Origin of the sequence: Pseudoalteromonas sp. NGC95 (genome assembly GCF_015864705.1) — a bacterium.
Lineage (GTDB): Bacteria > Pseudomonadota > Gammaproteobacteria > Enterobacterales > Alteromonadaceae > Pseudoalteromonas > Pseudoalteromonas arctica.
On record NZ_JADYWR010000019.1, the window covers coordinates 1 to 57,671 of the forward strand.

The window sequence follows — 57,671 nt, forward strand, 5'->3', positions numbered from 1 at the left end:
TACGATTATCAGGCGTGTCGGCTGTTCGCCACACAACACCGTCAACAGCTAATAGGTTCAAACCATTCCATGTTTCGAATGACTGTTGCTTATACATTGATTGAGCAGATTTATTGAAAACGTGTTTAACGGAATCATCACCTAACCTTTGTCTCGCCTGTACCATCGCACTTGGAGCAACGAGTTGGTTCTTGCCAGGTAACATGATATCTAGCTTATTAGCGATATTCCAAACCGATTCTTTTCGAAACAATGCCATGCCAATAACTGACCACAAAACGGCCTCAAGCGGTAACCTTCGCTTACGAACGGTTGCAATCCCAGCTTGTTGAAAACCTTGTTCAATGATTTCAGGGTCAAGAATTTCTGATAATTTTTCAAAGGTATGGTATCGGCTGCTTTCTTCAAGTGTTGCTTGCAGTGCTTGTTCTATATTCACAAAAAAATCCGTAGTTAGTTTCCTAACTACGGATTTTGCATGATCGTTTGGATCGGTCAACCGGTCATTTTCTTAACTGATCGGCATTACGCACAAAGCACCGCAGCAATGGAAGGCGAAGAAAAAACATTGTATGGCGGTAAGCTGGGGGTTGATGGTCAAGTGTGGGATAGCGCTATACGAATCGTTAAATCTTTAAAAAATGAACCACAAGCTCATGAATACATTAATTATGGCTTACCAGAGGTTGCCATTATTTCACGCTGCCCACGTTCAGGTTTACTTTGAAGGTTAAATTCGATTGGCTTAGGTTTGATGATGAAGCGGCTGATGTAAAAACTACTCGCTTTGCTAATCCATATGATTTCTCAAGACAAATGCGCTCATTGAAATACGACCTACAACAAGCACTTTATACTTATGTTGCAAGTTTAGTTGGCATTCATATACGTCGATTTTTGTTCGTTACTGTCGAATATGCGTCAGCAGATTATTGCCAACTATTCAAAATTAAAGATATTCGCCTTGCTAGAGCGTTTGAAGAAATGCATCAAGCCAATGATGAATTCGAAGAATGTAAGCGCACGGGGAAATGGTTAAGCCGCTACAGCGGATCAGTTATAGAATTAGACTAGAAAGCTTACAACGTAGTTTTTGGGTAGCTGTAATTTTATAAGTAATGGCAAATTCACACTACAGCATGAGAGCGGCACAATATGGCACTACTCAATTGCGGATAGTGAGCACGTTGCAGGTGTGGCTTAAAAGCGGCACGAAAGCGGCACAATATGGCACTGCATAATTTCGAATAGTGCGCATGTTGCAGGTGTGGCTTAAAAGCGGCACAATATGGCACTGCTCAATTTCGGATAGTGCGCATGTCGCAGGAGTGGCTTAAAAGCGGCACAAAAGCGGCACAATATGGCACTGCTCAATTTCGGATGGTGAGCAAGTGGGTGGTATGGCATAAAAGAAGCTTAATTCCGGCCACATGACCCGTACCAAGCAAACTGAACAGCTTATTGCTGCTTTAATTGATGAACTGCGATACTCATTTAATCTTTAACTCTTATTAAACACACCTACGCTTTAACAAAGTGTTCTTCACTTCTTCTTGATTGGTATGCCCAGTAAGTTGATTAAGATGCACTCCAATACGAATCTTTACACCCAAAGCAGCTAAGCCTAATACACTTCAACTTTTCAAATTACTGAAAAGGGCATCCTCAAAAACTGCCCCCAATTAATAGGGTGAGATTTTTTTTCCGCCCATTCTTCGGGCATTCTCGCTAAAATAAAAATATAAGAAATCTAAAAACTGCCCCCAATTAATAGTGAACTATCTCTTAAACTGCCCTCATGAGGGCACATTTGCTTAATTTGGAAAAGATAAGCCAATTTTCATGCCTATTAGAATTTAAAATTAGTAAAACAGGAAATGAATAAAAATAAAAAACTGCCCTCAATTAATAGGGTGAGATTTTTTTTCCGCCCATTCTTCGGGCACTCTCTTTAAATTAAAAAAAATAAATCATTAAAACTGCCCTCAATTAATTAGCGCGACATACAAACTGCCCACTGAGGGCAGTTTATGAGAATCTACTACATTACCAATAATGACTAAGGAATACATAAAAGTAAAAAATAAAATAATACCCTAATTAATTGAGGGCAGTTTCGACCAAACCGCCCTTTTAGGGGCACTTTCGAAAAACTGCCCCCAATTAGATTTTAGGGCAGTTACAGAAAAAATAACCCCCCACCGGTAGGTGCCCGAAATTTACAGCATGCATTTACACCCTCTCTATTTTTTTTCTCTTTTGCATATTTAGGTAAAAATAGCTCTATGGAAAAAGAAAAGGTTTAAAAATGAAAGCAGAAGCATTAGAAGTTCAGAAGTATTTAACCGACAAGAAGGACGACCTAGCTTTACAGCTTGATTCGTTAGTGGATGGTTATTGGATTGCTTGGACACGAATAGAAAAATCATAGCCCAAAGCGCTAACCCTGACTTAAACGCTAAAGTTGGCAAGGTTGCACCGAGCATTCGCATATACAAAACAAAAAACCATAACCGAGTAACGCTCAGATGGCGAGTTTACGACAATAGCTGGGCGAGGCTCAATGTTGCAAAAAGCAATAAGCAGACACTCCGCTATGCAAATGAACTTAAGCGAAATAAAGATGGCACCACAACTCGATACCAATTGGTAAAAAACGCTGAAAGTTGGGAGGTGGAATTTATTGATAAATTTCTAAGTGAAGCTGAACCCATTATCACGCTAATAAATATTATTCATCAAAGCATAAAGTTACTCAATAACTCAAAAACACTAGAAGCAAAGGAGCTAGAACATGGCGAAGAAAACGAGTAATTCAATATCATCTAAACCCGTAAAAAATGAACCAGCACAACAGAAGTCGGTTACGAAACATGCCGGTAAAATGAAAACCATCTCGACGAAAATCAATTATGAAACTGACCATACTCATTCATATTTGAAGCTCAACAAACATAAAATTTTAAATGCCTTTGAGCGATTGGCTGCAATTTTACGCATGGCAAAAACCTCAAACGCTGCGTACACGAGAATATCCCAATGGCATTCAGACGTTAACTTGGCTGTTGCTCAAGTTCAATTAGATACACTTCATGAACAAAGAGTAGAGAAAGAGAAAAACTTCCCAGTCACAGGCGAGTTCTTAATTAACACGCCGGATAGCTACTTTATGGAGTTTGAAGTATCACATCCGGTAGGCCTAACTATTACTCAGTTAATTGTTGCCATTGATAAGGAGGTAAACGCAATTGAGAAATTATTCATGTTTGGGTTCTTAGACGACCTTGAGTATGAGCATGCGTGCAAGCAAGCAGCTGCAATTGTGACTGGTGTTACAGACAGAATAATGAAAGTGACCTCGCCGGGCAAACGCGAAGGTGGCCAATTTCATCCACGTTACTATTTAGAGTTTTTACGTGATCCACACTTCAACATGCTTTCATTGTGTGCGCTTCCTTACGAAACAGCCAAGATGATTCTGACTGAAGAGCAAATGAAATTAATTATCAAAACCAAAGAAGATAGTACGAGCAAGGTAGCCTAATGTCATTCGTATCCTCGATGAAGATGTTATTTGGTTTATCCACTTCTACAAAACCGAATTCTGGTGATGTAGAAGTGCTTAAAGATGAACCTGAACCACTCCAGTTGCAAACAAATGTAACTGGAGAAATATATTTAGACATTTACAACAGGCGGGTACACGATGCTGAGGCTCAATTTTACCCACTTAAAGTAAATGGTCTGAGCGTGTTTTGTGTGGATGCCATTTTAAAACGCTATAAGGACCAAATTATCGCGCTTGAGCAACACGTAGACATTGGTTTACATAGAACTACTGAGGATGGTGTTAATCTTTTTGAAGCGCGATATTTGAATGTGATTCGCAAGCTAGCAGAATATGTTCACATGTTACCTGCATCTGAATACCACCATCATTCGCAACCAGGCGGATTATTTCGCCACTCGCTAGATGCCGCTTTAATCGCTTTACGTAAAGCTGACAACCAATTGCCTCCGACAGTTGGCAAAGTAGATTTAGATGCACAACGCCGCGTGCGTTACATGTATGCCGCGTGGGTTGGTGCACTTTTACATGATACCGGTAAAATTCTGACAGATATGCAGGTCAGTGCGTATACAATTTATGACGACAAAAATAATCAAAGTGTGCCTATCGCGAGTTGGGATAAACCAATTAAACCTTGGATACCGCAAATTGAAACTTTAATAGAATGGGCTACCCGTAATAAAGTAGAGCGGTATTTTGTTCATTTTAGGGCCTCCCGCGTGCACAAGGAGCACGTTTCTTCTGGCGCTACCCTGCTACCACACATATTAAAGGGAGAGGGCTTAGAGTTTATTATGGACTCACCTGATGACTTGTACAGCAATCTAACGTCTGCCCTAAATGGATATGCACACATAAATGGATACCTAGCTACTGCGATTAGATTTGGTGATTCGGTTTCCACTGCAAAAGATGTAAAAACGATGGCAACGTCGGCTTTTGGTACTCTAAAAAAATCCAGAATGATGTCCATTGTCGATACGATGCGAAGCCTTAAAAGCAAATGGAATTTTAACGGAGAAAAAAGCCATGCTTTTGTAATTGGAGATTGTGTTTTTATACGTTGGCAATCTGCGTTTGATGGAATTCTCAAAGCTGCACGCGCTAACCAGTTCGATGCTCTACCAACTGATACAAAATCACTATTAGAAATGATGGAAGATTTCCGCATAGTAGAGCCATTCGATAAAGAAAATCGCTTTGCACTATTTGCTATAGGCAAGTTCACTGAACAAGATGTTATCAACATCATTGACGAAAAAATCAGCATTAGTTGGATTGAATTAATCAAGGTGGTGTATCGCGAGTGGATATATGATTCTGATCCAGTACACCCAAATTTGGAAGGCTTACTTTACCTAAGTACCTCAAAAAAATACTTCATTACAAAAGAATGATTGAAGCTTTACAGAGCTCAGCTTTGACACAACAGCACTTAACGAAGAAAAAGAGACTGAAATTGAAGAAACCACCGAGTTACATGACAAAGTATTAACACGACTAAACAGGCTGTGGCTGTTGACGCTGATGTAGAAGATATTAAAGGAAAGAACATCACTCCTAAAGATGAAATGGATAGCGGTAAGCAAACCAAAGGCACGGCTAAAAAGAAAAATTGCCAAAGCCTAAAAAACCAGAAAAAGCGAATGTAACACCAATTGTATTTGAGAACAGCACCGACACTTATGTAGAGAAAACTGAACAAGCTGAACAGGCAACACCACCAGCTGTGAACAAAGAAAAACCTATATCGAGCAACTATGTTTTGCATATAGATAATAAATGGTACGTAGACGTAAAAAATATACGTTGAAATCCATAACACCAATCAAATCGAAGCTGGGGAAGAGCTATTAAGTAAAGGTTTATACGCCTAAAGTTAGGTAGCTCATCCCTTGCAACACTTGTTAGGCGTCGAAAATTAGAGTCTATAGTTTGCTTTGAATTAACACTTTTAGGTCAGTCGTCGTTAACTGGCGCTGCGAAGAACGACACAGAAAACAGTAAAGCCGTTAGCACCAAATCTTCAAAAGCAAAGAGTAAAACAGCTAAGAAACAAGTTACGGCCGGTAAAGCGGATTCTAGTTTGCCTTCAAGCGATCCAGCAGCTCAGAGTGATCCTTGTCGCATACCGTTACTAAAGAATTTTGTACGTGTTTCAGAAATTGCTGACAGAGTAGCGCCACTCATGGGAACTTCAGGGGGGCAGCAAAACCTTTGAAGATTTTGCCTATGAACAAATAACATTTGTTGCTGCAGGCATGGAGTACATTGGCACACCTATTCGTTTAACATCCATCCAAAAAGCGTTGTCTTCAGGGAAAATACCTTTTTTTGAAAAAGTGTTGCGTGTGTTTTTTGAAAGGACACTAGTACCAGAGTACGAAACAAAGCTGAATATGGCTGAGTACCTTAAAAAGGTGTAGAAGCTTGGCAAGTAATGAGCGAATACTATAAGCTCGTTTAAGCGAGTCGCATGAGAACGCGGCTATATTGGGTATTATTCAATTAACACACTGTATAAAGATGATCACATCGTTACGCCCTGTATTAACGGCTCTAACGTCAAAGCCAATGGATGATTTGTTTTCCCCTATTGATGATCCCGAAAGTGAAGAATAGTAGATTTAGATAACCTCATGGAAAAAGGGGGGTCTGTATATAAGTTTAGATTCAATGACTGATAATAAAACGGCAGGTTTTTTAGCGCGTTTAATTATGGCTGAGATTGCCATCGTGTCTGGTCGCCGTTATAACAATAACGACAAGAAAGCATCACGAGTTGCTGTTTTCTTAGATGAAGCACATGCCGCACTTGAAAATAATGACAGCTTATTAAACCTCCTTGCTGTTGGTCGAGCATCATCAATCGAGCTTTACCTTGCTACACAAACAATAAGCGATATTGCAGCTAAAACCGATGAGCCTACAGCAAACAAGGTTTTAGGTTTATGTAATAACTTCATTTTTCATTTAGAACAATTGATCCAAAGAACCAAGAGTATGTTGCTGCGCAATTTTCAAAGACAGCAATTACAAAATCAAAGTTCATCTGGTGCATTAAGTAGCGAAAGTATATTTGCCTTCAACTCAATGCATGGTGAGCATTCAGCTAAAGAGATGGATGATTCATTTCCAATGGGCTTAATGGGCGATTTACCCAAGCTTCAATATATAGTGCGGTTAGCAGATGGCCGTAAACTTAAAATGAGGATGAGTGAACAACAAGTTGAAAGTCAGTCTGTTACTTCCATTCTGGGCCTATCCGATTCGCTTGGCACAATGGATCAAGAAGAAGCTGAAGGTATCGTAAACGAAATGAAAGTACGTTTAGCCGATAAAGACGCCGAAAACCTTGAGCAATTGAAACTTTCAATGCAGCAAATGCAAAATCAGATATTTGAGCTAACAAGAAAGAACAATACGAACACAAAACCAATTGATATAAGCACTAAGTTGCCTAACAAACAGTTTCAAGTACAAGGTGAGCCCGTCAGTTACCAAGCAGATCAGCAAAACCAAAATGTACTATATAGACCACAAACGGAGATAATAACGCAATCTCCACAAATTAAAGGCAACGTTATTAGAACAATTACTCAACGTAGTATACGTGAAGTGCAGCGCTCTGGTGAAGTAACCATAAGTGATATTAAAGTTCAGCGTTTGACGAATGACAGTCAAAATGTAGATGATAGTCGTGAATTTACATTAGCAATGGGCTCAATTTTATCGGGCACGTTAATAAACGGTGTTGCGGCACCAACCAAAGTAGGTTCACAAGATACACCTATTCCTATTTTACTTCGTGTAAAACGCGAAGCGATTATGCCTAACTTTTTCTCACTCGATATACATGAGTGTATGGTACTAGGAGCCGGTATTGGTAACCTAGCAAGCGAACGTGTTGAAATCCGTGCAGAAGCAATTTCATGTATTACGAATGATGGCCAAGCCATTGAAAAATCATTAACTGCATATGCTGTGTCTAGTTCAGATGGTTTAACCGGTATACGTGGCACTGTAATCGAGCGTAGTGGCAAAGCGATAGGTAACTCTATCAAAACAGGCTTTTTATCTGGTTTTGCAAGTGCAGCTGCCCCGCAGCAAGTACCTTCGATTAATACTGAGCTTTCTGCATCTACAGTATGGCAAAGCCAAAACCTAAACCAGTACGCTGGCGCAGGCATAATGGAAGGGGCAAGTAGCGCAATGGAGCGTGTAGCGTCATATTACTTAGCAATTGCTGAGGCTATGTGGCCAGTTATCGAGATCCCAGCAGGTATCGAAGTGGATTTCTTAGTTCAAAAGGGGATGACCTTACAATTAAACCAAGACGATATTAAGGACCTAAAATAATGGCCGGTTACATAACAAAACTCATTTTAGCCACCAGCGTTGCTACTTTACTGTTGGTAAGCGTTAAAACTTACCAACAGACAAAACAAATAGCGCAGCTGCAGAAACAAGTAAGCAAAAAATCATCTCAAGTGATCGCCTTAGATGGTAAGCGATTAATTGATAAGTTTATGCGTGACGGAAGTACACAAGGCGAGTCAATGGAGGCCTTCGCGCTATTAATAAAAATGATGGAGGATGAGGGGGGTATTAATTATTGATAGCAAGCAAACAATAACAGCCCCTACAAACAAGCAATTCAAAGATCTACGCGTAAGCGATATAAACGCGATGGCAATAGATAAGGGTATAGATATAGCAGCGTTTCAAGAAGAAATAATTAAGCAAGCCACGGTGGAAACGGAAAAAATGATAAAGGAGTTGGAAGCACTGCATAGGTAGGTTTTAAAAAGGCCAAATACCCAACGGAGAGTAGTGTTGGATACTCGGCCTAACCCTTAAGAGATATAGTACGCATTTCAAACATTTAGGCTACTGATTGGAAAAAGGTACAAATTAAATTAAAAAAGTGATCAGTAATTGTAAAATTTCTTGATCTAAGTATTTAGGCGAAGTATCCTTTGGTTTAAATTCGGGAAATCATTGAAAAATTAACATTTAAAGAAGGCAAAGCATAACGAAGAAATAACAATAAAATAACATTGCTAAGCAATAGAAAAACAAAAACCGACATTAAAGTCGGTTCTAGGAAGGTTTTATCTTTATGTAATGTTGTAAGCAACCAGCGCCAACTGGTAAGTCCGACTTAACTAAGGACAAGCTTATAACTACATAAAAATAAGGTCAAGGGCTTTTTTGGCCAAAATTTAAGTTATAAGTGTTTTTTTATGAAAATTACTCTATCTGATTGTTGTATCAGACCATGAGCGACGCTGTAATTACGAGTCGCTCAGTGCATAGGCATTTGACTCCGCATTTCGATTTGAAAGCAGAAAATCCAATTGCGAAAATACTTATGACTCACATCGAGAAACATGATTTCCAGCGAAATTCGTTTTTAAACAAAGCGCGATATGCTGGTGGCATCGTCAATCTAGGTTTTAGTAGCGTTAAGGTCTCTGCACGTACTAACCGTATGCGGATAGAAAGAGAGCAAACCATTCGTGAAACTTTGAAGGCACTGGTTTACTGCGCCTCATACAAACTGAATTCAAACTCGCTATTTGAAATTAAAATGTCAGTTAAGTCATTAGCCAAACAAGTAAACCAACTCCACATATCAAATCCAACCGAAAAGTACCGTCATGGCCGTGAAAACTACAACCCTGTTCTAAACGCACTAAAGGATTTAGCTGCGGCAGGACTGGTCATGCTTCAACAGAACTACAGCGTAAAACTAAAGCGCTATCAAAGTATGCGTATATTCATAACGCCTGAGTTATTTGCATCATTAGGCATAGCTAAAGATACAGTTAAAAAACTCATACACTCACAAAATAAGCACGATATAAAAAATGGGTTCGATGTAAACCAAGCAAATAGAATTGAGCACTTACGGGCAGAAAGTAATGCAGCTATACAAGAGCACGACAGCCATAGCTTAAAGGCGTTCAAGGCCCGACTGAAAAACGAATACAATATTCCAAGCGATATACGTGATATGAAACATAAGTTAACGTCGCTCATTAAAAGCAAAAGGGAAAGCAAGGAAGTTGATGATGGACAAACACCAGGGTCAAATCCACAACATGTGTTTAACCGGTTAGTTGTTCAACTGAATGTGCCAGCATTTGAAATTTATGCATTAGAAGAAAAGGTAAAGCAAGAACACCCCAACCTTGTTAAAGCCTCCCCCCCTTACTACGAGCTGTTAATAAGATTACTCGAAGAAAGTCACCAATAATTCACTAAATGAAAGCACACGGCTGCCCAGCCAGTAAAAAACCCTCAAAAAAGACCTAATTTCAAAAGAAACTAAGCCATAAAATCGAGTTTAATTTTAAATAATGAGACATAACAATGCAGGAAAAATTTTAAGGACAATTATTTGAGGGATGTATTAACACACATACTTAAATAAATTTATTAGAGCTGGCTTTTTTAGCCCAGCATCTAATTCAACTGTTAAAATTGTTCACTATCATCAAAAGACATCATTATTAAATTATCTGGTTCTGAATAAAAATTTGAAGGGTACACCGTACTGATACCAAGCAAAGAATTATTATTATTAACAAAATGAGTACACTTATCTTGAGCAGGTGGCATCACACCAGCATCACGCATTTGCTCATCAGTAGCAGTATCAGCAAACATTGATGAGCTAGTAGTAATCAAGAAAAACACACCCATAAAAATAATCATAGAAGACTCCTAATGGACTGCTGGTTTAACAAAGCGTTCAGACTTTGCTTTGATAGATTTAATTAATTCCTGGTTAGACCCTTTGGTTAAAACAAGTTACTCTTTTACATCAAGTAAACGTTTGTTGAAAAGTGATTCTATTTTAAAAATCTGTAATGAGTTGATGAATTAATAATATCAACATTAAATATTTGGGCTACTGATTAGAAAGTAGAGGCTAGATGAAGGTAATAGTAATCGATGTTCAAGCATTACAAGGTGGCTATTAGAATGGCATATTAAATTTACAGGCTTAAACGGGCACATACATAATAGCAATAAGGAAAGTAGACCCTAGTACTAAACGGGAGATTTAGTAAATATAGAACCTTGTTATTAAAGTGTTGCGATGATGTATTTTCACTTTTACAGCATAATGAAATAAGCTAAGTATGCATACTTATGCTTCGTAAGATTTTACAATGACATAATCGTTGACGACTAGGGTGTAACTAAGTGTGTATAATCGCCACTTAACCTGAATGAAAGTTCAATTCAATAGCTCTTCCTCCGCTTACAAAAATAACTCCAACGCTAAATCAGTGCCTGGCAATAAAAATAATTGTATTTTATATTACGGTAAAGGACGTGAGATTACATAATATGCACATACCAGTAAAAATAGCGCCACAACACTAGCCAACAATAAAGAGGGTTGCCCCCCTAAATAAAACAAAATATAGCCAACGGACATGCCAAGACTTGCGATTATTTTTACTGGTTTAGAAATAGTGCCATGCATTTGCCAGTTGGTGAGAGTTTCTCCAAAACGAGGATGATTAAGTAGCAGGTACTCAAAACGCTTTGATGAGCGGCTAAAACAAAAAACGGCACCAATCAAAAAAACAGTCGTAGGCATAATAGGTAAAAATAAACCTATTATGCCTATTCCGGTTAATAAAAAACCACTTAACAAGTATGTTATTTTTTTTAAGTTACTAGCAATTAGTTGCGGGCTAGTTTTATTTATGAATTTCATAATTTACCATTTCGTTTTTGCCAGCTCATACAAATAGTTACACTACTCGTTATTCAAATACACTATCAACGGTACTACGTACTAAGCTAAAAGCATCCCGGGCTCCATCAATGGCAAGACTTTGCTGTTCATGTGTGAGCTCAATAGCATTTAAAGCGGTTGTAAATACTTTCCATGACTGTCCACGGCCAATCGCTGCTGGAGCCAAGTGAGTGGCACCAAACTCTTCTGATAGGCCAATACGTTTTGCTGCTTTTAATAAATACTCGGCACCTAAATTAGAGCCTTCAGATACATAAAGCCAACCAAGGGAAGCTGGGTAGTCAATGTTTGGCAAATTATTCTCGGCTTTCATATCATTAATATCGGCATTTAAATCTAGCAAATCTTTTTTAAGATAACTAAGGCGCGCTCGTTCAGGTAAATCTGTAAATAAACATAGCAGCTCAGAATCACAATACAGAGGCGCTATGGCTAAATGAAAACGATACTGTATCGCTAAAAATAAAGCGTAACGGCCTAAGTCTGCAAAAGGTCGTTTTGTCATAATCGTCTTATCTAAACTGTCATGCGTGGTTGTTGTGTCTAGCTTTAGCTTTTGAGCTAAAGTGAGTATTTTAACTTCCTTGTTAACGTATAACTCTTCAATCATGGTAGATCCTTTAATATTAACTAACTACCTATCATGTAATTAGTAATGGTTATATAAATACAGCGGTATCGCTGTTAATGAATAAAAAACGAAACAGGGACAGCCATGCTAATTGGGTTTCCTGTTACTGCTTTTGGAGGTGCAGGCAAAGGCTCTGCACGCCTAACTAATTCGATGACCTCTTGATCTAATGCAGCTATTCCACTGGGTTTAAATAAAGTCACATCGAGTACATTACCTTTTCTGTCCATGGTAAAACTGACCCACGGAATACCTTGTTGACCTCGTAATTTAGCCATTCGTGGGTAACGTTTTTTCCTTTCTAAATGTACCTGTAATGCACTTTGCCAAAGTTGCTTAGCCAAGCTTTCTTGTTCGCTCAAAGCACCTTTTACAGGCCCTGATGCCACTTTGGCTTCTTTTACTGGCAACGCGGCAGGTGCACTCGTTTGCTCTACGTATTCTTCACTTGCTCCAGTTGCCGTTGTGTTATTAGGTTGAGACTCCGACGCAACGTTTGTTTTTTTCTCAGTGCTTTTTTTTAATGGCTTACTTGGCGCAGGCTTAATTGTTTTGTCTTTGATGGTGAAATCAGACTTACTTTCTATAATTGGCTTTACTAAAGGCTCTATTTTTGTAGTCTCAGGTTCACTGTGTTGCTGCTTCATTGGAGTTGATTCTTGTTGCTTTGGCCCAACTGGTAGCGCTGATTGTTCAGATTTTGGGGCAGCAACAACGCTTACCTCAAAGACCTGTGGGGATGCTTGGATAGGCACACTGTTATTACGTTCTTTTGGCAATAAAAAATAACCTGCAATAGCAAGGTGTAAAATAACAGCCCCTAAGATGGCTAGAATTATTTGCCACGATACTAAGCGAGAAACTTTTACAGTGGTGCCTGCAAATATACTCACTGAGCAACATCCGTTTCATGTTTCAAGCCCACTAGCGCGACTTGTGAGTAGCCTGCTTTGGTTAATTGATTCATTAATGTCATAAACTGACCATATTCAACTTTGCTATCAGCGCGCAATAAAATACGTTGCTCAGTTTCAATCCCATGCTGCTTCAGTTCTTGAGCCAAATTTTGTTGTTGAATGACATCGCCCTCACCAAATATTAAGGTTAAGTCTTCTTGTAGCGTTAGATAGGTAGGATCGTTGCTCTCTGGTTGCTCTGGGGCTGCAACTGCGGGAAGCTTAACGGGCACGCTCACTGTAGCAAGAGGGGATGCAACCATAAAAATAATCAGCAACACCAGCATCACATCAATAAAAGGGGTAACGTTAATTTCATGCTGTTCATCTAAACCATCGTTTTTGGTATTTTTAGTACTAAATGCCATTATTTAAGACTCTTTAGATACGATGTTAACAGGGCTTTTATCGTCATTAAGTAAGTTAGCTAAAGGCTTTGCCTGAGGGTTTTTTCTATCAAGATCACGGCTAACTAATATCATGATGGCAGTAAGAATGTCAGTCAGCATAGCTTTATAACTGCCAATCGAACGAGAAAAATGGTTATACATAACAACAGCTGGAATTGCCGCCACTAATCCCAAAGCGGTTGCTAGTAGTGCTTCGGCAATACCTGGTGCGACTACAGAAAGGTTCGTTGTTTGCGTTTTGGCAATGCCAATAAAGCTGTTCATAATGCCCCAAACAGTACCAAACAAGCCTACAAATGGTGCTACAGATCCAATTGTTGCCAGCACGCCAGTCCCTAGATTCATATCTGCGGAAAGAGAAGCCTGCACTCGTTCTAAACGAGCAATTAAGCGCTCTTTTAATGCTTCGTCTGTAGTAGGGCCTACAGCACTAAGGCGTAGCTCATTCTGAGCTGCACTTAAAAGTATTAACGCCTCACTTTTTTGCTGTGTTAAATCATAGCTCGCATTTGCAAAGCTTGTGCTTCTGATCAAATGAGCAAGTAATTTTTTAGCATGTCGCTTGGCAACATTGAGCTGTATAGATTTAAATATGCAGATAGCCCATGATACTAATGATGCAATAAGCAAACCTATAATTACGCTTTTTACTACAATATCAGCCGCTTTGTACATTCCCCAGGGCGATAAATCATGAGCACTAAAAGCGGCCTCGGTAAGTCCATGCTTTGTACCCGTTACGTTAATAGCTTCACCATTTGGTATTGCAATCACAGATTGCTCAACAATCGTATCTACAGTAGGTGTTACTTCATTAGTACTCACTATCGAGAGGGCGGGTTCTGCGGCGTATGCTGTCATAGATAACTGCACAATCCCAACGCTAAGCAGGCACAGAAAAATGGCTCTTGTGAACATTTTTATTCCTAAAATATCTAAATATGATTATATAAAATAAACGGTGTAGGACCATCAAACTATATCAACGTGCACATCGTTTTTGATGAACAATTTATTGGTTCTATAATTAATGCCGAATGAGAATCAATTTCCATCAACGAATAACAAGTTATTTATTATTAAATTAAACAGAGTAGTGCCACGCACTTGAATGATAATCAAAATCATTTATACTATCTTTAAATATGCTACAGGACTATCTAAATTTTGACTAGCAATACTGCTAACTTAGTAGGGTTTAATGCGCTTTATCAGGAACATCATGAATGGCTTGTTCGTTGGATTGCAAGACGTACCTACAGCACTGATAACGCACAGGATCTTGCTCAAGATACGTTTATACGTTTATTAAATAAGTCCTCTTTATATAGCGACATACGTAGCCCAAGAGCGTGGCTTATAAAAGTTGCTGGTAACTTAGTAACCGATGACATACGACGCAAGATTTTAGAAAAAAACTATGTAGTTTTTTTAGAAAGCATGCCAGAAACAGTCTACTTTTCACCGGAAGAACAGTTTCAGTTATTGAGGTTATTAGAACAAATAGATCGACTATTAAGTGGCTTAAGGCCAATTGAAAAAACGGCATTCTTAATGGTTAGACTTGACGGGCTAAGTTATAAAGATGTAGCAAAACAACTCGATGTAAGCTTATCATCTATTGAAAAGTACATCGCTAAAGCCATGTTTGAGTGTTACAACTTCACTTATTCGGATTAAAAGTAATAGATGAATACCACCGTTATGCAAAACGTAAAACATAAGCTGTTACCAGAAAAAATTGTGCAGCAAGCGATTACTTGGCATATTTATTTCGAGTCAGGAAACGCACAACCTAAAGATTTTGATGATTACAAACGCTGGCGTTTAGCTGATCCTATGCACGAATTAGCATCCCAGCGGATTGAGTTATTAGAATCAACATTTTCAAATGCTACACAAAAAAGCGCCAGCATAGTTCATTCAACGTTACAAAAAACAGATCGTGACATACAGTGCATGAGCCGTCGACAAGCATTAAAGAGAATAGCAGGTACCACACTTAGTTTAGCAAGTGTTTGTTGGTTAGCTGATAAACAAGGCGCTTGGCAATATCTTAACGCAGATTATGCGACTACTAATCAACGTGAACTTTTTACGTTAGCCGATAATAGTCAGCTTTGGCTTAATAGCGGTAGTACCGTTGAGCTTGATTTTAACAATCAAAATAAACACATTCATTTAACGCGTGGAGAAATGCAATACACTAGTTCAGCTAACACACAGCGGCTCCAAATAAAACTTAATCATGGGGTGCTAATAAGTGATAGTAAAAAGTTTTTTGTACGTTATGAAGATGACTATGCGCTAATTAAAGTTATGCAGGGAAGTATTGTTGTAAAACAGCCAGATTCTTTACTCACTAACCGAGTAATAAATGCAGGAGAGCTTTATAAAATCACCTCTAATTCAGTGTATCAGTTAGATAATCACATATTTGATTATAGTAGTTGGACGGAAGGGCTTCTTTCTGTGCGAAGCATGCCTATCAAGCACTTTATAGCGGAGTTATCACGTTATCATCGTGGGTTTGTAAAATGTGCGCCAGATTTAGATGGTTACTTAGTCTCTGGGGTGTTTCAATTAAGTGATACCAATCTTATTTTAACGACTATTGCCCGCACTGCTCGCGCTAAAGTACATCACATGACTCGTTGGTGGACTGAAATACGCCCTTAATTTTTCAATCAGTTGCCCACTTCAAGAAAGTTACATTTAAATGTAAATAATTATCATTTAATTTACGGGGTTTCTATTCTCATGCGTCATATAAGTATGCATTAAAGAAATAGGAAATCATTCATGGCCCGCGCTGCACTATATTTATTATCAGTTGTAAGTTATTTGTTAGTTATTACACCCACTGCAAGTTTTGCTGAACAAGCAACAACGACATCACAAGTAAAAATGATCACATTTGCTCTACCAGCGGGCGAGCTAGGAGATGCACTTAGATTATTTTCCCGCCAAGCAGGTGTAACGTTGTCATTTGAGGAGCGGATTGTACGTGGCTTTTCAGTTTCTGCAATTTCAGGTCAATACAGCACCGAATCAGCATTGCTGACGTTATTACAAAATACCGACTTACAGGCTTTACCAATTAGTCGTACTGCATGGTTAGTGCATGAAAAAAATCAACAAGATTTAATAACGTTAAATACTATTAATGTGCAAAGCCGAGGCATTGATCTAAAAGATAAAACCTACACAGAGGCTGGCTCAGTAAATTTGATCACCCAGCAAGATATTCAACGTTTTAGAGGAACCAGCGTTGGCGATATTTTTCAGGGTACGCCGGGTGTATTGATCAGTGAAAATCGTAACTCTGGAGGCCTCGATATAAATATTAGAGGCATGCAAGGGCAAGGTAGAGTACCTGTGGTTATCGACGGAAGTCGCCAAGAAACAACTGTTTACCGTGGTTATTCTGGTGTTTCAAGTCGTAGCTATATTGACCCTGACTTAATTGGTTCACTTAAAATCAGTAAAGGCCCGGTAATGAGTGCTGATGGCACCGGCGCAACCGGTGGCTTAGTGAGTGTAAGCACATTAACTGCCGATGATATTGTAAAAGAAGGCGAGTTAACGGGCTATCGGTTACGTGTTAGTGCCATAGGTAATAATTCAAGCGCACCCGAGCCTGGTACTTATGCAGGTTATTATTCAGCACGTAATGCGTACCGCTCCGAATGTCGATTTTCAAGCTACTGCAGCGACCGATATATAATGCCAGATAGTTTTGCTCCTGATGAAGGCATGGACAGACCAAGCTTATTTGAACTTAATAGCTATGCAGGTAGTTTTGCTGCAGCCAAACATTTTGAATGGGGCGACCTTATTGGCGCCTATGCAAAAAGAGAGCAAGGTAACTACTATGCAGGCAGTAACGGTCTTTCACCTGAAGTAATTTACGGTACACCAGACAAACTTGCTTGGTACACTGAAACGGAAGTATCAATACAAGGTGCCTCACGCTTTCGTGCTAATGAGCGTATCCCCAATACTAATTTCTCTAGTGAATCTTGGCTATTAAAAAGTAACGTCTTGCTGTCCGATGATCAAAGTCTAGAAATGAGCTATATACGTTATAACAGTGCTTATGGCGAAATGATGCCTTCACAAATACGTTCTTTTGGTCAAGCAAGACAATGGCTTGATAGCGAAGTAACCAATCAAACTTATACATTACGATACCGTTGGCAGCCAATTAAATATGACTGGGCTGATTTTAAAGCGAACTTTTGGCATACCGATGCGCTTACTCAGCTAAACACGCCGGGTGTTGGTTCTGTAGATATTGCTGATAATGTAGCTCGAAGTGATGACTACCAACGCTTTGGAGCGGATATTAGTAATACCATGATGTTTTACTCTACAGGTGAGCTAGAACTAAGCTATGGCTTTGCTGGCCAGTATGAAAACATGGATACGAACACTCCTGAAACTGAAGGTTTTTATGTGGGTTCGCGCAGCGGGTGGCGTAAAGAGTTCAGCGCTTTTAGTGCAATAGACTGGCAGTTCTCATCAGGATGGTCACTAGAAGCAGGGTTACGTTTTACTCATTTTTCTTCTAAAGACAACAATCCTCTTGCTATAAACACAAATGATCCCGCCTGTATATCTGACGATGCAGGTGGTTGTTTAGAAGTGCAATATGAAAATAGTCATTCAGGTACCGCGCCGTTAATCGCTATAAAATGGCAAGCATTTAAAGGATTACAATTTTATCTTCGCCATAGCGAAGCACTGCGTATGCCTAGCTTATTTGAAAGCACCTCAGGCTGGTCTGTGAGCCCTGTATTAGATATCCCTTTAGAACCTGAACATGCAACTAATCAAGAAGTTGGCCTAAATTATTTAAACGACTCATTACTGACTGATGATTATAAAGTGGGTTTCAAACTCGCGTATTTTCAAAACCACGTTGATGACTACTTGACCCGCACCCAGCCAAATGCATGGGAGCAAAAGCAAGGTGGCCTTGACTTCTTCCGAATGCGAAATATCGACAGCCTTGACCTAAATGGCTGGGAACTCAATTTTAGCTACGATACAAAATACTGGCTAGTCGAATTAAGCGGTACACATTACACCCACATTGAAGTGTGCAATGTGGGGAGTTACGTACGGTACTACTGTAATGATTGGGGCCTACCTGAGAGTTATATAAACAACATGATCCCGCCAAATTGGCATGCAAGTGCCCACTTTGGTGTGCGTTTATTTGAGCAGCGATTAGAAGCTGGTCTCAGAGGCACTTTCATGGGACAACGTAACTCAATCCCTCGTTATAACGCTCCAACAGGATTCAATGAACCCGTCCTTTGGCACCGTTATAATCTGCTGGATATCTATGCCAGTTATAAATTCAATGATGATACGACACTCGACTTCACCGTAGACAATGTCACAGATCGTTATTATCTCGATGCCTTGAGTTTAGGTTTAGTACCTGCACCAGGAAGAACAGCAAGACTGAGCTTAACTTTACAATTTTAACTGATAACATCTATCAGACAGGAGAATAAAAGCATGAAAAAAATATTTGGCGTAATCGCCATCATCGGACTTTCACTCACTATGTCAGCCTGTGGCGGAAGTAGTGATAAAAAAGCTGACACAGGGGTACAAGTCCCGCAGCAAAAGCCAATCGCTGTTATTGAGTTGCAGTCGCCAACTGAACAAAAATTTTCATTAGAAGCAGGTGCAGTACAAGTAACACTCAATGCTGATACGAGTTCCAGTGCAGAAGGCACCAGCTTAACTTATACGTGGCAGCTCATTGAGCGACCAGCTGCAAGTAACTCAGATATTACCAGTACAGACACTGCAATAACTGAATTTACAGCTGATTTTCCCGGTGAATATGTAGTGAGCTTAATCGTAAACGATGGCACCAACAACAGCGAAGCTGTTCGTTTTACTCTCACTGCGACCAGCCCGTATCCAATTGCAATTACTGAGTCAATTTATAGTGTAAATTTGGGCACTGATAGCATTGGTCTTGATGGCAGTCAAAGCGTAACACCTAATGGTGAAACCGGCTCATTAGAATACCAATGGGAACTTATTGAAAAGCCAATAGATAGTACGGGCTATTTAAACAATGCAGATCAAAGTCAAAGTACTTTATTTGTTGATTTAGCCGGTGATTACAAACTGCAATTTATAGTGACTTATAATGGCATTGCCAGTGAACCCGTTGATGTTACGGTTAGTGTGACAGAGGGTAATGCACCACCAGTTGCTAAAGCTGATGACATTACTATTGTCTTAGGTGAAGAAGCCGTGCTTGATGCTTCATCGAGTATTGACCCCGAAGGTGAGCAACTGCAATATCGCTGGCAATGGGGCTATAACCCAACTGAGCCTGATGATGTACCACTGCCAAAACTTGACGGCGCAGCAACGGCCAAAGTGCGTTTTACTCCACAAGCTGTAGCGAGTTATAAAGTCATGCTATTTGTATTTGATGGCACACGAAAAAGTGAAGAAAAAGAAATAACCGTGACAGTCAATAAAAACCCTGATGCGACAACTAATGCGGCACCCATTGGTGAATTGTCAGCAACGGGTTATTACCCGTCTTATAGTGTTGGTGAGCAAGAAGTAGGCCTTCGCGCCGAGTTTAACTTTACCGGTTATGATCCAGAAGGCGAAGCACTGCAAATTATCGACGCAACACTTGTTGAAAAACCGGAAGGTAGCGTTGCTGAACTTGTTGATATAGGCTCTTGGAAACCGATGGGTAAAAAAATCCAAAAGTTAGATGTAGCCGGTACTTATTTAGTTCGAATGGTGATTTCTGACGGCGAAAATCAAGTATCACTTGATGCTACTATGGAAGCAAAAATAGGTAATGTAAACGGCCAACCTTCAACAAGTGGCGTTAATGCACAATCAAAATCAGTATTGGTTGGTGATGTGTTAGTATTTGATGCATCAAGTCGCGATCCTAATGATGATCCAATTATCTTTCATTGGGAACTAACAGATAAACCAGATGGTAGTAATGCCACAATTGAAGCGGTGATCGAACCAGAAAGTCAAGAGTATCGCCGTGCAAAAGTGATCACCGATGTGCCTGGTTCTTATACAGCACGTTTGATTGTAGAAGATGACCGTGGTTTATTTGCCAAAACATATGCTCAAGATGATGGTTTAGCTAAATTAACTAATACAACACCAGAGATACGCTCAGTAGTGTGGGCACGTAACTGGGGGCGCTTAAGCCCAGGTGAAGATTATTATCAAATTCTAACATGTATGTCATTATTGCATCGCCCTGTGACAATTGATGCCGATGGTGATGAAGTATTCACGCATGAAGAGCTGATCAGTGCACCTGAAGGTGGCGAGTTTACCAGTAATTCAAGTGAAGCTGATTGTCCTAACACCCGTGGCCAGGTATTTACCAAACCAGGAACGTACACATTCAGATACTCTGCAACCGACTTAATTGATGATGCTCCGCAGTACGATTTTGTAGTAAAAGTAGACTCTATAGCAGAGGCTAAAGGGGTTCGTTTAAGCAGCTTAAATGGCAATGATGAAAGTTTATGGCATCCATTACCATATGAAAATATCCCTCCATTTGCTAATGACTTTTATTCGAGCGGTAAGCCTTTTCTAGAAGAGGGCTATGTAAGATGGTCATTAACTGCAACTGACGCAGATTACACCATCGAAAATCTACATGTTAGTCATATTAATGGTAACTTAGAAAGCTTAACCCCTCGCTTTGAAAACTTAATGCAAGGACAAGTCATTGCTAAAGGTGATTCAGTTGAGTTCAAAACTGTATTACCAGCGGTAACATGTGTTCGAAACGAAGAGGCATCAGAAGGGTTTCATTTCTCATTTAGAATTAAAGAAATTCCTGAAATAACTTTTGTATATGAAACATGGCGTACAGCTAACCAATCAAGCTTATTTTATGAGTGGACAGAGTGTGACAGTGATTAGCTAATACATAAATCTATAATATTCAAAGTGGTTTTCAGAGCATGTAACTGCCTGTACTAAATAAAGCCCTTTTAACGGCCTTCGAATTCAATCATAAATAGGTTCAAGGCCATTTTCAATTTTTTATCGGCATCATCCACCCGTTTTTCACGAGGTAAAACGCTTTTCCCGCTGAATTATTAGACGGGAATAGCTTACATTTTTTAATTACTTTCTCTCTCTCTTGTAAAACTGCTCCGTGATTCAACTGCGTTCGTTATCTAGATAGCCTTACTAACTTTTAGAGGCTGCCTTAGATAGCTTGCCAAATATGCTAACTGTAGTGGGAGTTTATTATGGCCCCGATGTAAGTAGAAGTTATCGAGCCAGAGTAATATTTCCTCTCCATCTCATGTGTCAGTCAAAGATTGATGTATGGACTTTATTAGCATTATTAACTCCGCTTATATGTTTTATGAGCGTATTAAATCTTGAATGTTAAAAAATAGAGATACCTAAGAAAGGGTGTGTAAATTTTAATTTTAAATATTTGGTATTAAAAGGATTGGGGGAAATGATACACCAGTGGAGAGTAACCAATTCAAAACTGGCGCGGCACCAAAACTAAAAGTTTTTCAGCTCAAAACCTTATGAGCAGATTTTAATTTTATGCAACATTCCTATAATTTCAATCGATAGCCTATTTTTACAAATATGTTTTAATACACAATTAAATTTTGGGAACAAAAAAATGAACTTCGTAAAAAAATCAATCTTAGCACTATCAACGCTTTCATTGGCTGCTTGTATGTCTACTCAGCCACCTGTTATAACAATGGAATCAAATGAAGTTTATCAGTTTGATGATGATGCTAGTTTTGCATTAAATGTGGCAAAAATGACACGTAAAACCGCAGGTTTATCTGATGTTGAGATACCTGAAAATGCGCAATTCAAAGCTAATGGTGCATTGGTTGGGGCAGAGTACGCTATGTCTTTCCTAACTGGTGGCTTAATTGACTTAGCTGGCAGCTTGGGTGCTCAATCAGAGGCAGACAGAGCCTTTAATTGGAAACCTATGTTTGTATTTTTAGGCGATTTAGATAGGCAAAACATCGATGCTGACGCAGTAAAAGTTGTAGAATCTGAATTAACAAAAACTTTTGAAAACATCGAAAACTCTAATTACATTGGCATTATGAGACTTAGTGCTGACGGCAGAGATAACAACTTTATGCTTATGTTTGATGGAGCGCTGTGTGATAAGACAGGGCAGTCAAAATTAAAGTATGATCGTGTTAATAACTCAGGACTATTCATTAACGTAAAACGTGAATACGAAGGCTCATGCGCTACGCCAGTAAACGTAGAAGTAACTGGAAAGGTAAACTATGAGGGTGAGCAACAAAGTGTTATTACAGTAACCTTCCATGGCGGGTATGCAGGTTTTACTGATATGGCTATTGCTACTTCAGGCTTTGCGGTAGTACCACAAACATTCGGTCGTTGGGGTAGTGGGGTTAAATACACTGTTCCAGCCCCTTACGTAATCCATAACAATACAATGCATTTATTCACTAAAGAAAATTCATCTTTTAAATTAAAATAATTGCTACAAAAAAATAGATACTTTTAACCAATTAAATTGCCAGCCACTTAAGGCTGGCAATTTTTTATCCGCTAATTTAGTAGCCCACGCTCTCATAGATCGCAAACGTAATGTGGTTAAATTAATATTCATATAGTTAGTATTGATTTTTACATTTTAGTTGTTACTTATAATTCTTCAGTGCTCAGAATTAGTCTTGTTTTTTTATTGGCTAACTATAATTTCTGATTAGAAATTAGTAATAATACTAAAGTTAGTAAAAGCAAAGGTGTTTACCGTCAAAGTTGTACTGATTGTTCGCAGGCATAACATATTTGAATTTATAACGTGAGATTAATACAAAAATTCAATACTAAGTGTTTAGTTTGTTGTTTTCATAGTAAAATATCATTAAAAATGATTGTAGGCTCTTATGCAGCCAAGAAAAATAATTAGAGGGTATTTCAATGAGGAAAGTAGCATTTTTACTTCCGCTGTTTTTGATGGGCTGCGCCGTTTCTAAAAACGACGCAAAAATCTATAAAGACGCAAGCATTCCAGCTGGTAAAGCTGCACTAGTGTCACCCATTAAAATTGAGGGCGCAGAAGTATTACTTTTTTCTGTAAATTCTAATTACCTACCAATCAATGTAATTAAAGAAGGTATGGATGTAGAAATACCAGAAGGCAGAGTAAAATTACGTATTGATTGCAAAGCCAAGTATAAGCAAAAAATAACAAATAAAGTGTCCTTTATTAGCTTCAATGCATCGGCTAATGAGCACTACTTCATAACCCCCACTGTTACATATACTGAACGAGTAATAGAAACCAAATCATCGTTTATCCACTGCAATGAAATAACCACGAAGTGCCATATACCAATAATAAAAACAACAAGCAAGATACCCCATTGCGACTTTAATATATCAATCCTAGACGTTGAATACCGTTATGAAAAACCTATAAGTTTTGAAAATTTAAGTACGGGGTGAGTCTAGCTGTCACCCATAAATCTATTAAAAAATTGTGACTAGAATACATGTTATCGCTCAGACTCTAAGTTTAATTGATCAAACACTAATTCACTCTTAGAAATATATTTATACAAGTCGACTAATAATAGCGGTTTTGAATAGTGGTAGCCCTGAAATAAATCGCAACCACATTCTATGAGGCACTGTTTCTGCTCAACAGTTTCGATATCCTCTGCAAGTAACGTCAAGTCTAGATTTTTACCAATTGAAATAATGTTTTGCACCATTTTCAACGATTGAACATCATGCATAATACCGTCCACAAAGCTCTTATCAATTTTCAACTCGTCTATGGCTAATGTGCGAAGCAGATTTAAAGACGAGTAACCCGTACCAAAATCATCAAGTGAAATACAAATGCCTTCATCACGAAGCTGGTTAAGTATCGGGAGTACTTTATTAATATCATCGATAAAAAGACTTTCGGTGCTCTCCATTGCAATTCGCTTTGGGTCACTATTGTGGCGGTTAATAGACTGTTTAAGCGTCGTAATAAAATCAATGTGGGAAAATTGTTGAGCCGAAATATTGATTGCTATTTGAAAGGTTAAATTTAAGCTTTTTTGAAATGCACTCATTTCTTTCAATGTCGTTTCAATAATATAGTTACCAATTTTTGGCATTAGGCCACAATATTCAGCAATGGCGATAAATTTATCAGGGGGGACAAAGCCCAACTTCTCATCTTACGATAGCTTCCACGCCGTATAGGGTGCTATTTGCATCTACTTGCGGTTGATACACCATGTAAAAGCATTCAAGCTCAGCAGCTACACGTAAGTGCTCTTCTATCTCCAAACGACCCATGTAAGTTTGCGCCATGCTGAAGGTGAAGACATTAAATGTATTCCCTTCTTTTTTTTAGTTATGCATCGCAATATTTGCAGAACGTAAAGCAGCGTTAATGTTTTCCCATGCTCGGGGGCTTTAGCAATGCCTAAGTTGCAGCCAAGGCGCAACTCACTTTCCATTTACTGCCGCACAGGCAGCTTATAAATTCCAGATGTTCCAAGCTATAACCGCTTACTTGTTCACTGCTACATGGGCTGATTAAAAAATCAGGGCGGTGAGAGAGCTGGAGGGATTAGTATATAGTCTTATTTACTGCTAATAAAAGTAGCTAGCTCGTCATGCACTACTTTTAAAATCCTGCATTATCAATTTGTTGGTTTCAGACATTTTATAATTGAAGATAGACATATTAGGAGGTTTTATGACCGCAATACAAATCGCAACATCAATAACTATTCTTTTAACAATGCTAACATTAGCTGGTGGGTTTTATGCGCTAATGAAGTGAAATACGTAAACCAATAATATTTAGTTGTCACTCAAGGTGACTATTGCCTGCGACCTCTGTTTACCTCATATTTAATTCTCCCGATGTGCGTGTATCCCCCTGTGTCAGGATCTGTCTCTTGATCACATCTCCTGTTGTTGCGCTTGCATGAATCGAGCGCCTTCTAGCAGTTGGCTCAGTGAAAACCAACCTTTCCATAAAGCTTCCCAACCAACAACATCTGTTTGCTTGCTGTTGTGCCACCCGCCTAATTTGGCAAGTGCATAATAAGCCCAATGTAATGAAGGTGTTGTGTTAGGTGCTTTTTTAGTTTCAGTCTTTGACCACAACAGTTTCCATTCAAGAAGATTGAAAAAATTGTCGCAACTAATTGATTTTGCATTATCTTTATCGACAATAAGCTCGCGTAACTGGAGAAGTCTCACCGCAATAAATGCTGTTATTACAATGATCTTTTCTAGATTATTTCGCGTTTGCATGCGAAACGACTCAACTTGAGTGCCCGCTGACTTCCACGCTTTATGGAACTCTTCAACTCGCCATCTTAGTTCATAAAATCTAACTATCTTTAGTGCATCAGAAGCACTATTTATCGGTTCGCCTGTATACAATTTCCACGACAAAGGACTTGTTCCACTTGGTGGATCAATCTCGTTGCAACTTATTACTGTTAAATTCATACCACCAAGTTTCTTGTGTTTTTTTAGGCGGATAAATAGTAATGCAAGCATAACGTACAGCTACTTTCGCAATACGTGCTTTTCGGCCTCTTTTTTGCTGTATCTTAACCGAATATGAAGCTTCGCTAGATTGATTTTCAATGTAGGGACTTAGTTTATCGCCGTCTGCATTCACGACCCGCTCATGCTTGGCCCTCACTACAAACCGTTGATTATTTATTGTTTTATAATCAATATACTCAAACATATCAGATTCTCGATCACAAACGCTTATGATATTGTCCATGACATCTGCAAATCGGGTACTCATTTCTTCCGACGAGCGTTGCCATTTATAACTTTCTTTCGTTTCGTACTTGCGGCGTTTTCTGTCGTTAGCGGTACCAAAGTTTTCATCTTTTCTGCACCAACGATGTTGTGCACCCAAGCCAATAGTACGCTCTGTTTCCGCATCGACCATAAGGACGGTGTGCGCCAACATCCCTTTAGAAGAGCTTTGTTTATATGCGCCAGTATGTCCGAGCTCTTTAGTCACATTGTGTCGGTAACACAATGTTGATGTATCTTCTAGCGCAAGGATTGTGTTTGACAGCGTTATTGCAGGTAACAGCGAATTCAAACCGGCGGTAGCGATGTTATCTGCGTCAACTTTATCATTGCGAAGAAAGCGATATGCGCCTTCAATAGAGGCCTGTGAGCCAGATGCTTTCACAATAGAACTTCCTGTGTTGCTCGCCATTTGATGACTTATTTTTACCAGGCGTTTAGTTCGTCGTTCATCACCTAATTCAGCATGTTTAAACAAATGATTAGCCCATTTTTCAGTATCTTTTATCAGCATAATAATTAAACTCGATCGGTTTTTTCGTTATAACTGATCTGATCGACTGATATAAATAAAGTTCAATTGAAGCCTAATTTATTTGTGTATAAGAGTCAGGTGTCAGGATAGTTGTCGCCTCTAACTTTTAATAGAGGCAGATAAAATGAGACGTCGATTTACACAAGAATTTAAAGTTCACGCTGTTGAAAAAGCATTATCTCAATGTGATGATGTTCGCCTAGAAGATATTGCGCTTGATTTAGGCATCGGTTATTCAACCTTGCAACGATGGATCGCGCTTGCTAAAAACCATGAACTTGAAACTAAAAATAATGGTAGTCACATGACAACAGAAAAACGCCCTCATGACTGGAGCTTAGAAGAAAGGCTTAACGCCATTATTGAATGTGCGAGTTTAGATGAAGCAGCTCTTAATGAATATTGCCGCGCTAAGGGGCTTTACCCGCATCATATTAAACAATGGAAGCAAGATTTTGCTAAAGGGCCTTCAACGAAGCCCGTAAAATCAGACAGTAAACAGCTCAAACAAGAAATTAAGCAGCTTCAAAAAGAGCTTAATCGTAAAGACAAAGCGTTAGCAGAAGCAGCCGCCTTACTTGTACTCAAAAAAAAAGCAGATGCGCTTTGGGGTTTCAACGAGGACGATTAACCAGTTCAACTGAGCGTCATGAATTGATAAAGCTCATTACCGACGCGCAGAAATCAGGGGCAAGGCAAGAAAAAGCATGTGAGTTACTTGGTCTAATGGCAAGAACAATTCAACGCTGGATTGAAGCTGATGATATGACAGATAAGCGAACAAGCACGATAAAGCGACCACCTAACAGGCTAACTGAATTAGAGCAACAGCGTATAATTAAGACGGTTAATTCAATAGAATATGGGCATTTACCACCCAGCAAGATAGTCCCTAAACTATTGGATAAAGATGTGTGGATAGCATCAGAAAGCTCGTTTTATCGCGTTATGAAATCGCATAAATTATTAACACACAGAGAAAAAGTTAAACCAAATAAAAAGATAAAAAAGCCAAAAGCACTCAGGGCAACACGTGTAAACGAAATTTATACATGGGATATCACGTATTTGCCAACAGCTGTTAAAGATCAGTTTTTATACTTATATTTAGTGATGGATATTTATAGTCGAAAAATAGTTGGTTGGCAGGTTCATGACACACAACTAAGCACACTGGCGGCTGATTTAATGGTAGATATTTGCAGGCGAGAGCAGGTAAAGCCTGAGCAAGTCACGCTGCACTCGGATAATGGCAGTCCAATGAAAGGGGCAACGTTATTAGCGACATTGCAGGAGTTAGGTATTGTTCCTTCATTTAGCCGACCGTCTGTGAGTAATGATAATCCTTATTCTGAATCGCTATTTAAGACGTTAAAGTATCGCCCGGAATACCCTGAGAAAGCCTTTGAAAGCATGGGTAGCGCAAGAAAGTGGGTTAGCGGATTTGTTGATTGGTACAACGATGAGCACTTGCACAGCGGTATTAAATTTGTCACGCCAAACCAGCGTCATTTAGGATTAGATGAAGCGATACTAGCGAAACGTCATCAGGTAAATGGGATGGCGAAATTACAGAATCCAAGTCGTTGGTCAGGAAAGTCTCGAGATTGGACGATGATCAATGAAGTAAATTTAAATCCAGAGAAAAAAGAAGCAATGCGGGCGGCATAAAATTTAATTTGATGCGACAACTAACTTGAAAAACTCCGGTATTTGTTAACTAAAAATACACGCCCTAAATAATTACCAACAAAACAACAGCAATACTAACTGCGTATGTTATATTCAGCATTTAGTAATAAAGTTTTTTAACTCATCGTTTCATCAACAGCATTTCCAGCTGTAACTTAATTACCTGATTGAAAGTAATGGACTATTTTTAATGACTAACGACAAACTAACTCTGCTTGACTCATTAAATCCATTTAGTAGCATGATTTTTTCTACATGCATCAGCATACCCACAAAAGCAATGTACGCATTTGCCTTAGGGTTTCAGTTTAATTATAGCTAACAGCGATGGGCTACTCGTAAGGATAATTAACAAGCTTGTATCTGCAATGCTATTTAATAAACCATAATTTCAAAGAATTATTTTGTTATAAATCTATAATAAGTAAAGGGTTAAAAATGATACATCAACTCAAAGGCAAGCTCACCGACATAACTGCAAGTCATAGAGAAGAAACAGATAAGACAACTGTTAATATCTATGATTACTTAGAAATTGACGGTGTTAAATATGGCAACATGCAAGTACCCGAAGTTATAAACAGGCATCTAGTACATGGTGTTGGTCAAGAGTTTACGATTGATTACATGGAAGTCAAAGAACGCTCAATACCAAAAAGAACCATCGTAGGCATCACCACTGAAGGAGGTAAATTTGACCACATTTCTGATATAGAACTTAAACCTGCTATAACGGCAATGAAAGCTATGTTTACCATGCAACTGATAAGTTTTTCATTGCTGTGGATAATTGTTGGTGGGATCGGATCATTAATTACGTACTTTATGACTAGAAGCGAGGCGGCCGGTTATCTCGTTTTTATCGTCGGCTTTATCGCTGTAATTACTCTAATAAGTATGGCCAACTTAAAGGCTTTAGGCCCGGTACAAGAAGCGCTTGAGTATGTCAAAAAGCGAAAAAAAATAATTTAGTTAACAAAAAAAATTGCATTACCGAGCCCTGAAAGGGCTTTTTTATTCCCCGCTTAATAGCCACCATGGCGCTGATTAGCGCCATATTAATATAGCCAGGAAAATATAAAAGATCATATAAACAGAATGTTAACTCAATGGGCAGCCTTTAATGCGAGATTTAACGGTCACGTAGCCACACGGGCCTTGCGAAATGTGTGGCTAAAAATTATATGAATTAAGAGTGATTTTTACGCTCGCAGCATTCAAGTTTTTAATACAAAAACAATTTACAGTATTGTTTTTAACCCTTTCTAGCTTTCTAGCTTTCTAGCCTCAATATAGAAGTGTGACATAATTTATAAATAAACTGTCCGGAAGGATTAGGGCATGTTAGTTTTTTATTTGTAATAATTCATTTTGGTACTTTTTATATTTTTAAAAAGTGTAATTATATGGGCGGTCCGAACGCGACGATTTATTTACTATCGTGTTATGCAAGCCAAGTGACAATACCTGTGTTCATATTACTACTTTCATTAATAGTGTTGGGTGTGGCGCGCAATTTATCAGTTCCACCAATTGCAGAGTATTCCACTGCGAGCTTGGGTTTAATTTTTTTTTATCGCCATCAATGTAATTTTTTCGGCATTAAACATATAGAAATTCACTAAAATTGAAATTTAAAAACTTAGGTGAGTTAGTCTAAGTTTTTTATTTAAAGCTCAATTTAACAAGAAAATAGCTATTGTATATAGAACTTTACAAGAGCTATTTTTGGGTAGGGTGCAAATTCATAATTTCGGATTTGAAGTGACCATAAGCTTATTAGGCGAATTTTGCAGTGTGTTGTTAAATTACAAAAATATGATGTACGGGTTTAATTTCAAAGATTAACATTAAGCCATTTTAATTTAATTCTACTACAACAAAATATACAGTAAGGTTTAGTCGTGACTCTTTTTTGCAAAAGAGTTATTTGCAGTACGCCAATATTTGGTCATTGCCTATGGCCGGCATAAAAAACAGTTATCTATCAAAATGCGAAATGTCTGATATATAATTATATTTTATCGCTTTCGTCTGAAGCCTCTCAAGAAACAGCGGTGCGAATTATGAAGGCGGTTGCTAAACATTTAGGTAGAAATTCAATCTATGATATTAACTGGAAAACTTTAGCGGGACTGTATTAAATAGCTTTAAGAGTAAAGGAAGTTACGGACCAAAGACAATTACCTTGTACGTTGCTATTGTAAAACAAGTGGTTGAGAATGCTTATTTACTTGGGTATATGAGTGCGTTACAACGTGATGCCATTAAGATTATAAAGCTATAGCACGTGACTACGCGTTGTTTTCAATACGAATACGATGTGGGTTGCGTAGGCAGGAGGTTGCAAGTTTGAAAGCTAGTGATGTTAGTCAAAAGTCACTGCGCGTTATCTGTAAAGGTAATAAAGAACGTAAAGTGTCTTTGCACTCTGTAGTTTTAGATGCAATTAAAAGTTGGCTTGAAATTTATAAGTGCTCTAATGAAAATCCCCTTCTTTTTGTAAGCATTCTAAAGGGGGGTCACTTACAAAATAAAGCCATGAGTACCGATGCTACCTTTAAATTGTGTAACAATATAATGCACCACTACTGCACTCTTTGCGCCGCAGCTACGCCACCAACTTGTATAAAAATGGGGCTAATATCAAAAATATTTCTCTATGCTTGGCCATAGTCAAATCTCTACAACTGAGAGATATGTACGTGTTGGTGAAGATGATTTATACAAAGATGTAATGGATAATTTGCTATAAAGCTAAATATTAACTCATATGAAATTACTTTTAATTTTAAGTGTTGTATTTATAACTCTAAAAGGTAACAACTTTCCAGAGAAGACATTATCTAATGCTCTAATTGAAGCCGCATTAATAAACCACAAAATTAAGAATGGTATACGTTTACTTGCTGAGAGAACAAGACAGGGACAAGAAATCATTGTTACAATAAATGATCTATTTAGTGAATCGCTTAAAGAAAAAAGTAAAAACCCACCTTTACTCGAAAGGCAATTTACAAAAGATATCAAACACTATATCGATGCACCTTACAAAGGTGACTGATAGTCAATACCTACATTTTAATATCCATACGAAGATAGTAGAAGCATAGCTGAACCGTCTTATATAATTAATGCAATGCCTGCCTAATATTGATATTTTTATTAGCTATATAGCTAATTTATGAATTATATACTAAGATGTTAGCTATATAGCTAACTTTCAATAAGTAAACATATGTCGAGTAGAGCAGGTATTGGCAAGCAAATAAGTACTGGCAGAAAAGCTTTAGGCTACACCCAACAAAAGCTATCAGAGATCGCGGGAATTAATAAAACAACGATTTCCGAGATTGAGAATGGCCGTTTCACTGGTTCATTTGATATATTTGAGCGACTGCTTGATGCTGTTGATTTACAGTTTGAAGTTACGGCAAAGCAACACTCCTTACCAGACTGGGATACTATTGAAGATATATTCTCGGAGGATGACTAATGAGTGGTACATCACAGCTTCCAAATAAAATTACAAATATAACAGTATGCACTGACCATGCTGAAGTTGGCTTACTAACACATGGCTCAGTACATCACTACCAGCCAACGCAAGAGAACCTATATGTTTCGCTTACTATGACTAAGAAAGGCATGGATGGTTACTCATCGGGTTCTCTTCACCCTATATTTTCACAAAACTTGCCAGAGGGCTTTAACCGTCGATTTATTGCAGAAAAACTAGCGAGATACGCCAAAGTAAACGACATGTATTTACTTGCTTTACAGAGCGCACAAGGCATTGGCATGCTTTCATATAAAAGTGAGCTTACCTTACCAGAGGCTGAGCCTGTATCTTTGAGCGATATTTTGACTTATAACAGCAATGCACCACTTTTCCCTCAGTTATTAGAAAAGTACTACCTACAAAATTCGTTGGCAGGCGTACAACCTAAAGTAAGTATACCTAATGCCTCAGCTATTAAAACCGACAGAACAATTCCGCAGAAAGATTTAATAGTGAAGTCATTCGATACCGAGTTCCCATTACTTACGGTAAACGAGTTTGTGTGTATGGAAGCCGCTCGCCATTGCGGACTCGAGCCACCAAAGACATACTTGTCTGAAAATTTAGAAACGTTCGTTGTTGAACGCTTTGATAAAACAAGTGACGGAACTAAGCTCGGTTATGAAGATTTCACAACCTTACTAAAAAAAACTAACGACCCCGACGCTAAATACACTGGCAGCTACGAAACCTTACTCAAAGCTACCCATCTATATACAAACAGCCAAGCCGAAGTAGAAAGGATGTACAAGTACATTGTGTTTACCTGCTTAATTGGTAACGGCGATGCGCATTTAAAAAACTTTGCCTTGCAATATACACCTGATATGAAAAACATATATCTCTCACCACCGTTTGATATAACACACACACAAATCTACGAAACCATCGACAATAAAATGGCACTCAAATTGGCTAACAGCAAAGAGTTTCCAGACATGTCGTATTTACTAAAATTAGCAGAGGGCACCCATTTTAAAATTAGAAAAGCCAAAGAGATAATAGAATCTCTGAGCGAGGGTATTATTGACTACCTTAAACACTCTAATGAAGTACAGCTACTTGATGGATTACGTGCATCAATAGAAAGCTCAGTATCAAATACAATGACGCCTAGCTATTCAACTAAAAGCTACCGGCATGACAGAATTAGAAAGTTTGAGTAGTATCAAATCTAAACAGTCGATTTCACACAAGCATTTTACAGCACATATCGAGTACAACTTTAGTTTTTTTTATTTCAATTAGCTATCTACTTGGGCTTTTGGGTACAAAACCCCATTAAGGGGTTAGTTGCCCATCCCTTCGAGATTAACCTCAAGCCTGTTTTTTGAACAGTTATTTGAGGGGGAACAATTATCAAAAGGTTTACATAATGATATTGGAAATAAATACCTATAAAAAGTGCTCTCATTACGAATTTTTCAAAACGTTTTAGGTTTTTTGGATCAATTAACTATATTTTTTAAAGTTAAAGGTCGCAAGGTTTTTCAATAATTTACATCAACTAAGGCTCATATCGAGGGGATGGGCGCAAAACCCCTAATTACTCCATAAATTTTGAATAGTATAAAACATGGTATTTGAGTCGTGAAATTTTACACAGGGGTAAAATAGGCCCTGTAAGTTTCGGCTTAGAGTTATATTTTCTTTATAGTAGCTTTTATGTGTTCAATGAAAATGATTAATTTGCTAAATATTCAGATTTATCAGTAGCATAATATTGGTAGGCTAAAAAAAATTACGGGGCTTGTTAGATTTTATTAGATAAATCGCTTATTATTACCGTTTAATACATGTTAATTCGCGATAATGCACTACCAAACGTAAATAAAAACAATTTAAGGTTTAAAAATGATGCCATCGACAAACTCAATATCTAAACTAGGGTTGGAGGAAGCTGCAGTAAAGCTTTTTCAGATGGGTATTCGTTCCGCAACTGATTTTCAAAAGTTGTGTAACGGCCAGTTTAATGGATTACAAGGTCGCCCAGCCGATATTCCCTCTAATCCTATGATGTATTTTAAAGAGATAAGCAACTTTAAAGAGCTTCTGAAACTAGGTCAAAGGCTAAGTGATGAAATACAAGCTGTAGAACAATCCGAAAAAATAAAAACAGATGAACGTGATGTAATGTCGTATGAAGATCTGAAACAATTGGTGCGAAAACACAACGTAACCTCTATTCGCAAGTGGAAAAAAGCTTTGAAAGAAAATAAGATACCAGGTTCGTTCCCTAGCTCCCCGCAAGCTTACTACGAGAATTTTGAAGGCTGGGATGTATTCTTAGCCCCAAAAGGGGCTCGATTTTTAGAATGGGAAGATGCGAAAGTTCTAGCAACAGAGATCCGCATAGAGCATGGCCTGAAGAACGCATATGACTGGCGCTGGCTTTCACGACAAGGGCATAGACCAGCAAATTTACCGAGTGCGCCTGATTATTATTATAGTCAGTTCACAACATGGAAAGAATTTTACGGATTTGAATAAACACAATTGTTTATGGCAGTAACGCTCATTTGCTTTACTGCTTATTTTTTTCTTTCAAGTAAATATGTAGACGCGGTATTAATGGCTCTGCTTTACTAACCACCTCTTTTCTACCAGCATAATCCCCCAGCGGTTTAAACTTAAACGTATCAACACAGTTAATTAAGAAAATAGGCGAATGCGCGTGTAAGTCTTTTCTGAGCGTCATTTCAGTACCGGTATTATTCGGATTTTTAGGCTCATTAAAACGTAACTTTAAAATCGGTGTCGCGGGTGCTTTCCTAATTATGTTAAATAGCGTGTTACTTGTGAAATGACTGATAAGCTTACGCTCTTCTTGAATGTGAAGCGCTAAGCCTGCTTGCGAATCTGCACTATTGCCATGGTTAGGTGCATACGCCACCAAAGAGCGGTCTATTTTCTCAATCACCTGCTGCTTAGTTAGCGTTTTAATTTGCGACTTATGTTCCCATGAAAAACGCGCACTCAAAATATCCTTTTGAATAAAGACAGGGTGTGTTCGTGTTGCCATTGGAAATATGAGCCCTGGCTCAGCGTCGTGAACAATCTCAAAGCGTTGATCAACTGATTTAGCCAAGCGGTGAATAACATCTTTAAGCTTTACCTTCTCTGCATTGAGGTTATCAAATAAAGTGGCCAACCTTTGCATATACGCAAAGTCGCATTGGACATTGATGAGGCCCGGTAATTTGATTGAATAGCGGGTTGATTCATTGTGTTGTGCGCGAAACTTACCGATATGCGTAATCGCCTTACGAATAGCCTCATTGCCGGTTTGGTGAATCACATCATACGGCGCATCTAAAAGAGCTTGTTGATGTTCATCATTGAATTTCAAACGAATGCGAGACTGTACCAAGCTTCGAGTTTTGGCTATGTCTTCAGTGATGGTAGGCAGGACGAATATATCTGCACCAATAGAGTCGGTATTTTCTTTAAGTGCGCAGGTTAGAGCATCGACAGCATTAAATACTTCATTGTATTGAAACTTAAAATCGCCCCGCGTTGTTTTGATTAGCTGTTCCATAATGCCTTTTATCGCCCAATAATGACTACAACATGCATATACTATATATTATTTAATATGCACTCTGACACATTTTTGTATAATATTTAGCTTTGTTTACCCTGATAGCATGTTTTATAATTTTTCTTAGGGGTACGTGTTATTTGGCTTATCAATAAGGGTAAAGATATATTAAACAAATAACTATATCATGTTAAGTTGTTTCAAATAATAGGTATGTTGTAGTCATATTTGTGTACACCTATTCAATTTTTATCAATATTTTGCGAGTAAACCATTTTAATAAAGCTCTTGAGCTACTCTGTATTGGATAGGTAACACAGAGAGCCAACTGGTTAGCTTAAAGCCCTTCTGTGTAGTTGACAGCTTTAAACTGAAGGATAAATTCATCGACCACATCTTGGAATATCAACGACGGATCTATGTCAGTTAATAGCTCAACCACATTACATGTAGTTAGTTTTTGCTTATGCATTTTTTCAAGCAACTTCTCTTTCGTTTGCACTCCATCACCATCAAAGTAAATGGCTGTATCGCCTACTAAGGAGAGCTTTACAACAGCATGATCGCAATGCTCCGTACTACGTAATACATGTATCTCTGAGCCTTTTACTACTGAGCTAACAGCTACCGCCAATGTGAAACATCCACCGTCAAACCAACCACACCCATGCTCTTTAGATAGGTACTCGACAAGTCCATCTGCTACATCCGTACAATGGCTGAGTGCGAGTATTTTTTTCACTCTGGTTAATGAGGTGGATATTTTTTGTGTATCTATAGACATTTAAATTCTCACTTTTGTATTCTGCGTGTCAAGGTGCTTTTTTAAATGCATTGATTCACGCTACTAGGTTAAATGTAAACTTTCCGAGTTAATAATCTTATATTGAGTAATACATTGTAAAATTACCTTCGATATACTTGAGTATGAAAAAGATAAAAGCTGATTTTCGAGTGCCAGGCTTTCACACTTTGGCACTAACGATGGGGAAAATATGTCGTTGATCTTATCAAAAACACCTAGCAAGATATTTATAGGGGCGCTAGATAGTTATTTTTCTCAGTATTTTGGCGAAAACTTTAGCTTTTAAAAGTTGTAAATAATTGCGTTAGCACGGCTTTTTCTATTTCTTCTTTGTCTGATTTAATGTAGACCTCTGTCGTTTTAATACTCGAATGACCCATCAATTTTGCAATATATTGAATATTGGCACCGTTGGTGCTTAACAGTGTGGCATAAGATCGCCTAAGTGAGTGGGGCGCAATACCGCGTTGTAATAACCCATACTTTTCACACAATAAATAAACCGAGTTTGGGTTCATTTTTTTTACTTCACCACTTATTTCAGGTCGCACACTATCATGAACACGTCCCCCTTTATACACACGCGTAAATACGTAGCCTGGCTTATAACTTCGCATATCCAACCACTGTTTTAGTGCTGTCATTGTGTAAGGATGAATTGTAACATCACGCTCTTTGCGCCCTTTTCCGTCAAACGTGAGTGTATTTGTCATGAAATTTATATTATCCACTTTCAAATTAATTAACTCAAACCGCCTTAATCCACACCCAATTAATAGATGAAATATTGCTTTATCTCGAATTTCTTTTGCTGGCGAGGCTGCGTTTTGGCTTATTTCTTGTAGCAACGTATCAAACTCAAGTTCAGATAATGTCGCGTGTTCGCGCTTTTTCCCAGAGGCAGGTTTGGCCACCGCTTTTGCACGCTCCCAATGTAGCGTATCTATTTGGCCAAGCAAATATGCTTCTTTTAAAACACTTTTTGTCACCGATAAATACAAGCTAATTGTCTCATTCGATAGACCTTCTTCGTGTAGTAAATTAACCAAACTGTTGAGAGTGTTTCTATCAAATCGTTTCCAAACAATACTGTATAAGTTTCGCTGGTTTAACTTTTTGGCAATGCTTTGCAGTACGCGACGAACAGTTTCTTGCGATGCTCTTGAGCGTAGGGAATTTACATAGGCATAAATAGGGCAGTTATTATCTTTTATAATGGCCGGCGTTGGTATATTCAGCGGGACTAACTCCGTAGAAATCGGACCTCTTAATAAATGGTCAAAACGCGGTTTCATTCTATAACCTCTTTAATCTTTTTGCGGGTACATTTCACATATGCACATCGAGTAAAGCGAATATTTGCTGATGTGTATAATTTACAGCTCAAACACAGCCACCAAAAACGAGTATCGTTTTTAGTTTACGGGACTGATTCAAAAATAACTAGTGTAAAGTTCTATTTATACTAGTTATTGTTATGTTAAATTGGGCTTGCAATCATTTCATTAAGGCAATGCGCCACTCTATGCAAATTTTTGAAAGCGGGGGAGTTTGGCTCTTTTCTCATCCGCTTAATCAGCAAAGTTAACAATGGTTTGAGCCATAACTACTCGCTTACTTGCCTCGACATAGGAGGTAAATAATTAAAAGTACAAAGGTTATAACAAGAAAGTACGCAGTAATGAGAATAGATAGTTGCAATGCGGACATTTCTTCAAGACAATGTGTTCACAACCAGTAATTCAATATAGTTGAGAATGCATACGCCCACCAGCACATTCAAGATTGGGTTATTGGCAACTTCACATTTCAGCATATGATAAAAAGCGTACACCAATAAAATAACCAGTAATATAGAAAAAGTCACTGTAGCCGTATAGTTATCAGGTATTACATGGAACAACCTATCTATGAAGCTTACTATAGTGGAAAAATAGAGATAAATAAGAAGATACAAAAATTCTAAAATTATGGTCAAATTTTATTAACCACTACAGATCAAGCTCTAACTTATAGTCAGGTAAATACAATTTATCTGCCCTATAAGGAAGGTAATCTTTTTTAGAAAAACGAATGTCAAACCCTCCCTCCTCAAATCGCACACGTAAAAACATTTTCGTTTCGTCAATTACCACACCGTTTTTGCGGATAGTATTATTTTCATTTACAGCACAACAGCTTAAGCCTATATCACATGGCGATAACTCCATATATATAGCCATTATCTCCCCTCTACCTGCCACAAACCGAGTATGTTTAATGCAGGGTTGACATTAATTTAGGTTATTTCATTTGAGGCGTCCATACCACCATATTTAGTGCGCCATTTATAAAAGGTTGAATTGTTCGCGGATACAGCTCAGGAATAGGCACGCCGCTTTCTGCTTGTTTTAAAATGGCAAGGATTTGGCTGTCTGTAAAATGTGCTTTTTCATAATTATTCCCTGTGTTTACAATAAGAGGAAATTCTACATTTGGCTTCTATTATTTTTTTGGTGGATTGCCTCAACACCTACTTATTGCCGACTAACAACTGTGTGCCTATCTAGGATATTGGGCATATTTTAAAATGAGACTGAAACTTTTTCTAATAATAGATATTTGCTTGACCAATTTAATAGCTCACTCTATTTCGCCCTGATTGCTTTGACATATATAATCTATCATCCGCTACTTGGAGTATACTCGTTTGCTCATTCGAACTACCTAATGTTGAAACACCTGCGCTGATAGTAAGTGATTTAAAAGAGGAAGCACTATGAGGAATCTTAAGCGCAGCCACATTTTTTACTATATTATCAGCTACTAAAACGCCTCCCTTTAAATTAGTAGATGGTAGAACTATAATAAACTCCTCCCCTCCGTAACGGGCTACGAAATCATTAGGCCTTTTTAATGTTTCCTTAACTGTTGTGGCCACAGCTTTTAATGCTTTATCACCATCTAGGTGACCGTATATATCGTTAAATTGTTTGAAATGGTCAATGTCTATTAAAATAAGAGTATAGTCTTCACCACCTCTTTTAGCATTCAAATCGATTTTTACAAAGTGAGTATCAAAATAACGTCGATTATAAACTTGGGTTAAGCTATCTAAAAAAACTAGTTCCAACAATGTATCTCTTTGAAACTTAATAGTTAAGTGGGCTCTAACTCGATTGAATACAGTGTTTTTTGTGAACGGCTTTCGTATAAAATCAACTCCGCCAACTTCCCAACAAAATTCCTCATGTTCAAGATAAGACGTTATAAAAATTACTGGAATATCCTTTAGTAAAGGTAGTTCCTTTAGGAGTTTACAAGTTTCTATACCATCAATACCGCTCATTTGTATATCAAGTAGTATTAAGTCAGGGATATAAGTTTGGCATCGCTTTATTGCCTCCTCTCCACTCTTCGCTATTTCAATATTGAAATGTTTCGATAGAATATTCTGAATTAAAACTATATTTAAAAGTTGGTCTTCAACTATTAAAACTTTTGCTTTAGATAACTCATTGATTAAATCATTATTACTGTTACTAGGGATATCCCAAGTACTTAGGTTCAAAATTCGCTCCAGAATAGTGCTTGAAATAATTAACTGTATTTACAAGTAATTTATTTTATAGAGCTAAGACCCTATGAGCAATGGTAAATTCAGAATATTACGACTGTTTGTTATTAAGCTTTTCACCGTCATTAAAATTTATACTTTTCATATTTAAACTCAAGGGCTCAATTTAACTTGGCAGCCAAGTAATTTATACGCTCTTGATTCTAAGTCTTAAATAACTCTAAATTCGTTATAGTAAACAATTATTTTTGACAAACTTGATTTGATAGGAATTAAAATTTGTTCAACCAATACCTGCAATTAGCTCTGTTGCAATTGACGGGTATGTGCCATGAGCGGACGGTCATGGCGCCAAGAAGCGAACAGTATTTAACTGCCGGCCAGCCCAGTAGAGACATCAAGACTCTATGAAAGTTAGAACATTTCAGTTAAGTTTAAGTCTTACTATCACAGAACTTGAATGCTTCATCTGCTATCGAGAGACACGCTGAGCACTCAGCACCAGTGGGTTTGTAACCTACGTGAACAACTTTATTCCTAATAGCCTTGAACTTAAGAAGTCTATTCACTAAGCCCTCAACGTCTTTATCAAACAGGTTCGGCAACGCTTCGGATATCACATCATGTACGCGACCATATCGTTTAATACTTTGTCCCTTTTCTCTACAAACATTAAGTAGGTTATACAAAGCTAATTCCAGCGCGATAAAAGACTCCAATACAGCCGCACTATAATTCTCTTGTTCATTCGCCATTTCGTAAGCTCGCATAAGGGTTACACGCCAGCTAGGGAAGTCACCTGTTGTTAAATAATGGGCAATGTGACCTGTACTTTTTGCGCGGTCGAAATCAACCAATTCATGATCGCCTAAGTTCGGCGGCTGCAAAGAAGAAAAGCGTTGCGCATTAGGCTTCCAGTCATCAAACAGCTCGCGGATACGTTGATCTGTCTTTTTCGCTAAGTGCAGTTTGTTGTACGACTTGAACCCTGTGACAATGTATGGCTTAAAGCCTGTCATGAAAGACACTTCCTTGATTGAAGTGTCTAAAGTGGCGTATCGATACACCCTGATAAAGTGGTTCAGGGCGTCCAACGCTTTGCGTTCTAAAGCATCGGAAAGACCATCAGCTTCAATAGCGATACGAACAAGCGTAGTGATAGTGGAATGGCTAAACTGAGTATGACCTTTGCCGTCAGTATCCATCAATAAATTGACATCGAATGAACCATCAGTTCGTTCGGTGACATTGCAAATTTGGTTGTCGCCGGTTTGCCGCGATGCGGCAAAATCGTACTTGTAGCCCAGTGCCTTATGATGATCAACGCGTATTATTTTGTCGCCTACAGATAGAGTGTTGACGGAACTCATGGGCATACCGATTCCGACAAAGAATCGCTCACCTTTGTAATCAAAAGGTGCTTCACCTGGCAACATTCGGATATTACCTGGGTAGAAGAACTGAAACAAAGCACAACCTTTCAACGAAGCCTCCTAAGCTCTTTTTGCCATAGTTATTCCGATTTCACATGGACGAGCATCATGGGCTATAGCGTTATCAAACCAAACGCTTGGTACGATACTAAAAATTAGTTATAAGAATATCGGATTACATCGCCATTGGAAAACACCGGTATCGACATTCCTAAAGGATTGCCAACCTCCTCAAAATAAGTACTGCAGGCTAAAATTAGTGAGGGGCGCGCAACCTTGCTGTTTTGCTTCTCTTGGTTTTAGAGTTTGTTATAACGAATTAAAGTTTAACCTTGCAAATCAATTTTACTTGTATCAAATCCAAATTTATTTTCAGCTAGTGATTCAATTATTGTAATTTCAATATGTTCATCTTGAACAATGTGTAGTTGATTTGCATAGTTTTTGGCTCTTGGAAATACTCTCCAACTAACAGGCTCTTTTCCTAAAGGAATTATATCATTTCCAATAAAAGAAAATAGCTCATCATCCGTTTCCAACACAGTTCCAAAAGCAGCTGTTCTAGCTTTTAATATATTATCATTGAAATTAGTCTCAATTGTTGAAGCTTCACATTCAAAATAACCTATTTTAATATTTCCATTATTAAGAAATGAATATTTTTTGTCTCCGGCAATCCATGACATTTTCTCTTCAGTATTTCTTTCTATCCTAGGCTTAGTTTCCTTATTTAACTTCACTTCATTCCAGAACTCACTTGTTTCTTCAAAATCACTTTGTTTTGGCATTTTTACAAATGTAGCTTCCACTACACCATGTACTGTTGATGCAAAAAGTTTGGTAGATTGCCAATCAAGATCAACACAAACATCTGAAACCAACTGCTTTATGTGGTTTTGGCTATGAAATTTTGATAACGGTAACAAAGTTAATACACCACTTTTTCCTGCGGCAAACGCCAATCTCCCATGAGAGTTTGGAGACACAGAAAAGCACATTTCATCAAATAATTTAATTTCTGAGCTTAAGCTACCATCTTTATAGTTTAAACTTAGTTTTGAAACCCCTTTCTCGGAGGATATATATAATTGATTTGAAAAGATGTTTATATCTGAAGGCCAAACACCAATATCAAAGGTAAAGAGTTTCGCACTATTCAAAATTCGTTTCGAAATAGTTATATTAGTTAACTCTATTTTTGGTATTTTTACTCTACTATCTAGGATAAGACTCTTTAGTGCCAATAACTTAAAAGAATTAAGACCACTTAATCCTTGATTAAAAAGTTGCTCCCATTTATAGATAGTCAACTTGTAATCAATGTCAACAAGAATCAATAAGCCTGAATATATATATGAATCAACGTAGTCGCCTTCTATATTGATAGTAAATTTATTAATACTCACTACCACTTACCTTTAATTATTTTACTTTGTTTGGGTTTTGTTATTATCTTTTCTTCTCGCCAAGCATCCAAAACAGTTGTCGGTGGCCTATCTGCATCTCGAGAAGGCGTGACTGGATAGCCATGCCATTCATTATTTTTATTTGTTACATACTTGGCCATATAAGCGATATCCTTATCAGTATTACCTAATTCAGTATATATATTACCAATTTTTTCAATTGCCCATAAATGATTCCTCGGGCAGACCCATTCTTTTTCTTTAGCTGTAGAAAATAATTTGATCTCTTGCCACTCACTAACTTTCCACTGAGTACAAGCAGCTTTAGGCTTTTGATCTCGATGCTTTCTATTCACTTTATAACTATCAAGTTTCACTCAGATTTCCACATTCGTTACAAATCCCTATTGAACATCATTTTGCACCAAAACAACAATGAATGATGTTAACGAAGAAAGTTATCTGTTTACCCATTTAAACAGAATTAAATTTAACTTTTTTCAGTGTCCGGTTATCGCACTTTGCCGGAGTTCGGCTCAGTGCCATGAGCTGCCTTCCCGATTTAACTCACGTCTGCCCCAAAACATGTTTGGGGCAGGTATGATCCAAAAAATAAATCCTTTATTTATCTATGGTATGTGCCATGAGCTTAGTCAATACGCCATGTCTTAACAGCTTGCTCGGCTATCCATTTTTGTTGCTCATTAACGGAGTCTAGGTTCCACTCATCGTGCTCAGTGACTTTTTGAGCCAAATGGTATGGGGCTTTTACGTACGAATCTTTCTTTTGTTCAAAAGTAGCCCGTTTTAACTCATCTTTATCGAGTAGAAGCATATTACCTAAACGATCTTTAACGTCATTAATGCCTTCACCAAAGCTATCAATCCATTGCTGATCAGGATTATAAGGACAAATATGCTCCAGATTTGTTTTGTTGAAGTCACAATGGAACCCAAGATAATTTTCGATCTCAGCAAGTAGAAACCTTATTTTTTTTGCTGTTTGCCTGCTTGGCATTCGATGAAATTCAAAAGCATTAAAGAACGTATCATCATTTGGGTACAGTCTCTTAAATTCTTCACTATTCTTTATATGACTTGCTCTTTTATATTCTTTTTTTGACACTTTCATTGCTATTTGGTTGTAGAGTGACTCTTGTTCACTTGGCGATAAATGGCAAATGACGTTATATCGAATAGACAGAACATATAAATATTTGACTGTTTTTACAAATTCTTCTGGTGTGAAGTACTTAAATGCTGGAAGTAGAACAGCTAGTGGTTGTTTAATATTGAACAACCTAATACCAACTAAGAACTTTAGAGAATCTCTATATTCTTGTGGTTGCTCTGCCCACCACGAATCACTAGGGTTTATCAGTGACGCATAAATTGGGGCATACTCGATTAGCTCTTTAAGATAAGCATAAGCCTCTGGAGGAGTAGTAACTACTCTGCGCATAGACGAAAAGAGGTTTTTTTTAGTGACCATTTTCCTATGTGAGTTGTAATGATATCGAACAAAGTCAGATACATTACTTTCACCTAGCTGAGCAATTAGCTCAGACCAATTCTCATCTAAGTCGTCTAACTCATCATCTTCAATATCGTTATTTTTAGTAACTATTGAAAACAAATAGTTTTTTAATAGATCTGGGGTTGAGAGCTGAACACCTCGTGCATTAAGAGTTTCAAAAACTTTGTACGCATTTAAATCATCTTGCACAATAATCTTTGTAAAAATCATTGCTGAGGAGAACTTCATTATGAACTGCGCAATCTCAGCCCCAATAGAGCCAAACTCCTTTGTACTAAAAAAGTCAAAACATTTTCTAATTAGTTTATTAGTAGATGTGATCCCTCTATGATTTGGCGCTTCAAGTTTCGAGCATATCTGCTGAAAGTATCTGTTGTTATTTCGGTTCAGTTCTAGCTTACTGACAACTTTTAAGGAGACTAGATTTTTATTACCAACAAACTTCTTAGTGAGTTCATCAAGTCTTATCTTGTTATCGGCTTCATCTTCACCTCTTTCAATCATATCCGAAAGAGCCTTCATTGCTGCAAGAACAATTAGCGAAAGTGTGACTAACCTCTGTTGGCCATCAATCACTTCAAACTGATACTGCTCAGTTTGTTGTAAAACTATGTAGCCCATGTAATGGAAGCCTTCTTCATCTAAGGAATTTATGTCATTCCAAAGGTCTTCCCATTGTTGAATATCCCAAGCGTAATCACGCTGAAATCTAGGAACTAAATATTTACTTGAGCCCCCAAGTAACTCATTAAAATTCTCATTTTTCGGTTCCATTAACATAAACTGCTTTGCCATAAGAGATCCCTTTAAAAGCCTTTGATGTAAATATATTATCCTATATATGCTGAACCATCATGCTTTATCTTCAATCCATATGACGAAAATTGAATTTCGTAAATTAGTTTTGCCCTTGCTTGGGTTGGGGCGTTTGCCCATAGAAATTTTATGCGAAATTCACCTAATACAGCCGATAACCAAAAACGAGTTTATCTGACCGTCTGCTTCTCGCTCTTTGCTGAAGTTCAACAGAATGTAAGAAGCAGACATTAGTACCTTAAACATATGTAGGCTATCTAGTTATAAATTAAGAGTGTGAAAAATCAGTTTAATTCTTTAAATTATTATTCGATAGCTTCTCTTAATTTTTTGTTATAAAAATCAAAACGCTGTTCAAAGCCAATGATCTGATTTTGAGAAGTCCATAAAGGTGCATCGGTAAATTCCCAACCGCACTCTACTATTTCACTCAAGGCATAAATATATTCAAAAGTGTCAATAAATAGACCTTGGAATTTTAAGAGCTTTTCTGGCGATAATTTTTTATATTTACTACCATGCACATAATAATTTCGACTTTTTATGGCGATATTTACAATGAACTCTAAGTCTTTGGTATTTATTTTATGTCCCACTAAATGTGGCTTAATTATATTAAGTCTTTCTTGTACCCTGTCTTTTAAGGACTTTCGAGTTAAAAAACCAATAGACTGTAATAGAGATTGTTTTATATCAGGAAACGTTGAAAACTCAGACTTGATGTGCATTTTTAAGTTTGTTAATAATTCTTCTGCATCAGTAGCTATCGATAATTTTGTATCCTGCTCTGATACCGGAAAAATATCAAACATATTTGCTGCTGTTATAAGTCTGTCTGAGGAATAGGAGTCTCTGAAGTACGTATTGTAAAAGTTGTACCTTACACTTTCTCTATCACTTTTTTCAAACCAACCTTTCAAAATTTCTGGAAATCTGTCGTTAGTTACATCAATAAGTGGTTCAGAGTAATAGCTATCCTTTATCTCTTTCCCCCATTCATAACTATCGTGATAAATAGTAAATTCATGGTGTTCGTGTTCAATCTTCTTTAGCGTTATGTCTTTAAAAAAAAGACCTTTCACACCAATAAACCTAAGAAATAAAGCAACTAAATTGGCTCGTTTGAATGCTTCATCAATAGTAACACCTTCACGAAAATCAATAGTTATGACTACTTTATTTTCGATCTTCACACCTGTTGCTCCCCCAAGAGAACCGCTAGTAACTAAGTTATGAGCTTTTATTGTACCTAATTCTGTTTCTTGCTCAAAAATTGAAAAGTCACCATTAAAATAAGCAATAACGGGATGCTTTTCGGTATCAAACTTTGGTGTATATTTTTGTGTATTCAGTGATTCAACTAAATTTTCATCCGGAAAGTTTATATAACCAAATGAATTTAAATGTTTAAAGAGCTTTAATGGATTACCAACTACTAACGAAATAGAATCAAATTTATCTGTTTCAGAATTTACTTTATCTTTTCCAACAACCAAAGTATGCGAATAAACTTCGCATGAGTATGAACGCTCATTTTGAGACATATAACTGGACGCACCGCTCCCGCCTAAGCAGTTTAATAAGGAGATATATTTATTTTCGTTAGTCTTACCATAGATGTTAGAGTGATCTTCAATATGAAAAAACTCTGAAGACCAGCAACTGAATTTTTTTGAGTCTGATCCAGTAGCAAGTACTCCAGAAATATTATTGTTATTTTCAATTTTAAAATTTGCTTTAATTATTTCAGTCATTTCTTTACTCCGTATTTAGGCCTCATATGAAAGCAAACCAACTAATCCTTTAAAGTAGTAACTGCCAAATAAATGTTGTGCATACCATAGAATTATCCAAAGACCGGCTTTTCTTCCTGATGAAATACGGCTTAGTGCCATGAGCGGATAGTCATAACCTTAGTGACTGGTATGTATTTTGATACACTTGAACGGCTTATGTTAAAATTTTGTTTTATATATTTAGTCGTTAACCGATTTTCCCAAAAAAATAAGTTCTATAAAATGAAAACGTTTAATTAGATCATAATTTGAGTGTGCTATCACGCTATTCCTTAGCCATTTGCTTTCCTCGTTAAAATATCAAATTAATTAAGAATGACAATGAAAGGCCATAATTTATTTTATTAAGCCAGCTTTAATACTGGAATTCTCAGCTTTTAAAAAACCATTTAGAAACAGAACGACTGAACTTCCAAGCTTCTATAAACTTTTGGGTATAATTTTAGGTGATCAACGTTTAGTGTACTTGGAGATAATAAGCTAGGCGAAATATGGTTGAGCCCTTTTCAGCCTTTCAAATTTAGTAGTGATAGTGAAAACGAGGCAGAGCCGGAAAATAGATGATTTGGAAAATAAATGGGTAAGCTTATCTTAAGCTAGCTGAACTAACTCAAAGTAAATACAAAGACCCTAAAACTGTGGCAAAATATTATTAACCACTACATCTCATCGCTCTTTTAGAAGTAGTCAGAGATGCTTTTATTCAAAATATCTAGTCTAACAAAAAACGTTAATAACTACTTTATACCTGTAATTAACTAATCACTTGTGGTTTTAGAACGGAACTAAGTAGTGAGTTAACCTGCCTATTCATGTAATAACTAACTACTTGCTTTGTTGAAGATGAATTAAGTACTAAGTAACTTAAACAAAATTCATGATAGATAATTAAAACAATAAAGTCGCTGATGGGTGATGTTCCTCTCACTATCACATTTATCCTGCATTATTATTTAGGGTCATTACTCGTAACTAGCTGAGCACTACAACTAGACTATATCTAAACTCCCTTCTACTATCTAAGTATGCCTTTTTATAATGAGTTGTTTTATGTACATTTTAACAAAAATACGAATGAACTCACTTTAGAAAATCACTAAAAACATAGGTAGTATACAATGTCTAATAGCAATGGGTTATTCGTTTTTGATGAAGAGCAAGAGGTTAACGATTTAAATAAGAAAGTAATCAAAATCCTTACAGTTGAAGACGACATTAATTATCAGAACGCTTTAACTAATAGCTTAAAAGAAATGCAGGTTGATGAAGAGTATACAATAGAGGTTCTTGTAGCGAACTCGATATCGCAAGCAGCCCTTGTTTTGAGCTCACACCCAGATATTGCATTGACCTTCATTGATGTTGTATTGGAAGATGATGACTCGGGGTTGCGCTTAGTAGATACAATAAGGGAGGTGTTAGGCAATTCAGATATGCGCATAGTATTACTTACAGGGCAGCCCGGTTTTGCCCCAGAGCAACATGTAATGAAATCATTAGACATTGATGAGTACTGGAATAAGTCAGATGTTTCAGCAGAAAAACTTCAGTCAATAGTCACAAGTAACCTACGAACTTGGCAATATATATCCCAAATATCATCAGCAAGAAAAGGACTCCAATTAGTATTAGATGCCTCAAGAAGCATTAACAGTAAGCACGACATGCGCTCTTTTTCTAAAGCTGTATTAGAGGAAATTAGTAATATATTACATATTACTAATGGTGGTGGAATAATATGCTCCAGTGGTGATTCCAACACAAAGGCAATTATATCAACCGCTAATGGTTGCTTTGATGGATTTGAAGGTCAACTGGTTGAGCAAGGAGTATTAAGTAGCGATATTTACACTGACTTTGAACTTGCTATTACTGAAAAACGCCATGTTTTTTCGAAACATCACACAGTCTTCTATTTTGAAACAAAAAGCCTTGATAATAAAAGCTATGTCACGATCGTCAAGTCCGACAACTCCATAGGTGAGCAAAATGAATATTTACTTAAAGTGTTTAGTGAAAACGTTAATACTGGGTTTTCGAATATAGCATTACTCAATAAGCTGACTGAATTGGCATATACAGATGTCTCACTAAATTTACATAACCGAAATTGGTTAACGCGTGAAATCAGGAATATGAATCTTCATGAGCAATATCGAACAAAGTTAATCGTGTTTGAAGTTGAGCAATTTGAAGAAAAAGCATTTACTTTTGGTCATGATTTTTGTCAAATATTACTAATTGAGGTCTATAAAAATATTAAGCTTACCTTTGCCTCCTTCTCACCCCGAATAGCCATTATTAACAACAGTAGCTTTGGTTTACTCGTCAATACTGACGTTGAAATTTCAAAAGAAATGATTACAGTACTCAATAGACCAATGTGTCAGATACAAATGGTTAGACAATATGCCGATGTACGCGTTTTAGAGATGGGCTTACGCTCTGTTTTGAGTTTCTCGCCAGAAAAAATAATCAGCATAGCAGAATCAAGCTTAAGTGATAACCGCTCTACGTCTTCAAAATATATAAAGCATAGTCAAGAAAAAACAGAAGCACTCACAAAACGATTTAGCTTAATGGCTAAATTAAGAGCGGCTATTGGTTCAGGTTCTCTAGAGGTTGCCTTGCAACCTAAAATGGATTTAGTAGATTTAACGCCTATTGGTTTTGAAGCACTCGCAAGGTGGCAACTAAAAGATGGTAGCTTTATTAGCCCAGAAGTGTTTATTGAATTAGCAGAAACGGCTGGATTAATAAGTGAACTAGACTGTGTTATTTTTGATAAAATTTTAGCAACTATACAAGAGCTTAAAAATAAAGGTATTAATTTACCTGTAGCTTTTAATGCGTCTGCTTTTGACTTAGCCAACCCGCAATACTTTGATCGAATAGCTCAAAAAATTCATGAAGTTAACATAGACCCATCTATGTTAGAGCTAGAAATCACTGAAACACAAGCAATTAGTAACTATGATTTAATCAGAGAGTCGTTAGAAAAGTTTATGGCCTTGGGTATAAAGGTAGGTATAGATGACTTTGGTACCGGCTATTCATCAATTTCGCACATTACTGAGATTACGGCTAATATTCTAAAAATTGATCGCTGTTTCATATGTAACATTGAGCATAATACAGACAATCAATATATTCTTGAAATGATTGTAAATCTTGCTAAGCGATTTAATTTCTCTATTATTATTGAAGGAATTGAAACGTTAGAGCAATGCAATTGGGCTAAAAAAATAGGCTGTAATGTTGCTCAAGGATACTATTTTTCAAAGCCTTTATTTGTCAAAGATTTGATTGAATGGCTAAAACAGTATGAAAAACCTTGATATTGCTGAAGTAAATAGTTCACCTAACCTTAGTAAAAAAAATACAGCAATTAAACTATTTTTTCTTCTTTTTGTGGCTGTGTTAATAGGTTTTTTAGTTTATCAGCAAACTCTGCAATCGAGGCTCACAGTGATTCAGGGCTATCAAGATGACAAACTTGCTTTTGTTAACACTGAGTTTGCTAAAGAGTTGAGCAGTATAAAAAAGTTAACGCAATTTCTGACTAATAATAAAAATTTAAAAAGAGGCTCTACACCAAGATACATGTTAAGAACACCTCAATCTCTGAAAGCGATCAATGAGTACTTTTTAAATTTTGGTCTCATGACGCCTAACATATCTCAAATACGTTGGGTTGATATGATGGGAAATGAACGCTTTAGAGTTAACTTCAAAGATGGACATGGCCATGTGATAGAACCTAAAGCGCTACAAAACAAAATGTCGCGATACTATTTTAGGCAAGGTGTCGCGATTCAATCTCCCGACTCATTTCTTTCAAGAATAGATTTGAACATGGAATACGGCACTGTTACCTCCCCTATTGAACCTACAATAAGGGTAACCCATAGAACAAGTGCGAGTGATTATATTGTTGATGGATTAATTATAATCAACTTTAACCTAACTGATTTCTTTAAGAAAATAAGAGACTTATCCTCTAAAGACACTCAAATATATATCATTAATACTGATAGTTATTGGCTGTTTAGCCATGAGCCTGCCAAAGAATGGGGGTTTATGCTAAATAAGCCAAACCTTAATGTTAAAAGCTCTAATCGTAAGCTTTGGGATATAATTATTAGCCAAGATGATCGAACGGTAAGGTATTCTGATTCTAATATGTATACGTCAGGAAAGTTACCTGTACTTTATTCCAAAAAGCATAATGAAGCGTTAAACGACACCATATATATCTATATAAAGAGCAGAGATAGAACGATATCTGAGATAAAATTTTCTGCATTTCTGTATGGTTTCCTTTTTACGTCTATCTTCTTGTTAATTGGTAGTTTTATTTTATATAGAGAGTATCGATATACTAATGTTTTGCATCAATTATTTGACGATCTCCAGACTGAAAAAGCAGAGCTTAAACATGTTAACAATACACTTTCAAGTACAATTAAACAGCAACAATTACTACAAAAAAACCTTATAGAAGCACAAAAACTCTCTTCTTTAGGCTTACTTGTTGCAGGTGTTGCACATGAAATGAATACCCCTATTGGCGGCGCTATTATCTCCGTGTCTAACGCAGAAACAGTTATAAAACGATTGTGTAAAGCAATTGAAACAGGACTAACTAAGTCTCAACTTGAAAAGAGTGCACATAGTATTGAAAACAATCTAGGACTGGCCAGAGCAAACTTAGACAAAGCCGCTGTGCTTGTTAAAAGCTTCAAAAAAATGGCTATTGATAGAAATAATGAAGATTTTATTGATTTTAATATTAAAGACGTTATTGATGAATTATTAATAACACTTAACTCCCGACTAAAAAATTCAAAAATAAAAATAAATACGCAATTTATTGAGAATATAAATATAAAAAGTCGCCCTGGTATCATGTCACAAGTCATTGAAAATCTACTCATGAATGCAGTTAATCATGGTTTTAAGAAAAATCAGGTAGGCGAAATAGAAATCAGAGCTGAAAAAACAAACGACGAAATTAAAATTACAGTTTCGGATACCGGTTTAGGCATTGATAAAGATAAGCAAGTTTCAATATTTGAACCTTTTTATACATCAGCACGTGGTAACGGCAATATAGGTCTTGGGTTATATATGGTATCGCAGTGGGTAACGCAAATTCTTAATGCAAAGATAGAGTTAGACTCGGACCCTAAGAGCACTGAAAAATTTAAAACGAAATTTACAATTACCTTCTTAATAGACCCTTTTGAGAGGTGACTGAAATTATAACTGCGAAGTATCTTTCAGGAAAAGACAAATCAATCATGAACCCAGATCTTAAAACTATATATTTATGACCTAATTACTACGCACTTCGCCCTTAAAATTAAGCATTTCTATCACAAACCATATTTTATTTATTAAATGATTGCTCTAATTTCTTTCGATTACAGTGGACTAAAAACTTAATATAGCGAACGTTGCGTAAGTTAGCGAAATACCTTATCACAAACAAAATTTTATGCCGCAAGGATCGTATTTAACAGTTATTAGTATAAGTAACAGCGAATTCACACCAACGACTGGATCAACGTTTAGGTCTGCCACTTGCCAATAAACCTACTTCAGTTAAATTTCTTTAAAAGCATACATGACCTAAGGGCATTTAAATACTGCAAAATATCAGACTCTTAACTATTGAAATAATGCTTCAGAGTTCCATACAATTTATTTATGTCTATCGGCTTTGCAATATGTGCGGTAAACCCCTTACGATAGTAGTTTTCTACATCTGTTTCCATAACATTTGCTGTAAGTGCCATTACAGTAAGGCCTGGATCTAAAGATTGTATTTGTTGTTGGGCCTCAATACCATCCATTATAGGCATGTGTATATCCATTAATACTAAGTCGAATTTGTTGCATTGGACCGCTTCGACAGCCAGTAGACCATTTTCAACAATTGTAACGTTTGCATTAGTTCGTTTAAGCATTGCCTCTATTAGCACTTTATTAATGTTATTATCTTCTGCAACTAATATTTTTTTACCTTCTAAGTTAGGGGCGGATAATGCTTTTTTTGCCTTATTAACAGGTGCAAAATCAACTTGATCTAAAGGCAGAATAAGGCTTATCGTTGTGCCTCGTCCTAATGCACTTTGAATATCCATTTTACCCCCCATCACTTCAATTAAGCTGATTGTGATGGACATACCTAGCCCAGTTCCACCGTACTTTCTCGTTGTGGAGGTATCAGCTTGAGTAAAGCGCTCAAAAATATGCTCAACAGCCTCTTTACTCATACCGATACCGGAATCGATAATTTCAATCTTAATAGCTTTTTTATCTTGATAGAGTTGGCTGCTAACGTTTATTTGAACACTTCCTTTTTCTGTGAACTTGACTGCATTTGTCGCTAAATTTAATATAATCTGCTTAACCCTAACTAAGTCACCTATCCAGTATTCGTTGTAGCTTTTCCTCTTATTAACGAGAAACTGAATTCGCTTTCCACTAACTAAAGAGTCTAGATCATACTTTACTGACTCCAATACTTCGGTTAATGAAAACTGGACACTTTCAATTTGTAATTTATTCGACTCTATTTTCGAATAATCTAAAATATCGTTTATTATGATTAAGAGACTATGGGCTGAGAAGGATGCATTTTTAAGCACTGTACTCAATTCGGTAGATAAGTTAGTGTTTTTTAGTAATTGTAGAGCACCTAGAATCGCATTCATTGGCGTGCGTATTTCGTGACTCATATTGGCCAAAAAGTCGCTTTTTGCCTTTACAGCATTTTCAGCGGCTAATTTTGATTCTGACAAAACGCGTAATGCATCAACTCGGTCTGTAACATCGTAGTTTACGCCTACCACCTTAATTGCTTCGCCGTGTGAATCTCTTAATATTTCGGCGCTTGCTTTCATCGTTCTTATGTTGCCATCCGGATGAACAACACGAAATTCAGGATCATAAGAACTATTGCCACTAATAGCTGCTTCTAACAGGCTTTTAGTGTTTTCAATGTCGTCAGGATGCACAATATTTATCCATGCATCATATGCCCCAGAAAACTTAGATTCTGTAATGCCATGTAATTTGTACATCCAGTTATCCCACATTAGCACTCCTGTTTTTAAATCCCACTCCCAAACACCAATTCCTGCAGAATCATTAGCTAATTGCATACGTAGTGCAAATAGATCGGCTTTGTCCTTAGCTAATTGTAGTTGCTGCTCACTATTTTTTAGATATGAAACATCTTGTACAACAGACCAAATAAATACTTGGCCTTTACTGTCTGTAATTTTTATACCCGACAGTAGTACAGGATATACTTCACCATTTTTGTGGATGTACTCTTTTTGATACGGGCCGTAATGGCCGTACTCAGAGAGTGAGTCCAGTTGCTCTTGCTCCTGCTCTGCATATTTTTTCGGGGTGAGTTGCCAATAATCCATTTGGTTAAGTTCTTCGGCATTATATCCAGTAATTTTCTCGAATTCCTGATTGGCAAACTCAAACCTACCATCAGTTATTGCGTTTATTATGATACCAATAGGTGCTAAATCTACAAATTTTTCAAATTTTTCTTTTTCACCTAAATAAGCTGTTTCGAAACGTTTCCTTTCTGAATGCTCGGTGATCAGCTTTTCTTGAGCTTTTACTAAGTCTGATATATCTCGACCAACAGCCAAGATTAACTGACTGTCACCAATAGATAAGGAGGTTAACGACACCAAGCAAGGGAAAGTAGTTCCATCTAAACGAGAATGCAGCCACTGAAAGATTTGAGAACCGTTTTCAACAGTGTTTGCTATATACTCTTTAGCCATTTCTTTAGAGAGCCTGCCGCAGGATTGGTACTTAGGTGATAAATCAGAAGGGCTAAGGTTGAGGAAATTAGTATTGCTTTGTACGCCGTGCATTTCAATAGCGGATTGATTACACTCTATAAACTTGCTAGAGGTTAAATCAATAATTAAAAGTGCATCTGCTGAAACATCAAAGATTTTTTTATATTTATCTCTTTCTTTAGATAGTTCAACAATAGTTTGTTTTAGCTTTCTGTTTTCTGATTCTAAATTTTTTATATTACCAGGCACATTCATTCCCAATACTTTTGTATAAGCACATGCAAAACAGTATAGATGTGCTCTTTAAATATTGAAATGTATATCACTAAAATATAAAGACATTCCACATCTAAGGTGCATTATTGACATGTCCAAAATTCAATCAACTAACAATGAAAATGGAAATGGATTTCGAAGGCTTGTTATAGAGTGGTATTTTTAAGTAAGTATCTTTGCTCTGGAGATTATTACTGATGAGGTAATCTTGATTTTACATATATAATAGCAGCTTTAATTCGCAACTCTCTCCATGAATTGACGTTTGTATTTTCACTAATCAAAAGCTCCCATTCACCACTAGAATACAAGTCTGAATTAGTCGAGTATTTATCTTTCAAGCGACTTGAAAGCAATAGGCATTCAAAATCAGTGAAGCAAGAGTATGTTTTAATAAAATCAGGAGTCATTAAAAGCTCTATTGGTAAATTGTGATAACCAGCCCCTTCATTTATTTCTTTAGTTAAATCATCCAGTATTTTAAAATTATCAGCCAAGGTTAAGCCCTCCAAAAATATTATACAAACCAAAGCCACACGCCATTAAATATGCTTTTCCAGAGCCGAACAATGGATCTTATTAGGCAAATACCTGCGCTAATTGCAATACGGTACGAGGAGATAATCATTTATTTGTATTAAATGGAGGGGTAATAAAGGGATTCCCACTCAATAAGGCTGTATTAAGTGGCTTTCATGACAATCGAGCGGTTACAATGTTTACTATGCAGCACATGTAGAGATACCTGATGCAACGCACTCCTACATCGACTTTAAATCGATAGGTTGTTCAATATAGGTATCTATTACTTTTCCGAGCAAATTAACCGACACAAATTCTACCTTTTTACGCCAGATACAAGCAGGTATATAACTGATACGTGAACCCCCTTTAAAGCTAATAGAGAGCGTTTAAATTCAGAAAAGTTATTTATCTCTTTTGGGTCTTTGTCACTGACACCACCTTTTTTATATACACCATTAAATTTCACTCCTTGCTGTCTTTGTTTCACATATACCTCGGTATGCAAACGTACTACCTGCCGCCAACGAAAGGACACCCATCAACATCATTACGACATAGTCATAGTCATTAAAATAAAAGAGCCAAAGCAGAAATGAACCAGCTGTTATCATCACAAGAGAAAAAATCATTTCTATTGTGTGTAAGATTACCGCAAAACTAAACAGCATACTGATAAGTTGTATTGGTTTTAAATTAAACATACTTTCCTCCATAAATAGTACATCCAATATATTGTACGATTTTATACGCGCTACTTGCCAAATGAAAACTGTATTTGGCAGAGCTCAATACTTTTTTACGGTGTTTAACTTCCTTGTACAAATCTCAACTCAAACATACGAAAAACGTATTTAATACATATCTTGCGCGTGAGAACAATTGCATTTAACATGTAGGAAATCAACATAAAGCATAAAAAGCAACACAACCTATAAAATGCAACGTTCGAGGCAGGATAAAATGTCAGTAGATTTAATTAAAATGGCAAAAAGATCAAAGGCAAAACTTAAGCAGTTCTCAGAGTCAGTCTCAGAGGAGAGACTTTTGGCAGGCGAAGAAACTTTTTCGTTAACCTACTCAAAATCAAGTCTACATAAGATATTTCCAGATCTTACTAGAGCTGTTGTTGAAAACACGGTTGCCAATATGGAAGCGTCTGGGTATGAGTTTAACCGTGTAAAACAGGGGGCCAATAGTGTATATGCCATTACTATTGAAGATATAACTAAAATTTATGAAAATAGAGGGCATCCAAAGCTTAAAGATTTTCAACCCGAAGCTATCACTGTATTTATGTCATCATTGAAAGGTGGTGTTAGCAAAACGGTTACTGGGGTTACATTAGCACAGTCATTACGTACTGCACCAAACCTAACTCCATACGATATAAAAACTCTAGTAATAGATCTTGATCCTCAATCTTCATCTACTATGTTTATGAGCCACAGCTTAACTCTTAATAGTATTGACACAACTAGCGCACAGGCAATGCTTCAAGATATATCAAAAGAAGAGTTGATGTCAGACTACATATACAGCTCTGCAATTTCAGGCGTTGATATAATGCCTGCATCAATTGAAGATGCATTTTTAGCAGCTAATTGGGAATCAATTTGTGATGAAGCAGGAATAAGAAAAGAAGATATTTACCAAGTATTAAAGAAAAATATTATAAACAAAATTAAAGGTGAATATTCATACATCATTATAGATGCCGGCCCGCATATCGATGCATTCATGCTAAACTCTATGGTTGCTGCGGATATTTTATTGACACCTATCCCGCCAGCTCAAGTTGACCTACATTCAACATTAAAATTCATTAATCGACTCCCTGTTTTAGAAAATAAAATAAAAGAATCTGGTGCTACTTTAAATATAGAAGCTCATATTGGGTTTATGACTAAATACCAAGAAAAGAAAAAACATAATATTGAAGCTCGGAGGCACGCCAAGTCTATATTTAATATAATGCTTAACAAGTCTATGCCTAAATTGGATGCTTTTGAACGTACTGGTGAATCATTTGATACAGTAATAACAAAGATGCCAAAACATTACGAAGGCAGTGCAGAAAGCTTGAAGCGCGCAAAAGAAGCTGCTCATGACTTCGCAGAATCATT

50 protein-coding genes and 2 pseudogenes (1 of these 52 running past the window's edge) are annotated in these 57,671 nt (G+C 37.2%); 28 read left to right on the forward strand and 24 right to left on the reverse strand.

Going from position 1 to position 57,671, the window contains the following annotated elements; all coding sequences use genetic code 11:
- On the reverse strand, positions 1-439 hold a 439-nt coding region (locus tag I6E70_RS15705; protein WP_197189114.1), incomplete at its 3' end, for a transposase domain-containing protein.
- Positions 440-478: 39 nt separating this feature from the next.
- Here I6E70_RS15705 and I6E70_RS15710 point away from each other — a divergent pair.
- From I6E70_RS15710 to I6E70_RS15760, 12 genes are all read left to right on the forward strand, one after another.
- Positions 479-727, forward strand: coding sequence for a hypothetical protein (locus I6E70_RS15710; protein ID WP_197189115.1), 249 nt, complete (start codon positions 479-481; stop codon positions 725-727).
- Positions 724-1,074 (forward strand): PD-(D/E)XK nuclease-like domain-containing protein, encoded by a 351-nt coding sequence (locus I6E70_RS15715; RefSeq protein WP_197189116.1) that lies wholly within the window; start codon positions 724-726, stop codon positions 1,072-1,074. Before I6E70_RS15710 ends, I6E70_RS15715 begins: the two co-directional genes overlap by 4 nt.
- Positions 1,075-2,308: 1,234 nt before the next feature.
- Positions 2,309-2,431: a hypothetical protein gene (locus I6E70_RS20805; protein ID WP_269435123.1), complete on the forward strand. Its 123-nt coding sequence runs from the start codon at positions 2,309-2,311 to the stop codon at positions 2,429-2,431.
- A complete protein-coding gene (locus I6E70_RS15720) occupies positions 2,407-2,814 on the forward strand; it encodes a hypothetical protein (RefSeq protein ID WP_197189117.1) in 408 nt (135 codons plus the stop codon). The genes I6E70_RS20805 and I6E70_RS15720 overlap by 25 nt, the downstream gene beginning before the upstream one ends.
- Entirely contained in the window at positions 2,795-3,544 is a 750-nt protein-coding gene (locus I6E70_RS15725; protein WP_197189118.1) for a hypothetical protein, read from the forward strand. Before I6E70_RS15720 ends, I6E70_RS15725 begins: the two co-directional genes overlap by 20 nt.
- Complete coding sequence (gene mobH / locus I6E70_RS15730; RefSeq protein WP_197189119.1) at positions 3,544-4,968, forward strand: MobH family relaxase; 1,425 nt, start codon at positions 3,544-3,546, stop codon at positions 4,966-4,968. Before I6E70_RS15725 ends, mobH begins: the two co-directional genes overlap by 1 nt.
- 114 nt (positions 4,969-5,082) lie before the next feature.
- On the forward strand, positions 5,083-5,223 hold the full coding sequence (locus I6E70_RS15735) for a hypothetical protein (RefSeq protein ID WP_197189120.1): 141 nt from the start codon (positions 5,083-5,085) through the stop codon (positions 5,221-5,223).
- Positions 5,187-5,384: a hypothetical protein gene (locus tag I6E70_RS15740; protein ID WP_197189121.1), complete on the forward strand. Its 198-nt coding sequence runs from the start codon at positions 5,187-5,189 to the stop codon at positions 5,382-5,384. The genes I6E70_RS15735 and I6E70_RS15740 overlap by 37 nt, the downstream gene beginning before the upstream one ends.
- An 863-nt stretch (positions 5,385-6,247) precedes the next feature.
- Positions 6,248-7,930: a TrbI/VirB10 family protein gene (locus I6E70_RS15745; protein ID WP_197189122.1), complete on the forward strand. Its 1,683-nt coding sequence runs from the start codon at positions 6,248-6,250 to the stop codon at positions 7,928-7,930.
- Positions 7,930-8,190 (forward strand): hypothetical protein, encoded by a 261-nt coding sequence (locus tag I6E70_RS15750; protein WP_197189123.1) that lies wholly within the window; start codon positions 7,930-7,932, stop codon positions 8,188-8,190. The genes I6E70_RS15745 and I6E70_RS15750 overlap by 1 nt, the downstream gene beginning before the upstream one ends.
- Entirely contained in the window at positions 8,168-8,371 is a 204-nt protein-coding gene (locus I6E70_RS15755) for a hypothetical protein (RefSeq protein ID WP_197189124.1), read from the forward strand. Before I6E70_RS15750 ends, I6E70_RS15755 begins: the two co-directional genes overlap by 23 nt.
- A gap of 481 nt (positions 8,372-8,852) precedes the next feature.
- On the forward strand, positions 8,853-9,833 hold the full coding sequence (locus tag I6E70_RS15760) for a hypothetical protein (RefSeq protein ID WP_197189125.1): 981 nt from the start codon (positions 8,853-8,855) through the stop codon (positions 9,831-9,833).
- Between the two features lie 221 nt (positions 9,834-10,054).
- On the opposite strand, the gene I6E70_RS15765 is transcribed toward I6E70_RS15760, so the two are convergent.
- The 6 genes from I6E70_RS15765 to exbB form a co-directional block, all read right to left on the reverse strand.
- Positions 10,055-10,294 carry a hypothetical protein gene (locus tag I6E70_RS15765; RefSeq protein ID WP_197189126.1) on the reverse strand — a complete coding sequence of 80 codons (240 nt, stop codon included), beginning with the start codon at positions 10,292-10,294 and terminating at the stop codon, positions 10,055-10,057.
- 613 nt (positions 10,295-10,907) lie between these two features.
- Entirely contained in the window at positions 10,908-11,312 is a 405-nt protein-coding gene (locus I6E70_RS15770; RefSeq protein ID WP_197189127.1) for a YbaN family protein, read from the reverse strand.
- Positions 11,313-11,361: 49 nt separating this feature from the next.
- On the reverse strand, positions 11,362-11,964 hold the full coding sequence (locus I6E70_RS15775; RefSeq protein WP_197189128.1) for a biliverdin-producing heme oxygenase: 603 nt from the start codon (positions 11,962-11,964) through the stop codon (positions 11,362-11,364).
- Positions 11,965-12,038: 74 nt separating this feature from the next.
- The gene (locus tag I6E70_RS20810; RefSeq protein ID WP_197189129.1) at positions 12,039-12,878 is read right to left on the reverse strand and encodes a TonB family protein; all 840 of its coding nucleotides are present in this window, start codon (positions 12,876-12,878) and stop codon (positions 12,039-12,041) included.
- Positions 12,875-13,309 (reverse strand): biopolymer transporter ExbD, encoded by a 435-nt coding sequence (locus tag I6E70_RS15785; protein ID WP_197189130.1) that lies wholly within the window; start codon positions 13,307-13,309, stop codon positions 12,875-12,877. The genes I6E70_RS20810 and I6E70_RS15785 overlap by 4 nt, the downstream gene beginning before the upstream one ends.
- A 3-nt stretch (positions 13,310-13,312) precedes the next feature.
- Positions 13,313-14,269 carry a tonB-system energizer ExbB gene (gene exbB / locus I6E70_RS15790; RefSeq protein ID WP_231620128.1) on the reverse strand — a complete coding sequence of 319 codons (957 nt, stop codon included), beginning with the start codon at positions 14,267-14,269 and terminating at the stop codon, positions 13,313-13,315.
- A 249-nt stretch (positions 14,270-14,518) separates the two neighbouring features.
- Here exbB and I6E70_RS15795 point away from each other — a divergent pair, with 249 nt between their 5' ends.
- The 6 genes from I6E70_RS15795 to I6E70_RS15820 all read left to right on the forward strand — a co-directional run bounded on the left by I6E70_RS15795 (position 14,519) and on the right by I6E70_RS15820 (position 23,878).
- On the forward strand, positions 14,519-15,031 hold the full coding sequence (locus I6E70_RS15795; protein WP_197189131.1) for a sigma-70 family RNA polymerase sigma factor: 513 nt from the start codon (positions 14,519-14,521) through the stop codon (positions 15,029-15,031).
- Positions 15,032-15,040: 9 nt separating this feature from the next.
- Positions 15,041-16,030 carry a FecR domain-containing protein gene (locus I6E70_RS15800; protein WP_197189132.1) on the forward strand — a complete coding sequence of 330 codons (990 nt, stop codon included), beginning with the start codon at positions 15,041-15,043 and terminating at the stop codon, positions 16,028-16,030.
- A 123-nt stretch (positions 16,031-16,153) separates the two neighbouring features.
- Positions 16,154-18,850 carry a TonB-dependent receptor gene (locus tag I6E70_RS15805; protein WP_197189133.1) on the forward strand — a complete coding sequence of 899 codons (2,697 nt, stop codon included), beginning with the start codon at positions 16,154-16,156 and terminating at the stop codon, positions 18,848-18,850.
- Positions 18,851-18,883: 33 nt separating this feature from the next.
- A complete protein-coding gene (locus I6E70_RS15810; RefSeq protein ID WP_197189134.1) occupies positions 18,884-21,316 on the forward strand; it encodes a PKD domain-containing protein in 2,433 nt (810 codons plus the stop codon).
- A 730-nt stretch (positions 21,317-22,046) separates the two neighbouring features.
- Positions 22,047-22,904, forward strand: a complete 858-nt coding sequence (locus I6E70_RS15815) for a hypothetical protein (protein WP_231620129.1) — start codon at positions 22,047-22,049, stop codon at positions 22,902-22,904.
- A gap of 446 nt (positions 22,905-23,350) precedes the next feature.
- Entirely contained in the window at positions 23,351-23,878 is a 528-nt protein-coding gene (locus tag I6E70_RS15820; protein WP_197189135.1) for a hypothetical protein, read from the forward strand.
- Between the two features lie 50 nt (positions 23,879-23,928).
- On the opposite strand, the gene I6E70_RS15825 is transcribed toward I6E70_RS15820, so the two are convergent.
- The 3 genes and pseudogenes from I6E70_RS15825 to I6E70_RS20735 form a co-directional block, all read right to left on the reverse strand.
- A complete protein-coding gene (locus I6E70_RS15825) occupies positions 23,929-24,597 on the reverse strand; it encodes an EAL domain-containing protein (protein WP_197189136.1) in 669 nt (222 codons plus the stop codon).
- Positions 24,598-24,601: 4 nt separating this feature from the next.
- Complete coding sequence (locus I6E70_RS20815; RefSeq protein ID WP_269435125.1) at positions 24,602-24,727, reverse strand: hypothetical protein; 126 nt, start codon at positions 24,725-24,727, stop codon at positions 24,602-24,604.
- Between the two features lie 615 nt (positions 24,728-25,342).
- A pseudogene (locus tag I6E70_RS20735) lies at positions 25,343-26,741 on the reverse strand (IS4 family transposase).
- A 145-nt stretch (positions 26,742-26,886) separates the two neighbouring features.
- Here I6E70_RS20735 and I6E70_RS15840 point away from each other — a divergent pair.
- The 7 genes from I6E70_RS15840 to I6E70_RS15870 all read left to right on the forward strand — a co-directional run bounded on the left by I6E70_RS15840 (position 26,887) and on the right by I6E70_RS15870 (position 34,506).
- Positions 26,887-28,433, forward strand: a protein-coding gene (locus I6E70_RS15840) for an IS3 family transposase (RefSeq protein ID WP_197189139.1) whose coding sequence is annotated in 2 segments (ribosomal slippage) — positions 26,887-27,346 and positions 27,346-28,433 — 1,548 coding nt in all. Because the reading frame shifts where the segments join, the coding sequence is not laid out codon by codon here.
- Between the two features lie 459 nt (positions 28,434-28,892).
- Positions 28,893-29,426, forward strand: a complete 534-nt coding sequence (locus tag I6E70_RS15845) for a hypothetical protein (protein ID WP_197189140.1) — start codon at positions 28,893-28,895, stop codon at positions 29,424-29,426.
- A 1,311-nt stretch (positions 29,427-30,737) separates the two neighbouring features.
- Complete coding sequence (locus tag I6E70_RS15850; protein ID WP_331459192.1) at positions 30,738-31,130, forward strand: tyrosine-type recombinase/integrase; 393 nt, start codon at positions 30,738-30,740, stop codon at positions 31,128-31,130.
- 97 nt (positions 31,131-31,227) lie between these two features.
- Entirely contained in the window at positions 31,228-31,518 is a 291-nt protein-coding gene (locus I6E70_RS15855; RefSeq protein WP_197189142.1) for a hypothetical protein, read from the forward strand.
- 174 nt (positions 31,519-31,692) lie between these two features.
- Positions 31,693-31,950, forward strand: a complete 258-nt coding sequence (locus I6E70_RS15860; protein ID WP_197189143.1) for a helix-turn-helix transcriptional regulator — start codon at positions 31,693-31,695, stop codon at positions 31,948-31,950.
- Positions 31,950-33,182 (forward strand): type II toxin-antitoxin system HipA family toxin, encoded by a 1,233-nt coding sequence (locus I6E70_RS15865; RefSeq protein ID WP_197189144.1) that lies wholly within the window; start codon positions 31,950-31,952, stop codon positions 33,180-33,182. The genes I6E70_RS15860 and I6E70_RS15865 overlap by 1 nt, the downstream gene beginning before the upstream one ends.
- Before the next feature lie 688 nt (positions 33,183-33,870).
- Entirely contained in the window at positions 33,871-34,506 is a 636-nt protein-coding gene (locus I6E70_RS15870) for a hypothetical protein (RefSeq protein ID WP_197189145.1), read from the forward strand.
- A gap of 34 nt (positions 34,507-34,540) precedes the next feature.
- Here I6E70_RS15870 and I6E70_RS15875 read toward each other — a convergent pair whose 3' ends face one another.
- The 11 genes and pseudogenes from I6E70_RS15875 to I6E70_RS15920 form a co-directional block, all read right to left on the reverse strand.
- Positions 34,541-35,554: a DNA replication terminus site-binding protein gene (locus I6E70_RS15875; RefSeq protein ID WP_197189146.1), complete on the reverse strand. Its 1,014-nt coding sequence runs from the start codon at positions 35,552-35,554 to the stop codon at positions 34,541-34,543.
- A 340-nt stretch (positions 35,555-35,894) separates the two neighbouring features.
- The gene (locus I6E70_RS15880; protein WP_197189147.1) at positions 35,895-36,341 is read right to left on the reverse strand and encodes a hypothetical protein; all 447 of its coding nucleotides are present in this window, start codon (positions 36,339-36,341) and stop codon (positions 35,895-35,897) included.
- A gap of 296 nt (positions 36,342-36,637) precedes the next feature.
- Complete coding sequence (locus I6E70_RS15885; RefSeq protein ID WP_197189148.1) at positions 36,638-37,657, reverse strand: tyrosine-type recombinase/integrase; 1,020 nt, start codon at positions 37,655-37,657, stop codon at positions 36,638-36,640.
- A 696-nt stretch (positions 37,658-38,353) separates the two neighbouring features.
- A complete protein-coding gene (locus tag I6E70_RS15890) occupies positions 38,354-38,584 on the reverse strand; it encodes a hypothetical protein (RefSeq protein ID WP_197189149.1) in 231 nt (76 codons plus the stop codon).
- Positions 38,585-38,655: 71 nt separating this feature from the next.
- Positions 38,656-38,819, reverse strand: a pseudogene (locus I6E70_RS20740) (transposase); the annotation flags it as partial.
- 157 nt (positions 38,820-38,976) lie between these two features.
- Positions 38,977-39,912, reverse strand: a complete 936-nt coding sequence (locus tag I6E70_RS15895; RefSeq protein WP_231620130.1) for a GGDEF domain-containing response regulator — start codon at positions 39,910-39,912, stop codon at positions 38,977-38,979.
- Between the two features lie 440 nt (positions 39,913-40,352).
- Positions 40,353-41,402, reverse strand: coding sequence for a hypothetical protein (locus I6E70_RS15900; protein WP_197189150.1), 1,050 nt, complete (start codon positions 41,400-41,402; stop codon positions 40,353-40,355).
- A 275-nt stretch (positions 41,403-41,677) separates the two neighbouring features.
- Positions 41,678-42,757: a hypothetical protein gene (locus I6E70_RS15905; RefSeq protein WP_197189151.1), complete on the reverse strand. Its 1,080-nt coding sequence runs from the start codon at positions 42,755-42,757 to the stop codon at positions 41,678-41,680.
- Positions 42,757-43,134 (reverse strand): hypothetical protein, encoded by a 378-nt coding sequence (locus I6E70_RS15910; RefSeq protein WP_197189152.1) that lies wholly within the window; start codon positions 43,132-43,134, stop codon positions 42,757-42,759. Before I6E70_RS15910 ends, I6E70_RS15905 begins: the two co-directional genes overlap by 1 nt.
- A gap of 272 nt (positions 43,135-43,406) precedes the next feature.
- Positions 43,407-45,089 (reverse strand): DUF262 domain-containing protein, encoded by a 1,683-nt coding sequence (locus I6E70_RS15915; RefSeq protein WP_231620131.1) that lies wholly within the window; start codon positions 45,087-45,089, stop codon positions 43,407-43,409.
- A 326-nt stretch (positions 45,090-45,415) separates the two neighbouring features.
- Positions 45,416-46,864, reverse strand: coding sequence for a HEPN domain-containing protein (locus tag I6E70_RS15920; RefSeq protein ID WP_197189153.1), 1,449 nt, complete (start codon positions 46,862-46,864; stop codon positions 45,416-45,418).
- Positions 46,865-48,024: 1,160 nt separating this feature from the next.
- On the opposite strand from I6E70_RS15920, the gene I6E70_RS15925 reads away from it, so the two are divergent.
- Complete coding sequence (locus tag I6E70_RS15925; RefSeq protein ID WP_197189154.1) at positions 48,025-50,244, forward strand: EAL domain-containing protein; 2,220 nt, start codon at positions 48,025-48,027, stop codon at positions 50,242-50,244.
- Complete coding sequence (locus tag I6E70_RS15930; RefSeq protein ID WP_197189155.1) at positions 50,231-52,162, forward strand: sensor histidine kinase; 1,932 nt, start codon at positions 50,231-50,233, stop codon at positions 52,160-52,162. Before I6E70_RS15925 ends, I6E70_RS15930 begins: the two co-directional genes overlap by 14 nt.
- Before the next feature lie 413 nt (positions 52,163-52,575).
- Here I6E70_RS15930 and I6E70_RS15935 read toward each other — a convergent pair whose 3' ends face one another.
- The 3 genes from I6E70_RS15935 to I6E70_RS15945 form a co-directional block, all read right to left on the reverse strand.
- Entirely contained in the window at positions 52,576-55,002 is a 2,427-nt protein-coding gene (locus I6E70_RS15935; RefSeq protein WP_231620132.1) for a PAS domain-containing hybrid sensor histidine kinase/response regulator, read from the reverse strand.
- 212 nt (positions 55,003-55,214) lie between these two features.
- Complete coding sequence (locus I6E70_RS15940) at positions 55,215-55,520, reverse strand: hypothetical protein (RefSeq protein ID WP_197189156.1); 306 nt, start codon at positions 55,518-55,520, stop codon at positions 55,215-55,217.
- A gap of 483 nt (positions 55,521-56,003) precedes the next feature.
- The gene (locus I6E70_RS15945; RefSeq protein WP_197189157.1) at positions 56,004-56,249 is read right to left on the reverse strand and encodes a hypothetical protein; all 246 of its coding nucleotides are present in this window, start codon (positions 56,247-56,249) and stop codon (positions 56,004-56,006) included.
- A 259-nt stretch (positions 56,250-56,508) separates the two neighbouring features.
- Here I6E70_RS15945 and I6E70_RS15950 point away from each other — a divergent pair, with 259 nt between their 5' ends.
- Positions 56,509-57,671, forward strand: partial view of an AAA family ATPase gene (locus I6E70_RS15950; protein ID WP_197189158.1) — the 5' portion only. It continues 49 nt past the right edge of the window; 1,163 of the gene's 1,212 nt are visible here — the first part of the coding sequence; it begins with the start codon at positions 56,509-56,511; its stop codon lies off the right edge, out of view.

What these genes read in the sequence shown, in the direction of transcription:
- I6E70_RS15745 (WP_197189122.1), top strand. Translation starts at nt 6,248, where the DNA reads ATGACTGATAATAAAACGGCAGGTTTTTTAGCGCGTTTAATTATGGCT.
- I6E70_RS15755 (WP_197189124.1), top strand. Translation starts at nt 8,168, where the DNA reads ATGAGGGGGGTATTAATTATTGATAGCAAGCAAACAATAACAGCCCCT.
- I6E70_RS15760 (WP_197189125.1), top strand. Translation starts at nt 8,853, where the DNA reads ATGAGCGACGCTGTAATTACGAGTCGCTCAGTGCATAGGCATTTGACT.
- I6E70_RS15710 (WP_197189115.1), top strand. Translation starts at nt 479, where the DNA reads ATGATCGTTTGGATCGGTCAACCGGTCATTTTCTTAACTGATCGGCAT.
- I6E70_RS15880 (WP_197189147.1), bottom strand. Translation starts at nt 36,341, where the DNA reads ATGTCTATAGATACACAAAAAATATCCACCTCATTAACCAGAGTGAAA.
- I6E70_RS15820 (WP_197189135.1), top strand. Translation starts at nt 23,351, where the DNA reads ATGAGGAAAGTAGCATTTTTACTTCCGCTGTTTTTGATGGGCTGCGCC.
- I6E70_RS15860 (WP_197189143.1), top strand. Translation starts at nt 31,693, where the DNA reads ATGTCGAGTAGAGCAGGTATTGGCAAGCAAATAAGTACTGGCAGAAAA.
- exbB (WP_231620128.1), bottom strand. Translation starts at nt 14,269, where the DNA reads ATGTTCACAAGAGCCATTTTTCTGTGCCTGCTTAGCGTTGGGATTGTG.
- I6E70_RS15890 (WP_197189149.1), bottom strand. Translation starts at nt 38,584, where the DNA reads ATGGCTATATATATGGAGTTATCGCCATGTGATATAGGCTTAAGCTGT.
- I6E70_RS15775 (WP_197189128.1), bottom strand. Translation starts at nt 11,964, where the DNA reads ATGATTGAAGAGTTATACGTTAACAAGGAAGTTAAAATACTCACTTTA.
- I6E70_RS15855 (WP_197189142.1), top strand. Translation starts at nt 31,228, where the DNA reads ATGAAATTACTTTTAATTTTAAGTGTTGTATTTATAACTCTAAAAGGT.
- I6E70_RS15765 (WP_197189126.1), bottom strand. Translation starts at nt 10,294, where the DNA reads ATGATTATTTTTATGGGTGTGTTTTTCTTGATTACTACTAGCTCATCA.
- I6E70_RS15815 (WP_231620129.1), top strand. Translation starts at nt 22,047, where the DNA reads ATGAACTTCGTAAAAAAATCAATCTTAGCACTATCAACGCTTTCATTG.
- I6E70_RS15810 (WP_197189134.1), top strand. Translation starts at nt 18,884, where the DNA reads ATGAAAAAAATATTTGGCGTAATCGCCATCATCGGACTTTCACTCACT.
- I6E70_RS15805 (WP_197189133.1), top strand. Translation starts at nt 16,154, where the DNA reads ATGGCCCGCGCTGCACTATATTTATTATCAGTTGTAAGTTATTTGTTA.
- I6E70_RS15785 (WP_197189130.1), bottom strand. Translation starts at nt 13,309, where the DNA reads ATGGCATTTAGTACTAAAAATACCAAAAACGATGGTTTAGATGAACAG.
- I6E70_RS15875 (WP_197189146.1), bottom strand. Translation starts at nt 35,554, where the DNA reads ATGGAACAGCTAATCAAAACAACGCGGGGCGATTTTAAGTTTCAATAC.
- I6E70_RS15885 (WP_197189148.1), bottom strand. Translation starts at nt 37,657, where the DNA reads ATGAAACCGCGTTTTGACCATTTATTAAGAGGTCCGATTTCTACGGAG.
- I6E70_RS20815 (WP_269435125.1), bottom strand. Translation starts at nt 24,727, where the DNA reads ATGGGTCGTTTGGAGATAGAAGAGCACTTACGTGTAGCTGCTGAGCTT.
- I6E70_RS15770 (WP_197189127.1), bottom strand. Translation starts at nt 11,312, where the DNA reads ATGAAATTCATAAATAAAACTAGCCCGCAACTAATTGCTAGTAACTTA.
- I6E70_RS15935 (WP_231620132.1), bottom strand. Translation starts at nt 55,002, where the DNA reads ATGAATGTGCCTGGTAATATAAAAAATTTAGAATCAGAAAACAGAAAG.
- I6E70_RS15915 (WP_231620131.1), bottom strand. Translation starts at nt 45,089, where the DNA reads ATGGCAAAGCAGTTTATGTTAATGGAACCGAAAAATGAGAATTTTAAT.
- I6E70_RS15865 (WP_197189144.1), top strand. Translation starts at nt 31,950, where the DNA reads ATGAGTGGTACATCACAGCTTCCAAATAAAATTACAAATATAACAGTA.
- I6E70_RS15800 (WP_197189132.1), top strand. Translation starts at nt 15,041, where the DNA reads ATGAATACCACCGTTATGCAAAACGTAAAACATAAGCTGTTACCAGAA.
- I6E70_RS15925 (WP_197189154.1), top strand. Translation starts at nt 48,025, where the DNA reads ATGTCTAATAGCAATGGGTTATTCGTTTTTGATGAAGAGCAAGAGGTT.
- I6E70_RS15945 (WP_197189157.1), bottom strand. Translation starts at nt 56,249, where the DNA reads ATGTTTAATTTAAAACCAATACAACTTATCAGTATGCTGTTTAGTTTT.
- mobH (WP_197189119.1), top strand. Translation starts at nt 3,544, where the DNA reads ATGTCATTCGTATCCTCGATGAAGATGTTATTTGGTTTATCCACTTCT.
- I6E70_RS20805 (WP_269435123.1), top strand. Translation starts at nt 2,309, where the DNA reads ATGAAAGCAGAAGCATTAGAAGTTCAGAAGTATTTAACCGACAAGAAG.
- I6E70_RS15870 (WP_197189145.1), top strand. Translation starts at nt 33,871, where the DNA reads ATGATGCCATCGACAAACTCAATATCTAAACTAGGGTTGGAGGAAGCT.
- I6E70_RS15725 (WP_197189118.1), top strand. Translation starts at nt 2,795, where the DNA reads ATGGCGAAGAAAACGAGTAATTCAATATCATCTAAACCCGTAAAAAAT.
- I6E70_RS15920 (WP_197189153.1), bottom strand. Translation starts at nt 46,864, where the DNA reads ATGACTGAAATAATTAAAGCAAATTTTAAAATTGAAAATAACAATAAT.
- I6E70_RS15930 (WP_197189155.1), top strand. Translation starts at nt 50,231, where the DNA reads ATGAAAAACCTTGATATTGCTGAAGTAAATAGTTCACCTAACCTTAGT.
- I6E70_RS15750 (WP_197189123.1), top strand. Translation starts at nt 7,930, where the DNA reads ATGGCCGGTTACATAACAAAACTCATTTTAGCCACCAGCGTTGCTACT.
- I6E70_RS15845 (WP_197189140.1), top strand. Translation starts at nt 28,893, where the DNA reads ATGATACATCAACTCAAAGGCAAGCTCACCGACATAACTGCAAGTCAT.